A 51,057-nucleotide genomic window follows, 5' to 3' on the forward strand; every position below is an offset into this window, starting at 1 on the left:
CTTGGAGGCTCTCTGCCTTTCTTTGATCTTTCATGATGACAATTCATATTCATTGCGACTAAAAAGGAGTATCGAAGACCACGAAGCAATTGAGTCAGCCAAGCGTACGGGCAAATAACAATCGGATGCACGACGAGCGGCGGAGTTGTGCTGGTACCGAGTTTGAGTCAATCGCCGCCGCCGCGTGATCCGTAACGTTACGCCAATGAGGATGCGTTGACCTCCACTGCTCTTGAGACAGACCGATTCCGAATCCTTGATGCACTTCTACTGATCAGTGCGTTCGCGATATCGGCGGCAATCATTGGGACGCACGTCGACACATCTAACACGTTCGCCGATGTCCTGTTCAGCACCCACATTGCTATTCGTATCTTAACGCTGACCCTTGCCGCAAGAATTCTCTGGCGTCACGTACGATTTCGGCACACGTTTTGGTCGAAAGGCAAACTCTCTGTTCTTGCTGTTGCTTCCGCATTCGTGCTGGATGCCGCCAGCCTTTGGAGCATTATTGCGTTTGACAATCCGTATGAAATTCAAGACTCTCTTTCCATTCGACTGCATGACTTCTGGCAGATTCTATGGAACCATTACAATCGAGGGTTTGAGACGCCTGCCAACGTCACCGTGGCGGCTTGGATTGCGCACCAGTTGTTGGTCGGGAAGACATCAAACCGAAGAGACTGGATTGATACCGTTGGTGTGGTCCTTGGCTTGTTTTGGATCGTTGGTGCGCTTAGCATTCAAGCTGTACTCCATTTCGTGGCGTAACAATGCGATCGCTTTAGGTCAGAAGTCAAGAGGATAAGCGGCAAGCGAGCCGATCCTTCGAGCTCGCGTTAAGCCGCTGCGGTTCGCGCGCACCTTCATCCCGGAATTGATTCTCCCATTTCCGCCTCGAACGTTTCAGTTGTTTTTCGCGGGTGGCTGGTCGGCTCCAAGCTTTGTGCGAAAGGTCTCTGGTTGAACCGGTTCCAAGGCTGGCGATGCTCGCTGTTGGGCTCTCGTGACGGACCTGCGGTGGATGACACACTGAGCTGGCTCAGAGCGTTGGTCCAGCGGGCGCTTCAATATACGAGAGCACGTTTCTGTGGCGCGCTGCTCTGGCACAGAGCACTCCGCTATCGCAACATCGTCAAAGACGATGGGGGAGGGCGCATGTTTCTCAAGATACAAGATCACAGAGACCAGAATCGTTGTATTTCCACGTCTTGTAGAAATTCTTCTGCGGTACGTTGGCAACTGCTGCTGGTGCTTTTTGTATTGCTCGTTTGAATCGATGTCGAATTTTAGCTATTCGCGACGCACAACGGCGTTCGCCGTCTTTGCGGAGTTTTCGATTGCGTCTGTCGTCTCACAGCCGTTTGAAAGTAGTGATCCTGGTGCGGTTGATCAATTCTGGGGGGCGAATCGTCGTTCGACCGGGTTGGTTCTGCAGTACCGGCTGATGTATCCGCTTGCACGGCTCGACTGGTCGCTTGGATCGAGCCGAGTGCTTTCGAAGCTGCCACACGCGAGTTTTCCAAGTGCCATATCAAAGGCGGTTCGATGTCGCGTGCTAGTACACAGTTGCGGATGCCCAGCAACGCAATGTGAGTTTCCCGGGCGCCCGGGAAAACTTTTAGACGTTCACTTGCATTGTCGGCCGCAGGCCTGTCACGAGCACCCGATTGAATCGCTGTGCTGTGTGGTGCCATGCGCTCTTGCTGCAACTTTTGAGAGGTCGGTACCGCGAATCTGGTGCGTGAAAATGCAGTCTCGCATCGTTGTTCACAATTTGTCTGGCAAGGTTGGGAGAACGATTTTTTGTATCGGGAATCAAGAATGTGATTCAATAAATGCTTCCGTCGAATTCTTTTTCAATTCAAACAAAGGAAAAGCACAAAATGCCGACCGTTCAGAACCAACCAATTTCACGATCTGAGCTTAAGGAAACGCTATCGCGTATCGCCGAGATGCCGATCCCAAGACTCGAGAAAGTTATTCGTGACCACCCAACAATCAAATCAGTTTCTGATGCATGTTTGCTTTTGCCGACTTTGAGCAAGGCGAATCAACGCAGGTTGTGCACGTCGATCGCCAAGACGGGGCAAACACAATTGATCGATGTGACATCCGCAGGGGTATTGCTTAACGGTCGGCATCGGTTAATTGCGTGCTTTATGCTCGGGATTGAGCCGAAATTGCGGCAAATCGATCCTGACAATGCGGTTGAGTTCGTTTTGGCTGATCAATACCAACGAAGCTACAACCGCGCCGCACGAGCACAAATCGCACTTGAACTCGAAACTTTGATAAAGGAAAAAGCGAGGCTTCTCGATGAACCAGCTTTTGCCGCTGAGGCGTCGAAGCTGCAGAGCGGTAGGCGTTTCTGCGTCGATTTGGATGTGTATTTCACTGACCGAAAGCCATTGCATCTCGAAGAGGGCGAAAGCGTTCGTGTTGCTGCAATTCGGATGGCAGGTAGCACACCGTCTGCAGTACGACGCCTTATCACGCTTCAAAACAAATCTCCGGACCTTGCTAAACGTGCGGTTCAGGGGGGAATATTGCTGCGTGATGCTGAACGCGAACTCCAAAGACAAGCCGATTGCGGCGGATTCGCTGTTTCCCGTGGCAAGCGGCAGGTTGCGATTCGGCATGCTGCAAAAATGTCACCGGGAATTGGTAAACTTAAGAAGGAGTTTGGCAACAAGAAGCGGAAGATTCAGATCTACGAGCTTTCATCCCGGAGTTTTAACGTCGTTTGCGATTCGCCCAGGAAAAGGACAGTTGTGTCGATTGCTGGTACGTACGCCGCAGCTCGATGGGAGGGAGTTCTTCTACTGATCGGGGAATTCAGCGGGTGAAACGATGGAAGCGTAGCCTATACTCCGTTCGATCCGGTGTTGCGGGGCTTATGCTTGCCACGCTTCGTGCTGGCATGCTTCCAGTTTTAAAGAGTCGTTCGACGTAGATGGCTATGTCCGAAAGGGCGTTTGTTGGCAATGTGAATCACGGCGTTGCAACTGGGGCTTTTAGAGAGCATTAGGATGCTGCTGTCATTGACGATTACTGGATTCGTGGAAGCCAATAGTGACGCTATCTTCGGCACTGGTGTTGCGTTCAACGTGAATCGAAGGTCAGGCCCATGGGATTCGTGAAAAGAGTTGGCAAGGTACCCAAACAGGCGGAGAAACTATCGCTTGATATTGTCCAGTTTGCGTTAGACATTGTTGGCATCGCTGACCCTACTCCAGTTAGCGATGGCATCAGCGGACTGATTTCGCTTGCGCGAGGTGATTTACTGGGCGCGGCCATCAGTGGTCTGAGCATGGTCCCTTTTCTCGGTGATCTTGCGAAAACAGGGAAAATACCGAAGTACGCGCGGTCGATTACCGAGCAATTTCACTAGCCAGAAAGAACATCGATTTCGCAAGGATCCTTCGCCCTGCCTTCGTGAACCTTGGAAAGGCTTTGGACAGTTTGCCAGTGAATCAGATTCCTGCATCTGTGCGACCGCAAACCGTTGCGATTCGGGAAGAGGTCAGGGCATTTCTTCACAGCACAAGGTGGATCGACGAGTTAGAGGTGCCGTTCAAGCGTCAGTATCATCACTATTCAAAACACACTGGTGCTCACTGTTCAGGTCGCACGGGTACGAAAATGGATCTGACGCCCAGCGAGGCCACGGAAGTCCTCCGAAAAGCTGAGTTTAGTGAGAAAGCGGCGGCAAATACGGTGCCGTCGCTGTGGGCATTTAAGGATGGCAAGATCTACCGGTTCATGCGTGACGCCACTGAAAGTTGGCACGGATATCCAACAGTTGAAGCCCCTCCGACAGAAGTGCTTCGTAAGTGGCGTAGCTCCGGAGTTATCACCAAAGCAGCTTACATGAAGCTGTTGCAGCTGCCGCAGCGTGCCAAGTGATCCACTCGCCACTGGAATCAGGAATCAGTCCATTCCGTAGTCCGGGTTGCTTCCTGGCCCACGGAATTTTCGTGGTCCCCGTCGAAGACATTCCGTTTTTTTTGGGGCAAAACGTTTCCATTTTTTACAGTTTGCCGGCCCACTTAGTGGCCCACAGATGGATTTGCTAAGTGGCCCAGATTGCTCGATCCGTAAGCTGTTGTGATCCAAGGAGTTAGGGCGGCGTTCTACATCGCAAAAATCACCTGGAGAACGTTGACATCGTGGAGGTCACAGATTCGAGTTCTGTATCGCCCACTCAAAAAGAACCCCGCAAGGCCAAGCGTCTTGCGGGGTTTTTTGTTTGCGCACCTTCCCCCTCCGTAGTGGATCTTGTCAAAGATCCCTCGCGACTCGTAGTGGATCTTGTTAAAGATCCGAAGCCGTCAGCTGGTCCACGAAGTGTCGCATTGGGCAACGTGTGTTTTCCGGATTGTGCATTCGTGGGGGCGGAGCTGAGAATGCATGTTGCCGGGTTCAAGCGGCGATGTCTTGATCGCGTTTTTGTGAGAAGGTGAATCTGCAACGCCGGCCCCTCCGGGGCGAGTGTATTGTTCTTGATTGAGTTCTCGGGGCTGCCACCCCGAGCTACCGGCGTGGACTCCTCCGGAGTCAATGCAATCTCCACCGCGTTGCAACCAATGTGAAGTGGTTACCGTGCTTTTCATTGCGAAGATCGTTTGCGATCGATCTCGTTCGCCCCGGAGGGGCCGATGTTGATGGTTCTAGGGAGCTTTGATGGGGTAGTGGATCTTGTTAAAGATCCGGAGCATCGATTTTGGGGAATGGATTTTTAACAAAATCCACTACGGCTTGGCGGGAGCGGATACGAAGTGCTTGCTACTTCGTCATCGACGGCACCTTGTCGACGGTGCGGTAGTTCCTGGCCGCGTTTGTGACACCGCGGTTCTGCTCCATGTTGGCGGCCAACTTAGATTTGCCGATGCCATTGGGCGCAAGCAAAGATGCGACTTGATCCGTGTTCGTGTATTGCTTGTCATGTAAACGCAGTTGGTCGAGGGTGTTGGGCCATGGTTCCGTTGCATCAGGCGCGGGAAGCGTTGTCACCGTAACCTTCTGTCACACCAGCGGCGATGTGATCGACTTGTTGGTCGGCGACGGTGTTGATTCGGAGTCAATCGGCACGACGAGCAATCACCTGGAATTGCCCACGAAACGGCGACAGTAGACGAATCAACCGAAGTCGTATCCGCAAACTACCGTTTCCAAATAAACCAAGGCGACAAACTCTTTTAGGTGTGGTCTAGTGCATTTTTGATTGTCGCCTTTCGCTCCGCCGAAAGTAGCGTTCTTTGATTCTTTTGCCGGCTAAGGAGCGACGTTGGTGGTCCCCAGTATTGAAGTTCAGCAGGCTTTCATCGCACGCGGTGCTGCATTGTTTCGCTGGATGAACGGCTCGGAAAAACGCTCCTTAAAATCCAGCTCTTGACTTTTTGTCCTATGAGGAAGATCACAGGAGCTGAAAGAAGTTCTCGACACGTTAAACGTAGCTCGGAGGAATTCACAATGAAGATTACTGCGGGTAGGGGTGATGTTATCGCCGTGCCGATTAATGGGGTGTGGGCGCTGGGGCGCGTGATCTTCGTGTCGAAGTACTTTAAGGAAATAATGTTGATTGAATTTCGCGGCCCGTTTTCTTCAGATGCGGCCGATTGGCATACAGGGAGGCCCCTTGTTTCTGTTTACACTGCTGCAGCATCATTTGAGAGAAGGGGATGGAAGAAGGTCGGAACCGCGGGGGTTGGAGACGCCGAATTGAAAAAGTCGATTCGAGTGGTCGCCAATGAAGTTTGGGAGCAGGACGTGTTTTTGCGCAAAGCGACTGCGAACGATAAGCAGCAGATTCCGATGATGTTGGTAGACGGTTTCATCCGTGTGGAATCGACGTTGTTACGCGCCATTGCGGAAGATGCGGGGTGCTAATTGCAGGTCGTTTTCCGTTGGCATTGAATGGATGGTGCCATTCAATTCAAAATTCGTAAATATGGGAATGCATACCGGGGCAGTGCCCCAGCGCGAGGAAACGCGTGGCCTTTAGCCAAAAGGTGATCTCACTGCGATAGCTTTTGCTCTCGCATGCAAGCATTGCTTCTCTGGATTCAGTAGCAGATCAATGTTCAATGAGTCCGCGTACCTTTTCTTCTGCTGGACGCTTGGAATGGCTGTTATGGGCTATCCCAGTGTTAAACCTTCACAAATGCCGACGCCAACAAACTGATGTGCGATTCGCAAAAACGGGTGGTTCATGCACCTTGCCAAGTAACTGTGGCGTCCGAGCCTCTGGGGTCAGCAGCAAAGTCGCGTTCTAGGCGGATCTTTTTTGGGTCTGTGGCAATATGCACGGCGATTCTTTTTGGTCTGCTAACGGGACGGCCAAAATTCATTTCCGTGAAATCATTGCCAAGTTTTGAAGGCTTTTTCCTGGAGCACGCGGTTGCCGCAATAGGAATTTGCTTTTCAATTTCGATCGTATTGGTCTTGGTAACTCTACGGGCAGGTTCGCATCATTTTCGTGTCACGAAGAGGCGTTTGTTGTCCACCATGTCGCTGGTGTTTCTCTGTTTGATTCAATTGTGGTGCGTCCTGGGGTTTGGCGTTCTGTTTGTCGTTGTTGTTGTCCATTCCTGAATCGGTTGACGTCGATCGTTCAACCATCGCAGTCAGTAAAGAGCCTTGAATGGGGTCACCCAGGAAAATTAAACGGGACAGAGGTGAATGGCACGGGGGCAATCGAGAGCTGCGGAGACCATCTCGCAGGGAGTTCGTTCTTTCTACGGCAGAGTTATTTGCATTGGTCCGCCTTCAACTTGGAAAGTTGAGCGACAATGTCGCTCGATTCTCCGAATCGACAGAGCCCGGTTCATTGAATGTGGCGGACAGGTCGACCAGGTGAAAAGGTTTCGCGAGCACATCACAATGGAGAAATTGGATTGTTGCGATTGATCACGCATCTGCGACGGCATCGGCATTCCAAGCGACAAATCTTTCTCAGTTTGGAGGGGCATTTAGGTCGTTGGAATGATCTTTCTCATCGAGAAAATCGTAGGCGATGCGGCAGTAGGAGCGAGTACGATGAAACGTCGCTCTTCATCTCAAGCCTTCCGGCCCAGGTCCGAGCGATTTGCAAACATCTCCGAGACCATTGGCAATCATGAATTCACAGCACGATGTGTTTGATGTGAATTGTGTCGCGGACGCGATTCGCCGAATGGCACTCAGTATTTTGCGACGAGGTACTTCGCTGATAGATTCAGTCCGCGCCAAGTGGCTTCGCGCAGGTTGGGATGAGACGGTGATCGATATGGCCTATGACTGTAGTCACGCTGTTTGAACGTGCGATTGCCTTGGGCTCATCTGATGTCGCCTTGTGCTCGGCAAAAGCCACGGAAATGAACGCTACTTTCGCGGAGCGAAAGGCGACTCTTAGAATCAGCAGGCAGAACACTTGAAAGGTATGTCACTCGCTTCTTTGGAGCGGTGTCTTCGACCCGATACCTGTCATGGTGGCCCGTTCAGTTAGCGGGCCGATTGCCTCCGGATGAGGTGGGCTTTGGCGTACGGCGAACATTCTGATTTTTTATCCCAGATTGAGGGACAAATCGGACTGCCAGCGTCAATCTAGTAGCTTAGGCAATCGCCGGCCGAGACGAGGCAGCGTGGCTTTGTCATTTGTTCCGGTTGCTGAATGAGCCAGTCGTGTTGAAGCCTTTCTTCCTGTGCATGAGCCTGACAGTCCGTGATCACCGCGTCGCAACTTGCTGATCGATGGCAACGCCATTCCGGTGGGCTGACGCTCTTAGCCAGCGCACGATGTGGACCGGACGAGGCTGGTGACTGCGTTCAAGTGGCTTTCATCAAGCTGGCAGTTGCGAGTCCGGTTCCCGATGACGTCCATGCGTGGTTGGCGACAGTTGTCCGCAATGAAGCCATCTCAAGAGTTCGGAACCGTGCAAGACGTCGTGAGCAAGAGACATTAGCGGCGAGTGCGCGTTCTAGGCTGTTCGCATTTTCAGAACCCGCTTGCTTCATCGGATCTTGGACCCGATCCCAAATTGATGAACTCGGCACCGCGATGGGCGAACTCCACGTCGACGAGAGAGAGTTGATTGTTGCTCGAATTTGGAACGACTTGGCTATCCGTGAAATCGCCAAGTTAACTGGACGTTCTCGTTCGCAAGTCCATCGTGACTACCACGCTGCCCTGCAAAAACTGCGTTGTCTGCTGACCGAGCAGTCCAACGATTTTAATGATTTATTCACCGCCGATATTTGATCGAAATATGAATCACCACCGTTCATCCGATGATCAAAAGCTGACCGCTTTCGAAAGACATTTGACAACTGCACCTGTTGTGGATGTGCCATCAGGAATGGAAGAGATGCTCTATCAGGCAGGCTGGCAAGCGGCAAAGCAGCAGTTGGCGGTGGAGCGAAATTTTCGGCTTCGTAGTTTTGCCGGAGGAGTGGTAAGCGGCGGTTTGGCAGTCGCAGCGGGATTTTTGATTCTGATGTCGATTGCAACCCGTGACGCCGATCGATCGATCGCGCAGGCAAGTATGAGTTCAGTCGATGTGACGGATGAGAATAGCGAATTGCCACCAGCAAGCATCAACGAACCAAATCACTCGCGCCCAATTACCAATTCCGTTGATCCGGCGCTCGCTGCTGCATTGGCTGTGCCGTCAGTACCGCTTGCTTCGATTTGGAACGAGATGCTTGAGCGGGCATCGGTCACATCAAGCATCGTCGCGACACCGATCGGTAACCGCGACGTGATCCAGGTGAGAGATGGGCATGGCATGTCGGTTCTCTCACCGTCTGGTCATTCCGGCCCGGCATCAGTTGATGAGCTCCCATCGGGAGGTCCCCACTACAACACCTATGAATCACCGGAGCTCCGGCCTTTCGGACGTCGTCGCTCGATTCAATCTTGAACGTACCATGAAGAGGTGAAATGAAATGATGCGCACTTTGTATTCCGCCCTTTTGATCAGCGGATTATCTTGGCAATCTGCCGATTGTCAGGGGCAGGGAAGTTCGCCTTCCAGCGAGCTCGGTAGCACGATGACCGCGGAAGCCTTGTTTGGATCACCGCGTCCTACTGAAGCCAAGGCACAAGTCGCCCCAAAGACAAGCTCGCTTTCGGTTGACCCGGTTGCTGAGCCTCGGCCCGCGCTTCAGTATCGATTTTGGCCTCGACGCATCGAACTAAAGCCTGGGTCAGCCAACCTCTACGCCGCTCGCGCGTTGGTCTCACTACAGCATGTCGATTTGGGGTGGACGCGAGAGGCAGAGCAAGACGGTCGAGAGCATCCGTTCCAGATGGATTTCCAAGTGAGTCCGAGGATTGAAGATATTCGGCATTATTCAGATGCTGTAGAACAGATCTGTAACGAGCTGGGCCGGCTTGCTTTCTGTGAAGATCAAACGCGAGATTTACGTATCCGTGACGAACGTGGAGCCGCAATTTTCTCAACCCTATTGCCTGAAATCCAAGCGTCACGGTCATTGGCCAAGGCATTGCGATTCCGGATTCGGACGCTCGCATTGCAACAAGAGTACGACGACGCAATCGCCCAACTGCTCGTTGGGTTCCGGCTCTCCGAATACATCGGTGATGGCGAGACCATCATTGAACGACTCGTTGGCAACGCCATCGCGAGCATGATGTGCGATGAAATCGAATTTTTGGTCCAGCAGCCCGATTGTCCCAACCTCTATTGGGCACTGGCGGGCCTTCCGGCTGACCTTGGAGATCCGGCCGACCAGGCGCTTTTGGAAATGAGTTTGATGCAGCGTCATCTGCCGATCTTGCAGATGGCCGAAAGCGATGACTTTTCGGATGAGGTTTGGTTGGCGCATGTGGCCAAAGCGGCGGAAGACCTGCGAGGGCTCGGTCAGTCCGATCTATCGTTCGTCTCTATGCTTCAATTACTTTCTGATAACTCGACGCCATCCGCTCGGCAGTCGCTGATTGATCACGGATTGGATGCCAGTGTTGTTAAGCAAATGTCTAAGATTCGTGCGGTTTTGCTGAACGCCAACTACCAGATCGCGGAGCAAACCGATGCGCTCAAGAAGGGGTTTCTGTTGCAGGAGCCAATGCGTCAGCGCGTCATTGAAACCTCGGACGCGAGTTTTGGGAAATGGAGAGATGAAAACCCGGACAGTTTCGCGAGCATGCTGACCGGCTTGCTATTGCCCGCCGTGTCGACAGTGAACCGTTCCGGGATTCGCACTCAGTTGCGGATTCGTCGGCTGATGGCAGTTGAGGCGATTCGCAATTTCGCAGCCAACAACGGACAGCTTCCGGAAACGTTGGAAGCGATTGTTGACTTGCCCGTCCCGCGTGACCCCTTTACCGACACCGCATTCGGCTATTCGGTGGGAAGCGAAACCAACTTGATGTCGTTCGACTTGTCGGCGGACGTGCCAGAGGACGCAGACTTCCTGAGGGAACTGCATGTCGAACTGCGTCGGAAATAGTGGACTTTTAATCCATGTAGGGAGCATGCGTTCTTGCGACTTATGCCGAGCGAATGGCGACTTCGCAAAACATCATCGCCACACTCGAACCGTTTTGAGCGTGGCGTTTTAGGTGATCAAGTTTTCCGTTAAACACAGGAATCCAGGCTATGACACAGTTTCTTCGCTTGTCCGTTGTTTTGCCGCTATGGATGCTTTGCATACCATGTTTTGCGCAAGACGGATTCCCAGAGAAGCATCAATCGGTTCGACCGTTTGTTAACGATCAAACGATGATGCTTGGGTGGATTGATTTGCAAAATGCCGATCCGGCAGAAGCTTGTGGGGTTCTTGCAAAAGCAACGCAAGATTCCAACCTTGAAAAGTTGAGCCCGACAATTCGATCGATGCAATCAACGTTGAGGGAATTCGAATGCTCCATGGTTTACGTCGTTGCAGACCTTTCGGATCTGTTCGGTGGTCAACCGAAGGTGGTTTTGCCCAGTGGTAAGCCGCTGGCGTTACAACAGGTTTTGTCCGTCATCGCACCGAACCAGCGAGTTGATGTGCACGATGACTGTGTCGTGGTGACCTCACCCAATGGCCAGTCCACGCCTGGTGCGGCAACCGCCCCGCCACAAGAACTTGTCGATGCAATCGCAGGTAATCCCTACGCCGTCGCATTGACGCTCATGCCCAGCAACGCGGTTCGCCAGCTATTGCCCGCTTGGCGGGCCAACACGAAGGCATCCGAAAAAGCGGCTCTGGATGCGCTCAGCCAACTTGAGAACTTGCGGATCCTTTCACTCGGATTGGATACGTCGACGTTCGGTGGTAAGGCAACCGCGATCATGAGCAGCGAAACGGCTGCTCTGGAAGCGAAAGAATGGTTCGCCAATCTTGCGACGGATCAGTTGGGAACCCCTTTGCCGGTCACCCCGACCTCAAGCGGCAATACGGCCGAGCTTGTCTTTGAAAACCGAGACCACCTTGTCGATTTGATTGCGGAGCTTCATCAGCGGGCAACGAAAAACGCGAGACAGTCCCAGCGGCTGAATGATTTTCGCCAAGCCATGCTCGGCTTTCACAACTTTCACGCAACTTACAATCGACTCCCTCCCCAAGCAATTGTCGACGACAAAGGCAAGCGTCTGTTGAGTTGGCGGGTTGCGTTGCTTCCGTACATTGGCGAGACGGAACTTTGGAGTCGTTTTCATCTCGATGAGCCATGGGACGGTCCCAACAACAAACCGCTGATTAGCGAAATGCCCAAGGTTTATGCCGGGCAGCTCCCAGTCGAAGATGGAAAAACAACGATGGTCGCGCCGCTTACTCCCGATACCGCGATGGGGCGTGCAGGAGAGTCGACTGCGTTTAAAAACATCCTCGACGGGTTATCAAATACCATCGGCATCGTGGACGCAACACCCGACAACGCGGTTGTTTGGTCGAAACCGGAGGACCTGACCGTCGACAAACAGAACTGGAGAAAACTGATTGTCGCAGATGGCCAAAATCGGTTTATCGCTACGATGTGGGACGGATCTGTGCGAAACCTATCGGCAACCCTGGACACGGATGTGTTTTTCGATCTTCTGACCATTGACGGTAAAGAAGACTATGACCACGACCTGTTGAACGAAAACTGATCGTCAGCTAGGTAGTGGATCTTGTTAAAGATCCGGCGGTTCGCGTTTCGGCTTGGGGATCGGATCTTTAAAAAGATCCACTACGGTGGTGGCGGGATCTTTGACAAGATCCACTACGTTTTGATGGTGCTGAGCATTGCTGATTTGCGGCGCCCTTCTTGCGGTTGAAATTGGGCCTTGGCTGGTGGACTTGATTGATGAATCACCATTCGTACATTGTGAGGCGACGCCGGTGTTGTGGGAGCTGTATCAACAATCGCAAATCGCTGATGCTCGGAATGCGGCGAGCAGGGCAGAGACGAAGTCGAAGCGTTATGAATCGGAAGTCGCACGGTTAGAAGACAAAGTCGAATCGCTCGCGCTGACCTGTCAGGCACTTTGGGAAATCGTGCGTGAGCAGACAGGGCTGACTGACGAACAGTTGGTCGCGAAAGTCAGCGAAATCGATCTGCGTGATGGCGTCGCCGATGGCAGGATGACCAACGGAGTGCAGTCTTGCGAAAACTGTGGACGCAAGACCAGTAAGCGACGATTGAGCTGTCTTTACTGTGGTGAAGAGAACAGCAGGGAGCACGTGTTTCAGCAATAGCCGTGCAACGTCGGCCCCTCCGGGGCGAATGTGTTGATTTTGATTGAGTTCTCGGAGCTGCCACCCCGAGCTATCGACGCGGACTCCTCCGGAGTCAATGCAGCCGGCACGGCTTCCTTAAGTGAGTAGTGGATCTTGTTAAAGATCCGGAGCATCGATTTTGGGCAGGGATTTTTAACAAAATCCACTACGGGTTTGCGGGAGGGGATTGCGAAGTGCTTGCTACTTCGTCATCGACAACACCTTGTCGACGGTGCGATAGTTCCTGGCCGTGGTCGTGACGCCGAGGTGCTTCTCCATGTTGGCGGCCAACTTGGATTTACCGATGCCGTTGGGTGCAAACAGATACGCGACTTGTTCGGTGATCGTGAAGTGTTCGTCGGCTGTTTGAAGTTTGCCGAGTGCTGTCATGTCTGCTTCATTAGCAGGCTTGTCCAGAAAGAAAAAATGCAGCGTCTTCGGTTCTGCGGTCGCTTCGGGATAGGGATTCGAATCGACGGCCGCTTGCAGTTCGTCAACGGTCAATAAAAAAAGTTGCGGCCGGAATCCGTGATGCGTGTCGATGCAATCAAGAATCTTCTTCCGCAGTGGCGGTTTGGCTTTCCCATTGCACTCGAACACGACGTTACCACTTTGGATGTAGGTGCGGACGTTGTTTAGTTTCAGTGATTCGAGTTCTGCTTTCAGCTTTGCCATCGGCAATCGATTGTTGCCACCAACGTTGATTCCGCGAAGGAGAGCGATCCAAGTTTGCATCGTTGGTCAAGTCATCGGTTGGTGGTCATCAATCGCACTGGTTGGCGACCTGTTTTGCTTGGTCGCGATACAATTGTATGACCAAAGCGACGCAGCACAGCAGCAGTACGACAGCGAAGGGCAGTGCGACGGTGATCGAAGCCGCTTGGAGGGCTTTGAGTCCGCCAACGGTTAAAAGTGCTGCTGCGGCCAATCCTTCGGTGATGGCCCAGAATAAACGAGTGCCGACGGGAGGGACGGGATTTCCGCCGGACGCGATAATGTCGATCACCATCGACGCAGAATCGGAAGAGGTTACGAAAAAGAGCACGATGCACGTCAGCGCGATCACGATGCCGAGCGTTGTCAGTGGGCCGCTTCCGAACAGGCTCTCGAGTAGCACAAACAACACCGTTGGGAGCGGTTGGACGATCGCTTGGTGATCATCGGTGACTACGGCAGTGGTCCGGTATTCGACGACGGTGAGTGGCGATTCTTTGTACTCGATCGATCCGTCATCCGCAGTGATGGGGGTTCCGTCGTCGGAGAGTTCGGCCACGGCAAACGATGTCAGCGGAGTCTCGCCCGACCGTTCGTATCGGACATGTTGCCGAAGAGTTGTGCCTCCGAAAGCGGTGAGCCATAGGATCGCGATCAGGGTTGGAGTCGCCAGGACTCCGACGACGTATTCCTGGATCGTTCGTCCTTTAGAAACTCTGGCAATAAACAGTCCAACGAACGGTGACCAGGCAATCCACCAAGCCCAGAAAAATACCGTCCATCCGGTGAGCCAGCTTTGCGAATCTGTGTCAAAAATCCCAGTCGTTACCGAAGCACGCGGGAGCAATTGCACATACGACCAAAGGTTGGCAACGCATCCAAACGCAAATGCAAAGAGTCCACCGCCGGCGATCACCATCAGGAACAGCATCGCAGCAATCCCCAGGTTTAACTCACTCAGCCGGCGGATCCCCGCGTCAAGTCCCATGACGACTGATAACGTCGCGACGGCAGTGATTGCCGCGATCAAGATGATCTGTGTTGTGATCGAGTCTGGGATTCCGAATAAAAATGTCAGGCCTGCGTTGACTTGTTGGGCTCCGATGCCAAGTGACGTTGCAACCCCGGTCAGGGTGGCCACGATGGCGAGAAGATCCAGCAGATCACCGGCGCGGCCCCAGACATATCGCCCAAAGACTGGTTCGAGTACCGACCGAAAGCTGAGTGGCAATTGTTTGCGAAAGCCGAAATAGCCCAAGCAAAGTCCGACGATCGCATAAAGTGCCCAAGGGTGAAGTCCCCAGTGAAAGGTGGTGATCGCCATTGCCAACCGGCTGGGGCCGCCCGAAACATGGTAGCTAGGAGGCGGTGAGACGAAGTGATCGATTGGTTCGGCGACCGAGTAAAATAGCAAGCCGATTCCCATCCCGGCGCTAAATAACATTGCGAACCAGGAGAGGCGGCTGAACTCGGGTTGGGAGTCATCTGGCCCCAGCCGCACGTGGCGAAAAGGTCCGAAGGCGAGCCAGCCAGCGAAGAGCAGGAATCCTGACATCAGGCCGACGTAGAACCATCCAAATGTTTGGCTGATCCCGTCACGGACTTCTTCAAACGTGGTCCGAAGGCTGTCTGCGGGAATCGCGAAGCACATCGTGATTAGGCCGAGGATGGTGAGTGCTGCCGCCGGAAAAACGACAGGGTGCATCTCAAAGTGCTTGCCCCATCGAATCCGAGGAAGTTGGCGAACCGATGGCGGCGATTCGGCAGGTACGTCGTCGTGGCTGTCGTCTGCTGATGGCGAGATAGGAGCGGACTCCGGTTTGAAAAGGCTCTTCGTTCGAAAGAGCCAAGGGTGGAAGAGATTGCACCGCGAGGCGCGGAAAGAGGTCGAGAGATTGACGTCGGCGTTACGGTTTCTCGAACAAGAAAACGCCCCACGTCAGATGTCCGTTGGAGCCGCCATCAATCCAGTATTGCAACCCACGCTTCATGCGCGTGATGTACTCGGGCGAAATCTCCTGTTGTAGGTCTGGTTCCAATTCGGAGGTGCGCCGCAAGACGTTCGAGTAGTGTCGTACAAGGTCTTCGGTGCGTTGATGGAAACCGCGGTCGATCCACCCCAGTTCGGCGGCGTAGCCTTGGTAGGTTGCCGGAGAGCTCAGGTCGCTGAGGTGCAGTCGATCGAGAATCGGCTGCAACACCTCTTGCGGGCAGGTGTCAGACTTCATCGGGTCGGTCATCACGAACAGACCCGTATGACGCAGGATTCGATGAACTTCTTGGAAGACTTGTTGTCGATCACCGGAATGCAGGATCGCGTCTTGAGACCAGAGAATATCGAAAGAGGCGTCGTCGCAGGGAACGGATTCGAACCTTCCATCAAGGACATCGATTTGGTCGGTGAGTCCGGCTTGTTCGTTCAACTCGCGGTTGCGTTCGTTTTCGACATCAGAAAGGTTCAGGCAGGTGACGTGGCAGCCGTAGGTTTGTGCCAAGTGACGCGCGGCGCCGCCATATCCGGAACCGATGTCAAGGACACGGCTGTTCGCGTTCAGGTTGCTAAGGCGTTCGCATAGATAACGTACCGTGCGGTGACTGGCGTCACGGATCGGTTCGTTCGCATCGCGATACATCCCGACATGGATGTCTTCGCCGCCCCAAACGCTGGCATAGAAACGGTCGGCGTCTGTGCTGTTGTAGTAGTCACGAGCAATCGTTGTGGCTTGTTCTGAGGAACTCATTCGTTTTCACCCTCGTTGTTGTTTTCGTCGTTGGGGCAAACGTATTTTTTTTCGGCGACATGGATGAAAAAGTCTGGATCGGATTCCTGGTACGTTTCCATGAAATCGCCGTATGTCTGCACGGTGGGGAAGCCCGCTTCTTTGATCAATCGCCGGGTGTATTCTTTGCGAAGCGGATACATGTTGAGGTGGTAGACCGAGCCGTCTGCGAATTCATAGCGAAAACGCGCAAGCCCTTCGTCGACGTGTTCAGGAGCCGCAGACACCTTTTCCCCGCAGTAGTAATACTTGTGCTGGGAACTGAAGCCATGATCGATGATCGAGTCATAGTTGCGTTGATCGAGAATCAACATGCCGTCATAGACCAGCGCCGAGTAGAACTCAGCCAACGCTTTTCGGCGGTCGACTTCGTTGAACAGGTGTGTAAAAGAATTTCCCAAGCAGATCACGGCATCGAAGCGGCCGTCGCAGTCGCGATTGAGCCACCTCCAGTCCGCTTGGTTTGTGCGTAGGACATGTCCTCGTTTGCGTGCATTCTCGAAGGCCCGCGAAAGCATGTAGGGACTGCCATCGACGCTAACGACGTCAAACCCGGCTTCAATCAGACGTACCGAATGGAATCCCGTCCCGGTTGCGACGTCCAGAACTCGCTTGACGCCTCGGCTTCGCAGTTCCTCAATGAAAAACTCGCCTTCGGATTCCCAGCGTTGCTCCCAGTCGATCAGTTCATCCCACTTTTCGACAAAGCCTCGGACGTACTCGTCAGTGTATTGATTCGTGTCTCTCACTTCTTTTGGACTCAAACCATAGTCTTGGTCTTGGTACTTCAGGAGTGAGCTCGAAGTTTCGTGTTTATCCACGTAATTGCCGTGTTTTCGGTGTCTGGTTGAAAATGAGACCCTTGGAACGTAACAGAAAATGCTTTCTGTTGAAAGTTTTAGATTGGGGGATCGTTTCAGCTGGAAGCATTGTTGCCCACCGTTTCCCCGGCCAGGGGGTCAATCTTCACACCGATTTTGCTAAACATTTGGAGAAGGTGTTTCACTCGTTTGCCACTCCTGATCCCCATCCCGAAATTCTCCCCCCCCAAGACCCGTGATTCCGTATGGACCTGAGTCATGAAGATCAGATCGTTGCCGCAATTCGGCAAATCATCCGCGCGGTGGATCTGCATTCACGTCGATTGGTACAAGGGCACGGCTTAACGGGACCACAGCTAGCGGTGTTGCAGGAGACGTCGCGTTTGGGGCCCGTCGCTCCGAGTGCCTTGGCGCGTTCGGTTCACTTGAGCCAACCGACGATCACCGGGGTGTTGAAGCGTTTGGAGTCACGCGGGCTCGTTCAGCGAGAACGAAACGAGAGTGATCGACGTTCGGTGACATTTGATATCACCGAGCTCGGTAAGCAAACGTTGGCAGCCTCGCCATCGTTACTGCAAGACGAGTTCCGTGTCGCGCTTAGTCGGCTGGAGGAATGGGAACGTTTGCAGATTTTGTCGACGTTGCAAAGGGTTGCGACGCTGATGGATGCGGGCGATCTCGATGCGTCGCCTCACCTGATGCCAGGTGACCTGACGGAAGGAGCTTGAAGAGCTGTCCTACCGCGATAGGGGCTGGGATAGCGACGGGGGGATGGGGAATCCGAGAAGCTGCGCCGCTTGGATGGGAGGCTCTTCCAATGCGGTCTCATCCAGGCTGAGGTCTTTTTCGTCCGCCCTGTTGGCGTTCTGTTTCGACAAGGCACGCAGTTGTTCTGGCGGCATCAGGTCGATGACTCGGCCGATCTTGCTGGTCGTTTTGGAGAGCGAATGGTCGACCGATTTGGCGTGTGTTTTCAACGAGCTGACTGCAGAAGCGAGCTCGCGAATCTCTTCGGGCCTTGCGGATCGGCCAGTGGATGTCATTAGGTCCAGCTTCGCTTGGACGCTGGCCAGTTGTTCGGAAAGTTTGGCCACTTCGGCTTCGGCGACGGCAACTTGTTCGCTCGCATCAAAGACGTCTTCGATACCGAATTCGACGCCGGCGAAAGAGGAGATGCCGGCGCGTTCGAGTTGTGACTTGACGAAGCTTGGGGCGATGATCAGCAAAACCATCGCCGCCACGATCATTGCCTCACGTGTCGCGGCAAACAGGTCGCGTAGGTCGGCCCACTTCGATTTGCGTTCTTCGCCTTCAGCCACGGTGTTTCTCCTTGCTCCACTCAACCGTCCGTCAAACCGGATTGTTCAATATTCGCGCGGGTGGCGTCCAGATCATTCCGGACCGCGTGAAACTCCCTCGGCCCCGGCATCCGGCGGGGAAGTACTGATCAAATACGCCAGCAGATCGGCCGCTTGCGATGCGGTCATACCCGAAAGTAATTGGTCGGGCATTGCGGATTTTTCTGCTGGTTGCGAACGTTCGATTTCGTTGTGATCGACAACATGTGGCTTGCCTGAGGAGTCAACCAAGGTGATCGAATCGCTGGTGTTTGCGGTCACGATTCCGACGATGATTTGGCCATCGGCGGTCAGGATCTGTTGCGAACGAAACTTCGCCTCGATCTTCGCGGAGGGTTGCAAAATACTGGTCAAGATTTCCAGTGGTGACTGATTGGCGGCGATACCGGTTAGGTCGGGACCGACAAGTTTTCCGACGGATCCGATGCGGTGGCAGGAGCGACAGTTGATGTCTCTGGATTCTTCGAACAACTGGCGCCCGCGGTCGCTGGAGCCTTCGATGGCGAGCAGCGTTTGTGGATCGATGTCAGGGCCGAGTCGCTGTGTGCGTTGCTGTTCCGGCAGATACGGTTCGAACAGGTCTCGGGTCAGCGAGTCGTCGCTGGTGAGTGCCAGTTGGATGATTTGGTCGCGTGTCGGTTGGGGAAGTTTTCCAAGGCCAACAGCCAATGACAGGGCGAGTGCATGTTGTGGGGTGTCGAGATAGCGGTTGGCTTCTGCGGCAAGGTCCGATGAATCTTCAAGTCTTGCTTCAACAGTCTTCCATTGGAATTCCCTATTGGATTTTGCCATTGAGACGGTCCAGTCGTGCAGTAATCGGACCCCGTCGATGTCTGTTACCCTCGATCCGAATTGTGGCATGTGGCCACGTCCTGACTTCAGAATGCGGTAGAGCAGAATACTGCGATACGGATCACCAGGCGCGATCACGCGAGCGTCGTCGATCCCAAAGTTGCCCTGCGCAGGAATCTCATTGACGAAGTTGTTCGTTTGCAAGGTTTTGGTGATATCGAAATTGAAGTTCGCGGTGCCGCCGCCTTGCGGCCGATGGCATGACGAACAGTTGAGCGACAAATACGATCGGGCACGCCGTGTAAGTGATTGCGAGGTATCGTGTGGTGATGCGATCGCGTCGGGCCAATCGAATTTGTTTTGGAAGTAGCCTTTGTCGTAGAGCCGGTCCAGTTGATTTTCGCCGTGATCGACAAGGTTCAATTGAGGGAGCCAAAATCCTTGGACGGTGCCACCAGCCCAGATATGACAGAGCAGGCATTCGCTGCGACTGGCGTGTCGCCAAGTTTGTGTGCGACTTCCGCCTGGTGAATCGGAGTCAATAATTTGCAGCTTGGTTTCGCTTGCGATGTCATCTTGCAGGATTGCGTCGGTCTGATCGGCGTTCCAGACATAGTTGTATGCCCGCCATTCATCATCCGGCAGATGCAGGATCTGTGTTTCCAAATGCGTTATCGTTGACTTGTCATTTGGGTCGCGATAGTAGCTGACCGTTTTGGCGACGACGGTATCAATCGGAAATTGGAACCGTCCGCTGACGATCGGCCGTTGCCAATCGTCATAGTCGTACAGCCCCAATTGCTCATCGTTGGGGACTCCGATCCATTGTCTGGAATGTGTGCCGTCGGCCCAGTGTGACGCGTTGATTTGGTATTCGATCACACCCGACGAAGGTTGCTGTGCGACGACATCGTCAAACAAACCCGTCTGGCTGAGTCGTTTGGGAAACGCTTCGGGGTGATTGACGGCATCGTTGGGATCGAGCCGCATTATGGTGCCGTCGAATCCGACCAAAAGCACTTCGCCAGAGGGATCGAGCATGAAGCAAACGATTTGCAGTGACGTGTCGAGCAGTTCTTTCTGCCAAAGGACTGTGTCACCATCCGATTTGAGTGCCCAAACCTTGCCGGTCATCCAGTCGCCATAGATGTACGCGCCTTTTAGTTCGGGCAGTCGATCGCTTTGCCAGAAATGACCACCGGTGATCGAACGCGAATCGAGGTGCGTGTGTTCAAACAATGGCGGGGTGATCGGTACACGTGGCTGGCGTCCTTGTTTGACAACCTGGCTGCCTTCCATCAGGCTCCAACCGTGATTCCGACCACGCGTGACTCGGTGGATCATCTCACGCATTTCCCAACCGACGTCTGCTGCCAGCAGGTCGCCATTGTCCGGGTTGAAGGCGATCTTCCAGGGATTGCGGAGACCGAACGACCAGATTTCGCCGCGGGCATTCGGTACGCCGACAAACGGATTGTCGGCGGGGATACGATAAGTCACATCGCCTTCGGGAAGGTCGACATCGATGCGCAAGATGGACGCTTCCAGATCACTCAGGTCCTGTCCGGTTTCTTCGGCGTCAGGCGGGTATGGCGCTTGCGTGTCACCAACGGAAACATACAGCATGCCGTCAGGTCCGAATTGCATCGAACTGCCGGTGTGGCCGGTCGGTTGCCACTGGACCAATACTTGACGACTTTGGGGATCGACGGTGGGGACCGTTGGATCAATGACTTTAAATCGAGCGACCTTGGTTCCACGTTCTTCGCTACCGTTGTAGGTGTAGCAAACGAAGCACCAAGGGAACCGTTCGAGGTCGTGATGAAACAGAGTCGTCAGTGTCTGACCCACCGGCTGCCGATGGCAGTCGTTGAGGTCCAGCACCTTGGTCAGCTCGGCGGTGTTTGGATCGTTCGAAAAAGAGACGATCGGGCCGTTCTGTTGCGTCGCGATCCAGCGTTGAGCGTCTGGAAGCCAGGCAATGTCAGTCGGGTGATCGAGCTTGACGTTCTTGAAGACCCGCGTGGCTTTATAAGGCAGCGGTGGTTCCGGAGTGCCGTGGACGCGAGAAGAACGCCAGGGCGTCGCACGCTGTGGAGGATCTTCGGCGAGCAACGAGTTAACGAAGACGCCGGCAACGCCATGCAGAAGGACAGCAAGTCCAACGATTGAACGCAAACACGCGGCACGCATTGTTTCCTGACTCCCGGCATAGCGAAGTGAATCACCGGAATAGTTTATCAGAAACGTTGTGACGCTTCGTTCGAAGTCAGGCTCACAAGGCGACGAAGCCTTCGGTTCGTCGCCTTATCCAATCGGAGCGTCTTTCTGCTTCTATCGGGTCTGGATCATCCAGTCGGGAAGGCCACCCGGACGACTGCACTCGCAACCACGCAATCGTGACATGATCGGCGCGGTCATTGACTGTCCATCGCTGAAGAAGAAATCGGGCGCGGGCTGTTGCTGGCCGCCGATTTCTTGCATCGTGCCGGCTCGGAACAAGCGACCGTTGATCATCACCAAGTCGACTTTTTCGGTGTGACGGATCTCTTCGGTCGGATCGAAGCCACGTTCGATCACGATCAAGTCGGCGAGCTTACCGGTTTCGAGCGAGCCGATGTCAGCGTCGAGTCCCAGGTACTTTGCACCGTTGATCGTTCCGCAAGCGAGCGATTGCATCGGTGTCATTCCACCTTGGACGAAGCTCCACAGTTCCCAGTGGGTGTCGATTCCATTCAATTGGCCGTGACCGCCGGCCTGGACCATGCCACCGTCTTCAACGACTTGCTTGGCGATTTCAGCAACACGAATGTGGTTGTAATCTTCCAGCGGTGCTTTTTGGCGGCGGTGTGACTGGGGGTGCAACTTGTGTGGCGGCAGGAAGCGGTTCAAACGCTCGTGTCGGAACAAGTCGTCGACTTCGTACCAATAGCGTTCACCAGAGATCCCGCCATAGGCCACGCACAGCGTTGGGGTGTAGCCGACGCTGGTTCCACGCCAGAGGTCATAGACGTCGTCATAGGCAGTTTGAACCGGAAGCGTGTGTTCGATGCCGGTGTGTCCGTCGACGATCATCGTCATGTTGTGCATGAACGTCGAACCGCCTTCGGGGACGACCATCATTTCCAATTCGCGTGCGGCAGCAAGGACTTGTTGTCGTTGATCGCGACGCGGTTGGTTGTAGCTTTTGACGCTGAACGCACCAGCGGCTTTCATCCGTGCGAGGTGGAACTTGGCGTCTTCCAGGTTTTCGATTTCTGCTTTGAAGGCACCGGCGGCACCATACAAAATCGTCCCGGTCGAAAACGTACGTGGGCCGAGAGTCTCACCCGCACGAATCATTTCGATCGCGGAGAACGTTCCACCGGTATCGTTCGATGGGTCATGCGCGGTCGTGATGCCAAACGCCAATCGCGCGTAGTTCACCCAGTTTTGCTGAGGCGTGATGCCGTCGCTGGACATCGGGCCGTGAGCGTGCACGTCGATCAGGCCTGGCAGGATGACCATGCCGGGAGTTGGAACCACGGTTGCGTCGTCTGGAATGTTGACTTCGCCTTTGGCACCGATCGCTTCGATGCGATTTCCGCGAACGACGATCGTCCCAGGGTTGATCACGCCTTGTTCGCCCATGGTGACGATCTTCGCCCCGACAAATGCGAAGGCCGTGTCGGGCGCTGCGGTTTTGGCTTCGAATCCGATCGCAAGTTCGGAAACGGAGCTTTCCGGTTTTTCCTCTTCGGTGCTTTCTTCTTCTGTCGACTCCGTCTTCGTCGGTTCAGTTTCCGGCTGGTCGCCGTTCAAGAACGCGAATGCTTTGTCGAGCGGTTTGCTGTAGAGGGTTGGTCCGAGTGTCCACAACAATTGGCTGCTATCGCCAGAGAAGTGGCACCAGTCACCCGCTTGCTCGCTGACTTTTGCAACCGGGATGGCGGATCCGTTCGGGCCAATGTCGATCGCTTTGCCCGCGTTGACCAGCGGAGTGACGTAGACGTTGAAGCGTTCGATGAAGGCGGCCCAGTTGCCGTCGGGTGAAATCTGGAACGTCGTGCCCCAGGTGCTTTTCAGGTGTTCGCGTTTGTCTTTACCATCCAAGCCGATCGAGCAGAGTTGCAAGTTGTCGGCGTTGGAATTGCGGGACGTCTGCAGGAAGTAAACGCGATCGCTGCTTTCGGCGAACTGTGGGGTCTCGCCAGAGTTGGTGATCAAGGTCGGTTCGCCACCGCGAGCGGCGACGCTGTACATGCCTGGCTCACGCGACCAAAGCGGCGAACGCAAGTATCCGTCACCCGATTTGGTGTAGACGATTGATTGTCCGTCGGGTGAGAAAACGGGCTGCAGGTAATGGCCGGGATCTTGGGTGACCGTCCATGATTCGTCGCTGTTTGGGTCAACGGCGGCAACACGGATCGAACCGAGGTCTTTATCGTGCCACGTGGAGTAAACGACGTATTTGCCGTCACGAGAAAAACTAGGGTAGAACTCCAAGTGATCGGTTTGTTCGGTCAAGCGACGTGGTTCGCCATCGGGCAACTGTTTCAGCCAGATTTTGCCAAGTGCTTGGTAGAGGACTTGGTCACCGCTAGGCGATTGGCTGACCCAACGCAGCATTTTGACAGGGAAGCGTTCCGGTGAAACTTCGACGTTGAAGCGAACGGCGTCGCGGATCTCTCGTTCGTCAACGATGTGAAACGGGATCACGGTGGCTTCGCCGGATTCGATGTCGATCCGTCGGATCTGACCTTTGGCCCACGTCACGATGGCTTTGTCGTCCGGTGTCCAGGCCATGCAAGAGTAAACGCCGTGGATCGCCCAAGCTTCTTGCATGTCGCGCTCGAGTTCGTCGTAAACCATACGGACGGCACCCGATTTCAAGTCCAGCACATGCAGTGCGGTTTTGGCTCCGACGCGACGGACGAAAGCGAGCGTTTTGCCATCGTGTGATGGGGTCGGGCGGCATGCACCACCGGGGCCAGTAACGAAGGCTTCGGTGTCACCGTCTTCGAGGTTCAGGCGTTTGATCGTGTAGATCTGGCCGTGCGAGTCTTTGTCGTACTGAAACGTGTCACCCGGAGTCGTGTCTTGGGAGTAATAGACGTATTTGCCGTCGGGTGAGTAAATCGGCTCGTTGACGTCTTTTTGTTCGTTGGGTTTCGACGTCAGTTGAACGCCGTTCATCGCGGCGGCGCTTTTGGCCGCTCGGTGATACATCCAGATTTCGCCGGAGCCGAGTGAACGCCGACCGGTAAAGTGTTTTCGCGCAATGATGTAGTCGCCATCAGGTGACCATGCCGGACCGTTCAGCAAACGAAACGTTTCGTTGGAGACTTGTCGCGCGTCGGTGCCGTCGGCACGCATCACCCAGATGTTGTCGCCGGCCCGTTCGTTCTTGCCGGTACGGTCGCTGGTGAAAGCGATCCATTGGCCATCGGGGCTGAATCGTGGTTGCATGTCCCAGCAGATACCGGAGGTCAATCGCTTGGGTGTGCGAACTTCGTCGCCTTCGAGTGGCATGGAGTAGATGTCGCCCAACAAGTCAAACACGATGACTTTGCCGTCGGGGCTGACATCCAAGTTCATCCAGGTGCCTTCGGTGACATCAATCGTTTGGCTGGACGCTTTCCCGGGAGGAGATTCGATATCCCAAGATTTCGATTTGGTCTCTTGAGGGGGATCGGCCTTGGTTTCATCGGCTGGTGGAACGTCCGCCAACAACAGGCTGCACGGCAGCAGCCAAGTGGCGAGAGCCAAACGGGCAACGGTCCTCAAGCAACTGAGCGACATAAATCCTTTCCCTTGGAAAACGGTGCAAATAGGCGTAGCAGACGTATCGTAGTTGGCCGGATAAGGCCCGGAAACGCAGGTCACGCGATTCAAACTGGCGAAGTGACGCAATGATTGCGAGCGTTCCCTTAGCTTAGTTTCATATCCAAATGTTTCACGAAAGACAAACTGCACCGATGCGGTTGAGTTTGACGATAACGCCGAGTGTGCCGGTGTCGTCGTCTGACAGTGCTGGCCTGTGATGTGAAGGGGGATTGCTTGTATTCCCCCAGTTCGGATGGCCAATTGGGGCGGTGATCGGTGATGGGACAAACGACAGGGTGGATGGCGTTCGTATTGGGATTGGCATTGCTGGCGAACAGTGTTGGGTTGGCCGCGAGCTATGACGATGACCAGATGCCGGTTTGGATCTCGTCACCGACGTCCAACCAATCGTCTTTCGTCCAGCTCGATACCGAACTGTTTCGCCATCTGTTGGACTTTCAAAATCACCAAACGGAAAAGCAATTGCTGCTCCGGGATGAGAATACGGATTGGCCGGGCAAACCGGTGTTGTTGGTCGGTGGGCAGGCTCGGCTAAGCCTGTTGGCGGCGACAACCAACCGCGAAAACAAGTTCAGCTATCTGGGGCGATTCCCAGCGGACTTCACTGGCAAGTCGGCGAGCGACGCGCGGCTGTTGCAGGCCAATGCGGGGATGGCGGCTTATGTGAATCCTTGGATCAGCGGTTACGGCGAACTGTTGTTTTCGGATGTGTTCACGTTTCCCGATTTCAAACAAGGCAGCCTGCAAGTTCGTCAGGCCTATGCCGTTTTTGGCGATCCGACGCTGACGCCTTGGTATGTGTTTTTGGGAAAGAAGAACGTTTCGTTTGGCGATATGGGGACGTTGTTGCCGTTCAGCCAGTCAGTCGTTTGGCACTACTTTGCGGCGCTGCATGAAGGCGTCGGCGTTGGGTATCACACCGACAACTTTAGTGCGACCGTGACAGGGATCAACGGTGGACGCGGTGTTCGACTGGCGGATTCGGAATCGAAAGGCAAGATCAATAACTTTGCCGCCAACATGATTGTTAGCGGCGGCGACCAACAGATCGGATGGCGGTTGGGCACCGGGTTTTTGATGGGCACGATTTATGATGGAAATGTCGCAGAGCATTTGGACGCCAACACATTCGGACCGTACAACCATGCTTGGGATGTGAATGGCGAGCTGACGTTGGGCAACCTGACTTTACAAGCTGAATACGTGTCAACGACAGGTGACTGGCCGGTGACCGACTATCCAGTAAGCGCCTACCGAACCGAAGCGGCATACGATGCCAAGTTCATGCGTTGGCCAACACGTTATGCGGTCAGCTGGAGCGACGGTCGGCAAGGTGAGTCGGGAACGGAGTTCGAATTCAATCGCCAGTTTGCGATGGGAATGGGGCTTACGCTGGGACCGAACGCGACATTCTCCGCGGAATATGTCCGCAGTTTAGGTTTCGCCCCGCTGATCGATTTGACTTCGGTGAGCGACCGCGACGTGGTGCAGAACAGTTTGGTGCTTGGCATGACGATCGTGCTCTAAGGTCACTGTGGCGATTTTTCTATTCTGACGATTTCTAGCGCGCCGGCGGTCCGATCCGCTGCACTAACATGGTACGAACCATGAATAAGTGCGACGAAACGACCGTATTGAACGCTATAGCCACTTGCCGATTCGCATCCGCAAGTGACGCTGAACTGCTCGACGCCTGGACGCGAGACCAGTTGGCGGAGGCGTTCGCGACATTGGTAAATCGTTACAGCGTGATGGTGCTTAGCGTTTGTCGGCGAAAGTGTCGCTGCGTTTCCGATGCGGAAGATGCGTACCAAACAACGTTTTTGTTGCTGGCGAAAAACAGTGCAAAGATCCGCCACGCCGATCGCTTGGCGGGTTGGTTGCACCGCGTCGCCCAGCGATCAGCGGTCGCAACGCTGAATCGAACCGCTCACATGTCCGAACCCGACGAAAGTCTTGGTGAGATGGTGGTGATTGACAATCCTTTAGATGAAATCGCGGCCCGACATGAAGCGATCATCTTGGACGAAGAGCTTGCCGCGATGCCTGAGCGGTACCGCGCGGTGTTGGTCATGCAGGTCTATCAGGGCGACCCGATCGAAACGATGGCGGAACGGTTTCAAACCACCGTTGGGACGATACGGGGACGATTGCAACGCGGCAAAAAAATGCTTGCCGATCGCCTACGTCGCCGTGGAGTGGTCCCATTGATCGCGATTTCGGCCAGCATGACAACGCAGGTGTCGAGTGTGGAGGCGGCATCGGCAGCCAGTCAATTACTGGGCATGCTTGAATCGTCATCAATACCACCGTCTCCGCCTCTTTCAGAAAGTCTTCTCAATCCGCTTCTCGTCAATGGAAGAAATCTCATGTCGCCGTGGAACTTAGGGTGTGGTGCAGCGATAGCCGGTGCGATCGGCGTGTTACTCATGGGGCCGGCCGAAGGGCTTGTCGGTGCTTCGGGCGGCGACACGGTCGATGTTGTGATGGCGCAAAAGGCGGACGCCGACTCGGAAGCTGCTGCCGTTCAATTTCCAGCTGTTAAACCTGCGGATCTGTCGTCGGTGAAAACGAAGCAAGGATCCGTTGCGAAAGTTGAAAAAGTCGATGACCCAGAAGTAAGTGAACTCGCAATCCGCTTGAAGGGCGAGTTGGATCGAGTCAGCGACGTCTCTATCGATGGAACGGTCGAGTCTTTGGCTGATGAACTGCAACAACAACTCGGCTTGCCTGTCTTGCTTGACAAACGAGCGTTGGCGTTTGCAAAGCTGTCGCCCGAGCAAATGTTGAACTTTGACAGTAGCCAAGAACCGCTGCGAACCTCGCTGAGAAAGCTATTGGATCCGCTTGGGATGAAAGCCACGATCGAGAACGAAGGTATCGTCATCACGGCGAACCCCAGCCAATTGGTTCATCTAGGCATTGGTACTGACCGCTGGCTGAGCGTTGACGATGAAACGATGCGACTTTTTACAGAAAAACTATCCGAGTCGCTGAAGCTTCAGTTTATCGAGTCACCACTTCGACAAGTCGTCTCACAGCTTCACGAATCGCTGGGGGTCAACTTGATGATCGATCATCGCGCGTTGGATGACATCGGTGTCGATGATGATTTTCCGGTGAACTATAGCTTGGGTGGCGAAGTCGCCGCCTATGACGCAATTCAGATGACCCTTCGGAGTTATGATCTTGAATTGACGGTGAGAAACAACGTGTTGCTAGTGACGACCATGGAAGGAGCCGAGGAATCGCTACTGAGCCGAATCTACTGGCTTGAAGGTTTGGCGCTCGATGGTAATTTCGACTCGTTGACCCAATTGATCCAAACGACGATCAAACCGGACCAATGGGAGGCACTCGGTGGCCGGGGAACAATAGGGATTGGTCCCGGCGAACGGCCCTCGATTATCGTCAACCAGACCTACGATATTCACCGACAGATCGAGTCGCTGATTGACACCCTGCGGTCCAACTCGTTCCATCCGCAGTCGAAAGATACGGGAGCACACAAGTCAACTCCGGCAAGGTTCGGTAATCCTGCCAGCGGCTTTGGAGGCGGCTTTGGAGGCGGTTTCGGTGGTGCTGGTGGGTTCATGAACTAGGGATTTTCGTCACCACCAATCGTTTTCTTTTGTTTTTAAATCAACTGTCGATTTGGACGTAAGCCGTTCGACCAGACAGTGCTTGGCGAGCAGATGACTCGCCAAAGTCGATTTAAAAGCTCCAACTGAGATAGTGAAAACGATGAGTGAATCTGCGACTGCTACGGTAGGCAACACCGTCCGACTACAACGAGTCTTTCGCGCACCGGCTGAACGTGTTTTCAAGGCGTTCGTTGACCCCGATGCACTGGTGCGGTGGGTGCCGCCGTATGGATTCGTTGGCAAAATGCACGAATTCGAGTGCAAGGTCGGTGGCAAGTATCGAATGTCGTTCGTGAACTTTGGCAAAGGAGCAACCCATTCCTTCACCGTCGAATTCTTGGAAATCGTCCCCAATGAACGGCTTCGCTACAACGACGAATTCGATGACCCCAACTTGCCAGGTGTTTTAGAAGTGGAAGTCGAGTTCAGCCCTGTCATGTGTGGGACAGAGCTGAAGATCGTTCAATCAGGCATTCCGGAAATGATTCCGGTTGAAATGTGTTATCTGGGATGGCAAGAGTCGCTTCAGCAATTGGCGAATCTCGTCGAACCCGAAATTCCAGACGGATCAGAGTCCGCGGAAAGTTAACAGCGTTCATTCCGGAATCATGGTCAATCAAGGCAAGTGACTATTTTTTGCCCTTGCCTTTTCCCCCTCCGTTTCCTTTCCCGCCGCCATTCCCATTACCGCGAGAGCGACCGTTACCGCGCGAGCCACCTTGGCTCTGAAGGTTCAATGCACCCTGTACGGCGGATGCTGGCCCGCGGCCACCGGCATTTCCTCGAATGCCGTTTTGGCCACGCGACTGTCCACCTTGGTTTCCACGCGGGCTTAGTTGTCGATCCAAATTCTGGATTGACTTTTCAGCACTTGAGCGGATCGATTGACCGTTCGAACCGCGACGCGGGGTATCTGGGATCGAGCGTTCAAGCTGCGAGCGATCGATTGCTTTTGGCCAGTCGCTGGGACGTTGTGGTCGGGCGCGTCCGTCCCGTTGAAGTTGCTCGAGGTTTTGTGGCAAATTCGGTCGCTCGAGGCCGTTCCCATTCCGGCTGCCATTGCGTTCCGAAGGCCTGTTTTCTGGACGGTCGGGACGATTCGGCTTTGCCGACGAGTTCCCGTTGGCGTTCACGTTTGCACCGGCATTCAGGTTAGCCGAAGATGACGTGATCGCTGGAAGGTCCAACGTGGCTTTTGCAGAAGCGTTGCCGTTTCCACGTCCGTTCCCGTTTAGATTACCTTCCAAGCTATTTCGGCTGGTGATTTCAAATTGTTGACGTCGCTTGGAAAACTCGCGTGGGTTGTTGGGGTTACCATCGCTTAGCAACTGTTGAATTTGGTTTGAATTGACACGCTGCAATTTAAGATCCGATTGCTTATCGTTGACCAGACTGGTCAAGCTATCGGCAAAAGCGGCAGCTCGTAGGGTTCCAGCGTCAAAGCCGTTGCCCGGATTCCCGCCGTTGCCAAGTCCCCCGGCAATGTTGGCATTCGATTTCAGGAATGCTCGTTGCGCGGCGAGCGTGTTGGGTGGACGGTGATCTTGATGGCTGTTGAAGTAGTTGTGATACCGGTTCGCGTAGTTCAGCGTTTGTGGGTTACGAATCGAGTAGTACGAGTACAAGGGATCGTAAAAACCATTGCGTTGACCGTAGCTCACCCAAGGAAGATACGAATTTGCGTAGCCACTGCCGTAGTAGTTACCAAAGTAGTATCGGTTGTAGTTCGGACGCAGGAACAAGCTCGCCAGCAATCCAACGGTATTGTCCAACGCGTATCGTGGGCGATACGAGTAGCCGGGACGCGTGTAGATGTTTTGGCGATAGTACACCGGGGTAAACATCATGCCGCGGTAGGCGAGTTCGCGGTCCCAATACCCGTTGCGATAAACGCAGCCACGCGGCGTCCAGTAATACTGGCTTGGTACCCAGACCCAGCCCGGTTGTGTTGCTGCCCAATAGCCTGGTTGCCACTGGTAGTCGTTACTTTGATAGACCCAGCTACCGGGAATATAAAAGTAGTCATCGCCGGGGCTTGGCGAGGATGGGCCTTCGTCTACCGAGTCGGGCGGTGCGGGCAAGTAGGCGACTTCGCGATCACCCGTCTTTGCCCAAAAACCGCTTACCCAGCGAAAACCCTTGGCGGTGTCTTCCCAGTAGCCGGGGACCCATTGGCGATTCGGTGGGACGTCGCGCCACAGTCCGCTGATCCAGATAAAGTCATCGCGGTCATCATCCCAAGCCCAGTAACCTGGAATCCATTGAACGTTTTTGCCATCCGGCTTGTATTCCGGTGGTGCTTCGTTGATTGGTTCCGGTGGACTTTGGTCGACGACAGGGTTCGGTTGTGGATTCTTCGAGAATGGCTCAGCAAATGCTTCGTGGAGTGGACCGCGTGTGAGGTATTCGACGCGGTCGTCTTCGTCAGGCGTTTGGCTTTGCGAGATTTCCGCTTGAACGGCCGCTTGCTGACTCGGTGGTTGCGGCGGACTCGGTGGCTGAGCGTAACTGGTTTGTGTCGCCAGGCTGGCTAAAGCGCCGGTCACCGCCGCCGAACAGAAGGAGGCGACGGAATAGCGTATGGATCGTCTCATAGGGATAGCTCACTCGATTGTTTGGAGAGGCAGGCGGATTCTGAAAAGGCAAGTCGCATTGGTGAGCAACAGAAATCGGTCAATTTTCGACCAGCTCACCACTCCCCGGTGCGGCGAGCACCTACACGGAGGTGCTGCGGTACGACCTAACGCAAAGCCTGTTCCAAAACTCCCACATTCACTTCAATCGAGATTCAGATCGCTACTGCGAAACGTTCGGTTCGACCGTTTCGGTCACGGCTTCTTTAAACGCCGTGTAACTCTTTTGTTCGATGAGATCATCGAAGAATGTCGGCGGCAACGGTGCGAGTATTGATGCCGAGTCTTCGTGAATCGCGGCGATCGCGTTGCCATTGGCGAGCTCACGTCCCAAATCCGCGATCAGTTTGACGCAATCGTCTGGGATCGCAGTGGTGACGTCGGCGTCGTCAGCTTGTGGCCACTGATAGATGTCGATCGCGATCCAGCCTTGGTGCGAATCGATCAGGTTTGTCACTTCGGTGTCAAACTGGTGATAGACGAGGTTTTTCGGATCACCGCGGTAGTGGCCTCGTCCCGAGTTAATGAAGTATTCGGATTGTTGATGAGCCAATATGACCGCACCGTTGGGGAATTCGCACAGGTAGTCTTCTTCGTCAGCCCGTTCGGTCAGGCTGTCCGGCTGAACGGTGGGAAGGTCCATACCAAGCGAGCTGGCGGCACGATGCACCGAGTACGCGTTGATGTCGAACGGTTCGGAAAGTAGCAGGACAATTCGACGGACTTCGAAGAACTGATTGAATTCCTGATCCGCGGCAGGCTGGATTTCGTCGATGAAGTCCCAGTCGTCAGGAACGTCAATGTATTCCTTCAAAATAAGTGGGCCGTATCCGGCCTGTGCCGCAAGTCGAAAGGCAGCTGCAAACCGCTCGCGGTCATTCTTGATTGCGTACACGATTGCTCGGCCGAAGTCCCGATCTTCATCAGCAAGCTGACGCGCCGCTAAGATTGCGTCATCGAATCGTTCTAGATGAGCCAAGCAGACCACTTTAAAGATCAAGGCTTCGAAGGCATAGTCGGACGTTTCATCGGCGACATGTTGATCACAGATCTCGAGAGCCTTTTCGAATGCCTTTTCGGCGATCTGTTGCTTGATTTCATCAATCGGGCTTGGGAATTCTTTTCGGTAAAGCTCGTCGATCGTTTGAAACTGTTGGCCTTCATAGTCGGCGTTGTACGCGATCATGTCATAAACAAATGGCTTGTCTTCGGCCGCGTTGTAAAAATCAACCAGTGTTCCGAGTTCTTCATGGCAGATGGCAAGATTCGAGAATAACGCTTCTTCCAGGTACTCGTCGTAGTCGTTATTTTCCTCCGGCCCTTGGTTCGCCGTTTGCTTTTCAAATAGCTCCAATGCCTTTTCGTAGTGCTGTTTTGCCTTTTCGTAGTTTTCGGCAGTTATCTCGCGATAGCCGAGTGTGTTCCAAGTATCGACTTCGTCTGGATACCTTTCGGTTTGGGTTTGGATCAGAGTTTCGATCTGGGATTGAAAATCCATCGCCGGTTCGTCAGTCGCATCGTCGCTTTGTGCAAGGATTTCGAGTTTGTCGAGCAATAAAGTAAAAGCATCGGTCGCTGGATCGATCAGCTCGTATGCACGCAGCGGATCCCCCATCGCGATCGCGGTATCACAGATCAGGTCGTTGTAGTAATCGAGATAGTAGTCATCTTCGTCGAGTACGCTGCGACCTTGGATCAATCGACCGATCGCATCTTCAAACTGTTTGTCATGGATCAGAACTAACGCATGGTAATAAGGCTGGTTGGGAAGTTCGGTCGGTGAGTTTTCGACGTATTCGATCAAGGTGCGAAGTGCCGCGATGTCATTTTCGATTTCGAACGCATCGGCGAGGGTTTCGGCATAGTCTGAGTAATCGGGGATTCGCTCAAAGCGTTCCACGAACTCATTTTTACGGTCTTCCGGCAAGGTCAGTGCGAAGGATTCGACGAGGGCGTACGCCTCTGGAGTATCGTCCAATCCGGCGACGAAATACTCCAACGCCTTCTCCGTGTTGCCAAGATTTTTATAAGCGAGCCCGATCGAATAGAAGGCATCGGCGTCGGCGCCAAACCGATTTAAAAAACGCTGCCCCTCTTCGATCACAAGTTCGTATTGTTCGAGCTCTAGATAAGCGTTGCAGCGGACCAGTTCTTTGAACAACGATTGTGGTTCATAGGCTTCGAGTTTGTCGACGCATTCGAGCGCATAGGTCGCATCAGCGTGCAGTTCGACGGCGGAGCAAAAACACCAGCGCAGTGTTCGCATCCCTTGTGGGATGTCTTGACCCATTAGTTGTCGCAATGCTGTTGCTGATCCCGAGAGGTCGTTTTGCGCGAGGGCTGTGATCGCTTCGACAACCATTTTTGAGACCCGTTGAAAGTGTTCGGGCTGGTCGCTGTTGAATCCATCGCGAAGGACCGAAGCCATCATCCACTGGCTCGATAGGCCGAGTGAAAGATCGGTCCAATCGGCGATACGCCATTGATCGGTGCGACGAAGGTCGAAGAAGGTTCGCGTGGTTGTGTAATCTTGGTCCCAGGTTCGCACTAGGACTTCGGCGTGATTCCCGTCTTCGGCGATGTTTGCATAAACGATTTCGTGGCGTGACCAACGGTCATCGGCAAGTTCAAACCAATGTTGGAACTGTTGCTTGATGATGGTCGGCATTTGTGTCCGAAAGAAATCTGGAATCTCGACATCGGCTTTCAACAAGGATTGTTCGCAGATGTATTCGATATCCAGCAAGGAGACCAATTCGTCTGCCGATTCTTTCCGCGTCGTTTCCTGAAATCGCTCAAAGAAATCTCGGATCTCAGGATCGACCACCGCACTCCGATCTGTTTTTGTCGGCGTTGCCGAATCGGATTGGGCGAATAGGACAGTCGTGTCAACCGAGAGATGGCCAACGAGAATCGCGAAGATGGCCGAGCGAATCCAAATCGTCTTTGATTGCATATCCAAAGCTTGGTTGCGTTTTCAGTGAATAGTCATCGACCGTACTATAACAAGACCCCCTCAATCTTGTTGTCGAAAAAGTCTGGCCATCGTCAGGTGGTCGACCATGCTTGGGCAGCAATACAGCGCAATAAAATACAGCGCAATAAATTGTCGAATCACCTATCCGGCGTTTAATCTTTTCGTCGGTCGACCAGTCGGCGTGACTTGGCTTCGAAACGTGGCAGCGTTCCCTGTTCGACGGGCATGACGTCGACACGCATGGCGAGACGTTTTTGGAAGAGGTCGGCAAGCTGTTTACAACGATCTTGCGAGAGTTCGGTTTCGAGGGACAGCGTATCCATCTGGCCGACTTTATCGACGATCATGCGAAACTCGGTGGTCGCATCGAACGAACGGACAATCGATTCGATACTGCTCGGAAATACGTTGACGCCGCGGACGACCATCATGTCGTCGCAGCGTCCAAGGACTCCACCATCCAGATAGAGAAAGCGGCATTGGTGAGGATGATTCACCGAGGCTCGGATCACGTCGCCCGTGCGATAGCGGATCGCGGGTCCGCCCCATCTGCCGAGGCCGGTTAGAACCAACTCTGCTTCTTCGCCATCTTGCGCGGGGCGACCTGTTGGCGATGACGAATCAAAGTGCAATCGTTCGGCGATGAACTGTGTTTCAATCACATGCAGTCCGGATCCATCTTCGCTGCCAAATCCCCAGGCGCCGATTTCGCTCGCACCGCTATGGTCGATCACCTTTGCGCCCCAGCCCGCTTCGATGCGAGCACGGATCTCTGGGCGACTGCCCCCGGGTTCGCCCGCAACGATCAAACGCGTCACTGAGCTAGATGCGAGATCAATGTCCAAGCGTTCGGCGATCGCGACCAAGTGCAACGCATAAGTCGGTGTGCAACAGACCAACGTGCATTGGTGATCGAGGATCATCTGCAATCGTGTTTCGCTGGAAACGCCACCGCCGGGAATCACAAGCGCGCCGGACTGGACCAACGCATCAGAGGCACTCCAAAAACCGATAAAGGGGCCAAACGAAAACGCCATCATCGCGACATCATCACAAGTCACTTTGGCGGCGTGCAACACATGACGCCAACACTCTAGCCACCATTGCCAATCGGTTGGCGTGTCCAGCACCGGCATTGGGAATCCACTGGTGCCGCTGGTTTGGTGATAACGCGCGTATTGAGAACGTGGCAGTCCAAAAATTTTCCCGGCTAGGCCAATTTCAGCAGGCATCATCTGATGCTTTTCCAACAACGGTATCTCGGCAAGCTGTTCAAGCGATTGCAGCGGTAGGGCGACCTCTGCAAGTCGGTCCCGATAAAACGGTAGCTCCTTCGCCGTCGCAAGGATTCGGTTTAGCCTTTTGAGCTGAATGGATTCGATCTGTTGACGTTCGAGTTTCCAGCACGCCTCGAGGTTGTGGTCGGACAGGTCGCGTTGGGCAAATTCGTTGTCGAGGGGCGTGGTCAAGGTCGAATCGAAGGTGGGCGGAACAGATCGGATTCTTAGGCAATGTAAACAGCTTAGCAGAGACAGGTCGTCTGACGCAGAAACGCCTGTTGACGAAGGATTTCCGTTCTTCTCAACGGCGAGACTGCCGGCCGCTGTTGTCGTCTAGCGGACAGGAGACGAGTTTTGTTTGGGAACGCAAAAGCGGCAATGAAGGAACGGTGAAGATGTCTGATTTGTGATTGTGAGGGGGACGGTAGGCGTAGACCTTATGGGCGAGCCTCGAAAAGAATTTTTCCCCCTTTCCCCGAATCATTTTGCAGGCTGCTCTATGCGTTCCCTCTCGGCTTTCCCAAAACGTATCCCTTCGCAATCTACATGCGTGTCTGTGCAGACGCGCGGTGGCTTTACGTTGGTGGAGCTTTTGGTGGTCGTTTCCATCATCGGTCTGCTGGCTTCGATGGCGTTGCCTGCGCTGACGAAAGCTCGAGCCGCGGCGCGGTCGGCAGCTTGCCAATCGAACCTGCGCCAATTCGGAATCGGCTTGACGCAGCGTGCCAACACGATGCCTGACAAGGCTTTCTGCAGCGGCAACTTTGACTACAAGCGTGACGGCGTTCCGACCGAGTATGGCTGGGTCGCTGACCTCGTTCAACGCGGCATTATGACGGGCGAAATGATGTGCCCCAGTAATCCTGCCAAGGCCAGCAAAGCAATCGATCAGGTGCTTGGCGTTGCCCTCGCCGACTTGACGGCTGAGGCAGCCGCCGAAGCTTCCGACAAACTCGAGCACCCGTTGCTCGGGCAACAGTCAATTGTCGACAGCACGGGATCGACGGTGGCGAATGTGATTCGGCAGATCTTGATCGATGGTGCCGCTGCGGGGTCGCCTTTGCGAAGCGAGATCGTCGCCCGCAAGATGCTCGAAAATGGGTACAACACAAACTATGCCGCTTCCTGGTTCATGGTCCGCGGCGCGGTGAATCTGACCAGCGAAGGCAACTTAGATTCCAGCGACGGTAACTTCGACATTCGTGGAAAAGGCGTTACGAAAGGCCCGCTCCGTGTGGATGTCGTCGATACAGCTCGCGCACCGATGTCGACGATTCCATTGCTCTGCGATGCCACACCAACGGGATACATGCGGGCAAACGTTGGTGCGATTCCGTCGGGCAGCGTGTATGCGACTTCGATGGTTGGCGGCCCAATCTACAGCAGCCGAGACATCCTGGATTCTGCTGGAAATCCCGTCGCCAACCCGAATCATATGAAAACACCTGGCAGTTCTCTGAAAGGGACGACGTTTGCATCGGGTACGGCGCGTGGCGGTCCCGACGGTTGGTACATGCAGTGGAACGCTTTCACTCGCCAGGATTACCGTGGGATCATGCCGCTGCACATCCGGATTGCGAATTGCCTCATGGCTGACGGGTCGGTCCAGCAACTCGTTGATGCCAACAATGACCAGTACATCAATAACGGGTTCGAGTTGCCAAGCGGCGACATCGTCTGGACGAGCCCCAAAGTCGAAGCGGATAAAACGAAGTTGGCGAGCTTCTACTCGCTTAAATCCGACGGCCCAGTTAACTAGGCCTGTCAATTGAGCCAGGATTGGCCTGTGCGATAATTTGGCCTGTGCGATAATCCAGAGAGCCGATTTGCCCGATAGGCGATGTGACCTCACGGGTATTGATCGAGCCTACTCGCCGCAGCCCTGTCTAGTTAGACTCTCCGATTCTTTGGTGAGTCCAGACAAGTTATGGTCGGCGAGATGATGTACCCCCAGCAGATCCGGCTCGGATCGCTCGATTGTTTTTCGATTGATCCGTCCCTCCAATCCACACCCGCGGATGTTGTTTCCGACACATCGGAGGGGGGCGGTGCCGTGCCATCGGCGATCGTCGTGCTCTGTCACGGTTACGGGGCTCCCGGATCAGACATGGTTGGGGTCGCGCAAAGCTGGGTGCAATTGCTGGGCGAAACGGCAAAACAGTTGTGGTTTTTGTGTCCGATCGCCCCGTTGAGCTTGGCCGAATTCGGAATGCCGACGGGCCGTGCTTGGTGGCCGCTGAACATGGCTCGGATGATGGAAGCGGTTCAGGCCCAGCGTTTCGAGCAATTACACCGCGAAACGCCGCCGGGGCTCGATCAGGCACGCAATCAGCTTTCCAGCCTGATTCACGCGGCGCAGGAACAGCTCGGTAAGCGACTGGGGAAACCCGCTGCAAAGATCCCGCTGGCGATCGGCGGATTTTCCCAAGGCGCTATGCTGACGATGGATACCGCACTGCGCGGCGACATTCCGGCGCCGGATCAGTTGTTCCAGTTTTCGGGGACCGTCGTCTGCCAGCCTCAATGGGCAGCCGCGACCGGCCGGTTGGAGCAAACGCGGGTATTCCAAGCTCACGGAACGGTCGACCCGATTCTGCCGTTTAGCTCGGCCGAGCGTTTGCGTGACTTGTTGAAAGCGGCCGAAGTCGATTTGGAGTTCCATTCGTTCTACGGTCCCCACACGATCGACGAGTATTCCGTCGAAACGACCGCGATGATGTTGAAACAGCTTCCCAGCGCCAAGGACCAAGCGTAATGAAAGGCCGAATTGCCAGCCGCCGCCCGCAACCCAGCGAATTCGATTTTGAAATCCACGGACAACTGATCGATCGGGTGCCCGGCGAATGCGCGATCGAAACGCTTGGTAATCAGCTGTACTGGATTTGCGACCTCGCCGGCAGCATCAGCACCGAGCAAGTCGACAAAGTCCACGCGCCGTACAGCTGGACGATTCGCCAGGTATTCGAGCACTGTGTCAATGCGGAGCGAATGTTTGGCTATCGGATGATGTGCCTCGCCGACGGCAGCCAACCGGACCTGCCGGGGTGGGACGAAAACGTTTCGGCGGACAGCCGGTTTGGGCTGGGGATTTTTTCCCGGCTGATCACTGAGTTGGGCGAACTTCGCAAAGCCAATTTGGAACTGTTGGGACGTCTCGTGCCTACCGCCTGGGACTGCTCGGGCACCGCATCGGGGCATCGGGTGACCGTCCGTGTGCTGGCCTGGTTGGCGGCGGGACACCTGCAGCACCACTTCGAAATCATTGAAAAGCGGTGCGAGGTCACTGCGAAAAGAACACCTGACTTGGTAGAGTGATTCGTTTTTCCGGTCAAAACACGTTTCGCGGATCGACCGACCGTCCTCTCCCATTCAAAACACAAAGTTACGATCACCATGTTTGTTGACCGCGTTCAAATTGATCTTCATGCCGGCAAGGGCGGCGATGGCTGCTCCAGCATGCGCCGCGAAAAATACGTTCCCCGTGGTGGCCCGGACGGGGGCGACGGCGGGCACGGCGGAAGTCTGATCCTGGAAGCCAAGTTGGGCGTCAATTCGTTGGCCGCCTACGCGAATCGCCGTTTTTATCATGCGCCGAAAGGCCAGCCTGGTCAGGGTTCAATGCGACACGGCCGTCGTGGCAATGACCAGACCCTGTATGTTCCGCCGGGAACAACCGTGATCGATGCCGAACAAGGCTTTGTGATCAAAGACCTGACGCTGCATGGCGACTCGTTCGTCGTTGCCCGTGGCGGACGCGGCGGGAAAGGCAACGCGCACTACAAATCGGCAACCAACCAAGCCCCACGCGAATTCACTCGTGGCGAAGAAGGCGAGGCTCGATCGGTCATCTTGGAACTGAAGTCGATCGCTGACGTTGGCTTGGTCGGAAAGCCAAACGCCGGCAAGAGCACGCTGCTCAGTCGTATCACGGCGGCTCGACCTGAAATCGCCGATTACCCGTTCACGACCAAGCATCCCAACCTCGGGATCGTCGAACTTGACGAAGTCCGCTCATTCGTCCTCGCCGACATCCCCGGTTTGATCGAAGGCGCCAGTGACGGTGTCGGGTTGGGGCACGAGTTCTTGCGACACGTCGAACGCGCCGGTTTGTTGGTGCACTTGGTCGAACCAGAGCCAACCGACCAAACCGAACCGCTGGAAAACTATAACGCCATCCGCAGCGAACTGGCGCTTTATGACGAGTCGCTTGGACAGCGTGACGAAGTCCTCGCGGTGACGAAATGTGAGCTCGAAAACGCCAGCGAAGTCGCCGAGCAATTGCGGGAAACGACCGGCAAAAAGGTGTTCCTGATCAGTTCGTTGACTGGCGAAGGCTTAAGCGAACTTCAAGAAGAGATCATGGTTCATGTCCAGCGTCGTCGCGCTGAATTGCTGGAAGCGGGCAAGCCTTTGGAAGTTCAGCAAACCGAGGCACAACCCAAACGCAAACGACGCTTGCCGCCACACTTGGCTGGGCCGACCGCTCAGCTTTCCAACGACCTCCAGGCAAAAGACTTTGACGAACCGAACGCTTCGTCGGCGGAGGGCCAATCCGGATCGGGTGATTCAGGTTCGGGAGCGTCGTCGTGACGGTGAGGGGCATTCCGGTCGCGCTCGATATCGGTAATTCGGCTGTCAAAGCATGCGTCTCGAAACAATCGCTTGGGCGAAAGATCGAGCGTGAGACGAGTGACTGGATTACCAAGTCGTTTGCGATTGGTCCGCAACATGGCGATTGGGGGCGTGACGCATCGATCGTCACCGATTTGCTCGGCTGGCTGCGTCCGTTGTGCAACGATCGTGAAGTCGCGTTTTGGGTGTCCACCGTTAATCGATCGATCAGCGAACCCGTCCGCGTGGAGTTGGAGCAACAGCTTGGAAAGGGAGTTTGGAACGAGCTAACCTATCAAGACGTTCCACTTCATATCGATGTGCAATTCCCAAAGCGTGTCGGGATCGATCGCTTGCTAAGTGCTCATGCGGCGACAAGGCATCTGCCCCGCGGTGCAGTTGTCGTGGACTCGGGCTCGGCGGTCACGATCGATTTGGTCACGCCGGCAGGTGAGCTTGGCGGCGATCCGATTTTTCACGGCGGTGCGATCATGCCGGGGGTGCGGATGCAGCACGCGGCATTGGCCGGCGGAACCGAAAACCTGCCCCGGACCGCGCCACCGAATGACTCGACTGCTGTGAGCAGCGATTCGATGCAACAGCCGTTCTCGGCGCCCGCACGCGAGACCGAAGCGGCCATACGGTTGGGGGTCCTGTCAGCGATCAGCGGTGCGATCGAACGGCTCGCGGGTGACTATTCGGCGTTTGCCGCCAATCGGATGGGTAGTCACGAAATCGGCGTTTCAGGCGGCGGAAAAATCGCTGTAGTCATTTCCGGCGGCGATGCGGAATTGATTTCTAGAGATTTGAGAATTTCTCACATTGTGAAGCACAATTTGGTCTGTCAGGGCATTTTAGACTTAGCAGGACGAAAGTCCCTCGACTCTGCGTCGCCGCTATGATGGGTGGGTGCGGCTGCCTCCCAGGCCGCGATCCTGTAAGACGCTCAAATTCGGCGACTCAACCGGGTAGTAAGCGAATACCGATAGCTTCTGACGAATGTCTTCCATCAAGATCTCTGACCTCCTGCCGCTCAGTCCCGATGTGACAAAGCCGAACGCCTATCAGGTGTTTGGACTGGAATCTGGTGAGCAAGACCTCGAGCGGGTCAAATCGGCAATTCGAAACGCCTACAGAAATCTCAGGGGCACGCGAGATTCGGCACCGCCGCAAAGTTGGAAGCAAGCATTGAAGTTGGCCGAAGCGGCTCGGCAGGTGCTGGAGGATCCCGATAAGAAACGCGAGCTTGATGCCAAGTTGTTGGCTGCTGCCGCGCCGAAACCGCCTGCAGACGTCGCGGTAGCAAATCCGGTTGCTGACCCGCTTGCAGATTTGCTGCCCAAGTCCAATCCGATCTCGTCGCAATCTGCACCCGCTCCGTCCGGACAACCGGTCCCGAATCAAGCCGCCGCCGTGCTGGGGCTCCCGCCACTCGGCGCCCCGCCGCCCGGCACGCCACCACTTGGAACACCTCCGTCTGCGCAGGCGTCACCGTCTGTTCCCACGCCCGCACCGGTCGCATCGACCACAATTCCGGGGCTGCCCACACAGCCGCAGGTTGCCGTGCAGGCGGAACCCGTCGTCATGCCTCAGTCCGTCGGTTGGGCACCACCGAAGGCCACACCGGGCAGAAGGCGAAAACGCAAGAACACTGGAATGCTGATGTTCGGTGTCCTGGTTTTGGCAATGATCGGCGGCATCATTTACTTGATGCTCAGGTTCTTAGACGACAAGCCGATTCAGCTCGCACGAACCACCGATGGTGGCTATGTCGTTTCGCAGCCAAACGACTCAAATGCAGCACGTGATCCGAGGGCGAAATCGGACGGCGTTATGGCGGCCGCGCCCAGCAGCGGGATCGCAAGTGCAGTCCCTCGCCAGCCAAGCAAATTTACCCCGCCGTCGGACACGCCCGCTAGTCAACCAATGATGGGGCAGCAGCCGATGTCAGACCCATCGATGACGGAACCGACAATGCCCGAGGAAGCGATGCCAAATCTGGCAATGGCATCATCGCCTCCCGCAACCGAAATGGCATCGGCTGATCAAGGCGAAGCGATTGCGTCATTGGAGCAGCTAATCAAGGACGCTAACTGGGACAAGATGAAGCCCGAAGCGGATCGATTGCTGAAACAAAACTTGCCCGGCGATCAGGGCAAGCGAGTTTCGACGCTCTACGACATCGCCGATCTGGCGAGTTACTACCGGGGCGGGATCGTCCGTGGTCTGCAGTCTTTAAAGACCGGCAACACGTTTGATGTCGTCGAAGGTTTTCCCGTGATCGTGGTACAAGCCAGCGCCAGTTCGCTGACTGTTCAGTACGACAGGAAAAATAAACAGTATACGATCGACACCTTGCCGCCGGCATTGGTGACGGTCCTCGCGTCGAAAACGCTTAATCACGAGCTTTCCGATGTGAAAGCTGCCTTGTCGCTATACCGATTGATCCATCCGTCAACCAACGATGATTATCGAAAAGACGCTTGGGTGCAGCTGGAAAGTGTTGACGGTCAATTGAAAGACCTCGACTCGGCGAACTTGATCAAGGTCGCAAAAGAGTTGCTTGCCAAGTAGGCGTGGCCTGCTTGCGTTCTGATCAGGCTTGCCCCCAGCCACCACCGCCAGGTGTTTCGATCCGCAGCCGATCACCGGTCTGGACATCGATTGTCACCGAAGACGCGAGTTCAGTGGCGGTGTCGCCTTGAATCAAGAGGTTGCGTCCGGAAACACCATCCGCACCGCCAAACACACCGTACGGCTGCGTCGTGCGCCGGTTCGTGATCAGTGACACCGTCAACGGCTTTAAGAATTCGAATTCGCGAACCAAGCCATCTCCGCCGCGCTGTTTGCCTAGCCCGCCACTTCCGCGTCGAATTGAAAATTCACGCAAGCGGATAGGCAGACGTGATTCCAGTACCTCGGCATCGGTGATTCGTGTGTTGGTCATATGCGTGTGAACCCCATCGGCACCCGGGCCAAACACGCTCGCCCCGGCGCCACCACCGATCGTTTCGTAGTACCCAAAACGCTCGTCGCCGAAGAGCACGTTGTTCATCGTTCCCTGGCTGGCCGCGACGGCACGGAACACCGGTGCGTCGGATCGCGTCGAACCGATCGCGCCTAACAGCACGTCGACGATACGCATGCTGGTTTCGACGTTGCCGGCGACCACTGCCGGGCATTTCGCCGGATCAGGATTCGACGGTGGGTCCAGCAATCCCGGCGGGATGATCAGTTCAATCGGCCGCAGCGCACCATCGCAAAGTGGCAAGTTCGATTCACAGAAGCATCGCATCACATACAGCACCACCGAATTGACGATCGATCGTGTCGCGTTAAATGCACCCGGGTGAACACCCGCGGTGCCAGTAAAGTCGATGACCAGTTGGCTCGCTTCGCGTCGCAGCGTCACCGCGATCTTGGTGCCGTCATCGAGAGTGTCTTCGAAGTGCAGTTCGTCTTCGGGCAGTTTTTTGATCCAGGCTATCACTGCGTCTTCGGCGACATCGAGCAAGCGTTCGACTAAACGTTCAAGCCGTCCCGCGCCGATTTCTGTCGTCATCTGTTTCAGCAAGCGAGCGCCTTCTTGTCCGGCGGCAATTTGGGCCCGCAGGTCCGCGATGTTTTCGCCGACGTTTCGCGACGGATAGGTACCTGAGCCGAGCAGTTCGGCAAGTTCATTTTCAAAGCTCTCGCCGTTTTTGACCAGCGCAAAGGCTCGAATCAAGACACCTTCCTGAGCCAAGTTCTTGGCGTTTGGCGGCATCGACCCTGGAGTAAGTCCGCCGATTTCGGCATGATGTGCTCGGCTGGCGACAAAGAAATCTGGCTTGCCACGTCTGGTTTGCTCATCACAGTAAACAGGCGAAACCAGTGTCACATCCGGCAGGTGAGATCCGCCCGCATAGGGATCATTCGACACATAGCAATCGCCGTCAGCCATGTCTGGGAACGTTGCGGCCAAGTGTTTGACGGTGTGTCCCATCGCGCCCAGGTGAACGGGAACGTGCGGCGCGTTGGCGATGAGCGTTCCGTCACCACGAAAGATCGCGCAGCTGAAATCCAAACGTTCTTTCACGTTCACGCTGATTGCGGTTCGTCGCAGAACTTCTCCCATCGAATCGGCGATACTTTGCAAACGTCGAGCCGCGATCTCCATCTGTACCATTTCACTGGTCGATGATTCCGTGTCTGCCTTTTTGATCGGGCTCCAGTTCAATCTGACCGAGCCGTCGGCTGTCACTTCACCTTGCCAATCGGGTTCGACAATTAAAGTCGTCTGGTCACTGACAATAACCGTTTTGGGATCGATCTTGTCCCCGGGGAGCAAGCGTTCGCGATCGATCAGCCGGAATTCTTGCCATTCACCGCGATGGTAGACCTGTGTGTGTTGTTTGGCTGCGTTGCCGTTTACGCGTGCGGCGGTTGTCGCAAAGTGCTTTCGCAGTCCATCCTCGGACGTCTGGCTTTCACAGCGCAGGCTGACCCACTGGACGGCCCGGTCATGGCGGTCGTATCCATAGCGTGCCCGGTGTTGTTGATGGAATCGCTCGATCAGTCCTTTGCAATCTGATTCGCCAAATCCGTCAATTGACAACGGGATCGTCGCATCGGTTCCGGCATAGCGAAGATCGGCTTCGTAGTGATGGGTGACTTCATCGACAGAACGTTGTAGCGTCTCGGCATTGCCTTTTGCCAATGTATGCGCCGTCGCGGCGACTTGCGTGGCATCGACTTGATCGACGTTTTCGTAAAGCCCAACCGTCTCGATCGTTCCTTGTGGTGCGACGCCGATTCCCACAGCACTCAGGACACTGCCAAACGGATGGTCAAGGATCGTTTGGATCCCTAGAGATTCGGCGACGCGGCATAAGTGTTGTGCCGCAGCACCGCCAAACCCAACCAAGGCATGGTCTTCCAGCGGAACGCCGCGCGCGGTCGTGATCGCGCGAACGGCTTCTGCCATGTGCGTGACGGCGATATCCAAGAATCCTTCGGCGAGTGCCTCGACGGATTGCCCGGTGTTTGGCATTTTGCCGGCGACGTGTTCCAGGCGTTCTTGGGAAGCATCGATTGAGAGTGGGAACGGAAATCGTTCAATCGACAATCGGCCGAGCAGCAAGTTAATGTCGGTAACCGTCAGTGGGCCGCCGCTGCCATAACAAGCCGGTCCTGGCGAAGCTCCGGCGCTGGCGGGGCCAACTTCCAATCGACCACCGATGAAATCGCAAATCGATCCGCCCCCGGCAGCAACCGTGTGGATATCCATCATCGACGTCATCACACGCACGCCCGCGACCTTCGACACGTATCGCCGACCGACCTGCCCGTCAAAGCGGCTGACATCGGTGCTGGTCCCACCCATGTCCAAACCGATCGCCAAGTCTAAGTGGTTGCTTTGTGAGACAAACTGCAATCCGACGACACCGCCCGCCGGTCCAGACAGGACGCTATCCCGACCGCGAAACTGGTCGGCGGCGACCAAGTTGCCGCCGCTGGTCATCATTTGCAGTTCGCATGTCGAACGCCCGAACTGTGTCGCCACACGACGAACATAGTCAGATAGGATCGGATTCAGATACGCGTCGAGCGTCGTGGTTTCTGCACGCGAGACCAACTTGATCAGCGGAGCGACTTCACTGGAGCGGCTGACATGGCGAAAGCCGACTTCACGGGCGATCGTTTCGATCCGCTGCTCTTGTGAGTCATTGACGTATGAATGCATCAAGCAAATCGCAATCGCTTCCACACCACGCCGCCGCATCAAGTGCAACGCTTTGCGGATTTCGTCTTCGTTCAGTTCCGCGAGTACGTTTCCTGCGGCATCCAAACGTCCGCGGACTTCGATCACGTTTTCCGCCAAGGGAACCGGTTTGTTAAATGAAAGGTCAAACAGTTCTTCGCGATCTTGCTCGCCAATCAGCAGTACATCACCGAAGCCTTCGTTGATGACCAATGCGGTGTTAGCGCCGGTGCGGGTGAGCAACGCATTGGTGCCTTTGGTGGTTCCGACGCGGGCAACCATCGGCGGCAATCGTTGTTCGATGGGAATGCCGAGTAGCAGGCGTGTTGCCAGTACGGGTGCCTCTAAGCCACAGTCAATTTCGAATTGACGGAGATGATCACCGTCAACAGCGTCAGCCTCTTTGGCTGGTTGGATCGAAACCTGTCCTGACGCGGCGTGGTACTCGCGGATTGTGCCGATGGAGTGACGGATGCCGGAGACCAACTCGGATAGTTTGGCACCAGCAAAGAACCGGTCGGGCAGACGATGACCCGGCAAACCACATAGCAGTTCGTCGGGAAGAGTCAGGGTTGCATTGTCGTCGGGGCCGAGTGTGCCTTCGCAGCGGATCAAACCCGTCGATAGGACTTTGATGCTTCGAAGGTCCGGAGTCGCTTCTGGCCCTGGATTCGCATTTCCGGCTTGGACGACGATGCAATCGGTGAACGTTCCGCCGACGTCGGCGCATACGAAAAGCGGTGCTTGTTCTTTCATGCCATTGACGGTTGGTTGGGCAGCCGGTTGTTGTTCAGCTGCGGCCGCCGAAGAGAGAGATGCAATCGGTGGCGTGCTGTTGATCGACGAGGGCGACGACAATATCGCCGGCTTTGAGTTGATCCGATGCCATGGGGACGCGGATGAAGCTGTCACGCTGGATCGCGGTAATCAGGCAGCGTCCGGCCAGTGGCAGATCTGCCAATGTGGCTTCGGTAACGCGAGTTCCTTCGACGACTTCCAATTCGTAGACGCCGATGTTGCCATTTGGCAGGCGGCGGTGACTGATGATCGGCCCCTCGTTCAGAAAGCCAAGGATCTGCCGAGCGGCTGTATCGCGTTCACTGACGACATGGTCGATGCCAAGTTTGCCGACGACGTTCGCATAGTCAGGCCGTCCGACGACCGCCATCACTCGGCGGGCACCCAATTCGCGAGCTTCCACGCAAGCCATGATGTTGCTTTCGTCGCCGCCAGTGCAGGCCACGAAGTAATCAGCGGCACCACCGCCTTCGTCTTCCAGGACACTGCGGTTGTTGGCGCTCGCGTTAACAATCGTGATATCAGGAAGCAGCTTTGCCAGTTGGTCACAGCGCCGGGCATCGTATTCTAGGATCGTTGTCCGGTAATCTGACGATGGCAGAGCACGGGCCAAGTGGAATCCGATTTCGCCACCACCTGCGATCAAAACCGTCTGTCGTTTGGCACGCCGCGAAACCGACGCGAATTTCGAACGGCTTTTGTTGAGGTCCGTTGGAATGCCGATCATCGACACACGGTCGCCCGCATGAATTTCGTCTTCGGCACTGGCAATCCACATTTTGCCATCGCGTTGGATCGAACCGATGCGAACGTTGCCCGGTAGGTTCAGTTCGCGCAGACGCACACCGACGGCGCTCGCTTTGGACTCGACTTCGACCTCGTAGACTTCTAGGTGGCCGCGAGCAAAGTGTTCCAGCGGGATCGCGTCGGGATTGCGGATCGCACGTACCAATTCGAATGCGCTTAACTGCTCCAGCGACAGCAGTGAGTCGATCCCGAAGTGCGTTTGGTAATCAAACGTGCTGGCTTCGCGAAAGACTGGGGCGTAAACACGGGCGATGCTGCGGCGGGCGCCGAGGGCTTTCGCCATGCTCGCGCTGACGACATTGGCTTCATCGTTGCCGGTCACCGCCAAGCAGATGTCGGCACTCAAGACGTCGGCTTGAAACAAGACGGAACTGTGTGCCGCGTTGCCGTGGATCGCACGCACGTCCAATTCGCTGTCGATCTGTCGGACCCGTTCGGCATCGGTGTCGATGACCGTCACGTCGTGACGACGTCGGCAGAGTACATCCGCGATCCAGTGACCGACCGTTCCTGCGCCCAGCGTTAAAACACGCACTACAGCATCCAGTTAAGCATCAAGAGGACAATAAAGATGACGAACATAAATCCTGTCACCCAGCGTGCGGTGTAAAACGCATGCTTCAAAATCGTTTGAGTGTCTTCGTGGCGCGTCGCGCCGAAGACCAGCGAGATCGAGACGATCAAAGGAACATAGTACAGCAGATAGGTTGGCCCGATCGAAATCATGCGTTCGCCTCCGCCCCGTTGGTGCTCGCGACTTTCGTGTCGGCTTGATCTCCGGACGCCGCTTCGGCCGGTTCGTCCTCGTCATCCTTCTTCTTGCGTCCGCTGATCGGAACCGAAAGTGGGCCGGAATAGGCATCGTAAATTACAAGGATGTTCAACAATCCTGCAATCATCGTGTACCACGTTCCCATCTCATATCCGGCGCCATATTGCGCGTACCACGCGGCAATTTCGTCGGGATGATCTTCGACCACCGGGCGGTACGGTGGTGCCATAAATCCGCCCCACAACGGTTGGTAACCGGGACGCGTCCGACCATTCTCGGTCGCTTTACGCATGTGGTTGCCTTGCACCAATGCCGGCAGCGCCGCAGCACCCACACCGGCTTGCAAGAAGTAATGCCAGCGTTTGTCACCCGGTTGCCATGATGCGTAAACGACATGGCCTCCACCGAGTGCGAATCCGACGATCCAAGTGGTCAAGATGCAGACCAGATACAAGCTGCCTTTGGTATGTCGGCCTTGGTAATAATGTCCGGCCCCCGGCAACAACCACGCCAAGAAGGCGGCCAATCTACGGTTCTTCAAGTCGATCTTTTGGTCGTCGACTTGAATCACGGTTCCGCTGTTCGACATTCAGTAGGACCTCGCGGTCAATTGTTGTTCGTTGTTTTGACGGGTGTGGCGCATTGATTTGACCCGCATTTTGCTAGAAACGGCCGGCAAGCGATAGTCGAGTCTTTTCTGCCGATGGAGACAGCCGAGGTTGACCCGGGGGCACACGAGTTGGTATCGGACGCTTTGTCGATTTGCTCTGCTTCACTACTCTCGCCAATCCGAACTCATGGACGGTACGCAATCTAACGGTCGATTCTTCGTTTTCGCAGGCCCGATCTTGGCGACAGTCGCCCTAGGCTTGTTCACAACAGGTTGTGGCGGCTCTGCCGAGCAACCCGTTGCCAAAGCTCCCGAAAAGCAGCCGGTACCGGCCGCCAAGTCTGATCAAGTAGAACCGATCGAAGTCGTTAGCCAATTCCTCGATCGCATGCGACGCGGGGGTGACGGTGAAGCGGCAAACGACCTGCTGACTACCATCGCCAAACAAGAGATGGTCCGTATCGGTCGTCCTTTGCAATTGCCCGGCTCGCCTGACACCACCTTCGAAGTCCGGCAAGCCTTTCCCGTTCCAGATCAAAAAGATCGCGTTTGGGTGCAAACCTATTTGCGCGAACCCGATTCTGTTAGCGGACAGAGCACGCAATACGAAGTTGTCTGGACGCTACGAAACGAAGCCGCCGGATGGCGAATCAGTGGTTTCCACGTGGATCAAGGTGACGGATTGGACCCGCTGGAATTCGATTTCGAAAACGGGGACGCAATCAACGCCCGGTTGTCGGCGATCGAACAAGCGGGCGAATCCACCACGCGATAACGATCGATGGTGCTCGTTCCTTGAACGCGAAATCCGGCGTCCGATGGCGCCGGTTGCAGCAAAATGACCGGTGCTCCCTGATAAATCTCGAGAAAATAGGCAATCTTTTCTGTCGTGTTGGCGCACCATCAACTAGGCTAAGGTCCGCGACAAAGTGCCTCAATTCCCCCATGAAGGGGTATCTAAAATCTAGTCAGTAGTTTGCCGTTAAGCGAACGGTAAACGGCACTTACGGAATTTCCTGGCATTTCTGATCCGCCAGCCAGGGAATCACCAAAACCTTGTGGACCGCCCCGGGCGGCCTACTTTTCTGCGCGCTTTCGCCGTTTCGTGTGATTGACACGCGTGTGCCCAAAGCTACTTTATCGTCGAAATCACGTGGGCCGCAAAAGCTCCGCAAAACACCTATCTTGCGTGTTCGGAAGTTTCGGCGATGGTCGCCGATGCTGGATCCTACGGGGGAGCCCATAAAGGGGCTTCTGGACTTGAAATCGTGTGCGTAGAGGGATCGCACCTAAAACTCCGAAACACTTGGGAGATTACGATGAATCGGAATGTGGTCAGCGGGATTGCCGCGTTCGCACTTGTTGTTGGTGCGGCTCTCTCCATGAATGCAACGTCGGCTTACGCTGGCAACTGTGGTGGTGGACTGTTCTCGAAGCTGCACGCTCAAAAAGCTTGTGGCGGCGGACTGCTCGCAAAATTGAAAGCTCGTCACGCGTCAGATTGCTGCGCTCCAGAGCCAACCTGCTGCGAACCAGCTCCTGTTTGCTGCGAACCAGCACCAGCACCAGTTTGCTGCGAACCAGCACCAGCTCCTTGCTGCGAGCCAGCACCTAGCTGCTGCGGAAGCAGCCGCCCTAAATTGTTCGCTCGTCTGTGTGCAAAGCTGAAAGCTCGTAAGAGCTGCTGCGCTCCAGAACCTACCTGCTGCGAGCCAGCACCAGTTTGCTGCGAACCAGCCCCAGCTCCTTGCTGCGAAGTAGCTGCTCCTTGCAGCGCTTGCGGCGAAGCTGCACCTTGTGCCGCTTGCGGTGGCGAAACCGTCGTCGAAGCAGCTGAAGTTGCTCCAGCTGAAGAAGCTTCGGCTAGCGACGCTCCGCCAGCACCAGCTGCTGACGCTGATACCAATATCTAAGCTGCTGCGATTCAATCGCATCTAGCAATACACGACGAACCCGGTGGTGCCCCTCGCGCCGCCGGGTTTGTTTTTGCGCGCAGCGGACCTCTGGACGCCAAGAACGCGTTTCTTACTCCCCAGCGATGTTGCCCAGTTTGCGAAAAAGGTACCTGACACAATACTGTTCGGCACGGAAGTTGTGGTTCGCGATTGATCGGCCCGAGCTGCTCTGGTCGCCTCGCAATTCGAACACTCTGTTTTCAATTGTTCGCGGAGACCGTTGCCATTAGCGCAGCGTGAATG

General features: G+C 55.1%; 37 protein-coding genes. 21 read left to right on the forward strand and 16 right to left on the reverse strand.

Annotation, left to right across the window (positions count from 1 at the left end):
- The first annotated feature begins 216 nt into the window (after positions 1–216).
- The 4 genes from CGZ80_RS04630 (at position 217) to CGZ80_RS04650 (ending at position 3,909) form a co-directional block, all read left to right on the forward strand.
- Positions 217–771, forward strand: coding sequence for a hypothetical protein (locus tag CGZ80_RS04630; protein ID WP_094411853.1), 555 nt, complete (start codon positions 217–219; stop codon positions 769–771).
- 1,328 nt (positions 772–2,099) lie between these two features.
- A complete protein-coding gene (locus tag CGZ80_RS04640) occupies positions 2,100–2,849 on the forward strand; it encodes a hypothetical protein (RefSeq protein WP_143543740.1) in 750 nt (249 codons plus the stop codon).
- 281 nt (positions 2,850–3,130) lie between these two features.
- On the forward strand, positions 3,131–3,394 hold the full coding sequence (locus tag CGZ80_RS04645; protein ID WP_094411859.1) for a hypothetical protein: 264 nt from the start codon (positions 3,131–3,133) through the stop codon (positions 3,392–3,394).
- A gap of 77 nt (positions 3,395–3,471) precedes the next feature.
- Positions 3,472–3,909: a hypothetical protein gene (locus CGZ80_RS04650; RefSeq protein WP_143543741.1), complete on the forward strand. Its 438-nt coding sequence runs from the start codon at positions 3,472–3,474 to the stop codon at positions 3,907–3,909.
- 879 nt (positions 3,910–4,788) lie between these two features.
- Here the strand turns inward: CGZ80_RS04650 and CGZ80_RS04655 are convergent.
- A complete protein-coding gene (locus CGZ80_RS04655) occupies positions 4,789–5,016 on the reverse strand; it encodes a hypothetical protein (protein ID WP_094411863.1) in 228 nt (75 codons plus the stop codon).
- Between the two features lie 459 nt (positions 5,017–5,475).
- Between CGZ80_RS04655 and CGZ80_RS04660 the strand changes: the two genes are divergently transcribed.
- Positions 5,476–5,892 (forward strand): hypothetical protein, encoded by a 417-nt coding sequence (locus CGZ80_RS04660; RefSeq protein ID WP_094411865.1) that lies wholly within the window; start codon positions 5,476–5,478, stop codon positions 5,890–5,892.
- Between the two features lie 564 nt (positions 5,893–6,456).
- On the opposite strand, the gene CGZ80_RS27845 is transcribed toward CGZ80_RS04660, so the two are convergent.
- Positions 6,457–6,624 carry a hypothetical protein gene (locus tag CGZ80_RS27845; RefSeq protein ID WP_158222553.1) on the reverse strand — a complete coding sequence of 56 codons (168 nt, stop codon included), beginning with the start codon at positions 6,622–6,624 and terminating at the stop codon, positions 6,457–6,459.
- Positions 6,625–7,705: 1,081 nt separating this feature from the next.
- Here CGZ80_RS27845 and CGZ80_RS04670 point away from each other — a divergent pair.
- The 5 genes from CGZ80_RS04670 (at position 7,706) to CGZ80_RS04690 (ending at position 12,672) form a co-directional block, all read left to right on the forward strand.
- Positions 7,706–8,242, forward strand: coding sequence for an RNA polymerase sigma factor (locus tag CGZ80_RS04670; protein ID WP_094411869.1), 537 nt, complete (start codon positions 7,706–7,708; stop codon positions 8,240–8,242).
- Positions 8,243–8,249: 7 nt separating this feature from the next.
- The gene (locus tag CGZ80_RS04675) at positions 8,250–8,903 is read left to right on the forward strand and encodes a hypothetical protein (protein ID WP_094411871.1); all 654 of its coding nucleotides are present in this window, start codon (positions 8,250–8,252) and stop codon (positions 8,901–8,903) included.
- 130 nt (positions 8,904–9,033) lie between these two features.
- Positions 9,034–10,455, forward strand: a complete 1,422-nt coding sequence (locus CGZ80_RS04680; protein ID WP_143543742.1) for a hypothetical protein — start codon at positions 9,034–9,036, stop codon at positions 10,453–10,455.
- Positions 10,456–10,874: 419 nt separating this feature from the next.
- Positions 10,875–12,083 (forward strand): DUF1559 domain-containing protein, encoded by a 1,209-nt coding sequence (locus CGZ80_RS04685; protein ID WP_158222554.1) that lies wholly within the window; start codon positions 10,875–10,877, stop codon positions 12,081–12,083.
- Positions 12,084–12,315: 232 nt separating this feature from the next.
- Positions 12,316–12,672, forward strand: a complete 357-nt coding sequence (locus tag CGZ80_RS04690) for a hypothetical protein (protein ID WP_143543743.1) — start codon at positions 12,316–12,318, stop codon at positions 12,670–12,672.
- 222 nt (positions 12,673–12,894) lie between these two features.
- Here CGZ80_RS04690 and CGZ80_RS04695 read toward each other — a convergent pair whose 3' ends face one another.
- From CGZ80_RS04695 to CGZ80_RS04710, 4 genes are all read right to left on the reverse strand, one after another.
- Positions 12,895–13,428, reverse strand: a complete 534-nt coding sequence (locus CGZ80_RS04695) for a DUF1697 domain-containing protein (RefSeq protein ID WP_094411879.1) — start codon at positions 13,426–13,428, stop codon at positions 12,895–12,897.
- Between the two features lie 28 nt (positions 13,429–13,456).
- Positions 13,457–15,112, reverse strand: a complete 1,656-nt coding sequence (locus CGZ80_RS28220) for a BCCT family transporter (RefSeq protein WP_198953627.1) — start codon at positions 15,110–15,112, stop codon at positions 13,457–13,459.
- Positions 15,113–15,314: 202 nt separating this feature from the next.
- The gene (locus CGZ80_RS04705) at positions 15,315–16,148 is read right to left on the reverse strand and encodes an SAM-dependent methyltransferase (RefSeq protein ID WP_094411881.1); all 834 of its coding nucleotides are present in this window, start codon (positions 16,146–16,148) and stop codon (positions 15,315–15,317) included.
- Positions 16,145–17,008, reverse strand: a complete 864-nt coding sequence (locus CGZ80_RS04710) for a class I SAM-dependent methyltransferase (RefSeq protein ID WP_198953628.1) — start codon at positions 17,006–17,008, stop codon at positions 16,145–16,147. Before CGZ80_RS04710 ends, CGZ80_RS04705 begins: the two co-directional genes overlap by 4 nt.
- 245 nt (positions 17,009–17,253) lie before the next feature.
- Between CGZ80_RS04710 and CGZ80_RS04715 the strand changes: the two genes are divergently transcribed.
- Positions 17,254–17,736: a MarR family winged helix-turn-helix transcriptional regulator gene (locus tag CGZ80_RS04715; RefSeq protein WP_094411883.1), complete on the forward strand. Its 483-nt coding sequence runs from the start codon at positions 17,254–17,256 to the stop codon at positions 17,734–17,736.
- A gap of 9 nt (positions 17,737–17,745) precedes the next feature.
- Here CGZ80_RS04715 and CGZ80_RS04720 read toward each other — a convergent pair whose 3' ends face one another.
- The 3 genes from CGZ80_RS04720 to CGZ80_RS04730 all read right to left on the reverse strand — a co-directional run bounded on the left by CGZ80_RS04720 (position 17,746) and on the right by CGZ80_RS04730 (position 24,939).
- Complete coding sequence (locus tag CGZ80_RS04720; RefSeq protein WP_094411885.1) at positions 17,746–18,327, reverse strand: hypothetical protein; 582 nt, start codon at positions 18,325–18,327, stop codon at positions 17,746–17,748.
- 72 nt (positions 18,328–18,399) lie between these two features.
- Positions 18,400–21,351 (reverse strand): PQQ-dependent sugar dehydrogenase, encoded by a 2,952-nt coding sequence (locus tag CGZ80_RS04725; protein ID WP_094411887.1) that lies wholly within the window; start codon positions 21,349–21,351, stop codon positions 18,400–18,402.
- A 141-nt stretch (positions 21,352–21,492) separates the two neighbouring features.
- Entirely contained in the window at positions 21,493–24,939 is a 3,447-nt protein-coding gene (locus CGZ80_RS04730) for an amidohydrolase family protein (protein ID WP_094411889.1), read from the reverse strand.
- 303 nt (positions 24,940–25,242) lie between these two features.
- Here CGZ80_RS04730 and CGZ80_RS04735 point away from each other — a divergent pair, with 303 nt between their 5' ends.
- The 3 genes from CGZ80_RS04735 to CGZ80_RS04745 all read left to right on the forward strand — a co-directional run bounded on the left by CGZ80_RS04735 (position 25,243) and on the right by CGZ80_RS04745 (position 29,217).
- Positions 25,243–26,511, forward strand: coding sequence for an LbtU family siderophore porin (locus tag CGZ80_RS04735; RefSeq protein WP_094411891.1), 1,269 nt, complete (start codon positions 25,243–25,245; stop codon positions 26,509–26,511).
- 80 nt (positions 26,512–26,591) lie between these two features.
- Complete coding sequence (locus CGZ80_RS04740) at positions 26,592–28,586, forward strand: RNA polymerase sigma factor (RefSeq protein WP_158222556.1); 1,995 nt, start codon at positions 26,592–26,594, stop codon at positions 28,584–28,586.
- A gap of 142 nt (positions 28,587–28,728) precedes the next feature.
- Positions 28,729–29,217 (forward strand): SRPBCC family protein, encoded by a 489-nt coding sequence (locus tag CGZ80_RS04745; protein ID WP_094411895.1) that lies wholly within the window; start codon positions 28,729–28,731, stop codon positions 29,215–29,217.
- A 40-nt stretch (positions 29,218–29,257) separates the two neighbouring features.
- Here CGZ80_RS04745 and CGZ80_RS04750 read toward each other — a convergent pair whose 3' ends face one another.
- The 3 genes from CGZ80_RS04750 to CGZ80_RS04760 all read right to left on the reverse strand — a co-directional run bounded on the left by CGZ80_RS04750 (position 29,258) and on the right by CGZ80_RS04760 (position 35,707).
- Positions 29,258–31,222 (reverse strand): YXWGXW repeat-containing protein, encoded by a 1,965-nt coding sequence (locus CGZ80_RS04750; protein ID WP_094411897.1) that lies wholly within the window; start codon positions 31,220–31,222, stop codon positions 29,258–29,260.
- Between the two features lie 202 nt (positions 31,223–31,424).
- On the reverse strand, positions 31,425–34,217 hold the full coding sequence (locus tag CGZ80_RS04755; RefSeq protein WP_094411899.1) for a tetratricopeptide repeat protein: 2,793 nt from the start codon (positions 34,215–34,217) through the stop codon (positions 31,425–31,427).
- 173 nt (positions 34,218–34,390) lie between these two features.
- Complete coding sequence (locus CGZ80_RS04760; RefSeq protein WP_233148233.1) at positions 34,391–35,707, reverse strand: phenylacetate--CoA ligase family protein; 1,317 nt, start codon at positions 35,705–35,707, stop codon at positions 34,391–34,393.
- Positions 35,708–36,068: 361 nt separating this feature from the next.
- Here CGZ80_RS04760 and CGZ80_RS04765 point away from each other — a divergent pair, with 361 nt between their 5' ends.
- The 6 genes from CGZ80_RS04765 (at position 36,069) to CGZ80_RS04790 (ending at position 42,703) form a co-directional block, all read left to right on the forward strand.
- The gene (locus CGZ80_RS04765) at positions 36,069–37,277 is read left to right on the forward strand and encodes a type II secretion system protein (protein WP_158222557.1); all 1,209 of its coding nucleotides are present in this window, start codon (positions 36,069–36,071) and stop codon (positions 37,275–37,277) included.
- A 180-nt stretch (positions 37,278–37,457) separates the two neighbouring features.
- Positions 37,458–38,273 carry an alpha/beta hydrolase gene (locus CGZ80_RS04770; RefSeq protein WP_094411930.1) on the forward strand — a complete coding sequence of 272 codons (816 nt, stop codon included), beginning with the start codon at positions 37,458–37,460 and terminating at the stop codon, positions 38,271–38,273.
- On the forward strand, positions 38,273–38,833 hold the full coding sequence (locus CGZ80_RS04775; RefSeq protein WP_094411903.1) for a DinB family protein: 561 nt from the start codon (positions 38,273–38,275) through the stop codon (positions 38,831–38,833). Before CGZ80_RS04770 ends, CGZ80_RS04775 begins: the two co-directional genes overlap by 1 nt.
- 78 nt (positions 38,834–38,911) lie before the next feature.
- The gene (obgE, locus tag CGZ80_RS04780; protein WP_094411905.1) at positions 38,912–40,108 is read left to right on the forward strand and encodes a GTPase ObgE; all 1,197 of its coding nucleotides are present in this window, start codon (positions 38,912–38,914) and stop codon (positions 40,106–40,108) included.
- Complete coding sequence (locus CGZ80_RS04785; RefSeq protein WP_094411907.1) at positions 40,105–41,031, forward strand: type III pantothenate kinase; 927 nt, start codon at positions 40,105–40,107, stop codon at positions 41,029–41,031. Before obgE ends, CGZ80_RS04785 begins: the two co-directional genes overlap by 4 nt.
- A gap of 97 nt (positions 41,032–41,128) precedes the next feature.
- On the forward strand, positions 41,129–42,703 hold the full coding sequence (locus tag CGZ80_RS04790) for a hypothetical protein (RefSeq protein WP_094411909.1): 1,575 nt from the start codon (positions 41,129–41,131) through the stop codon (positions 42,701–42,703).
- 22 nt (positions 42,704–42,725) lie between these two features.
- On the opposite strand, the gene CGZ80_RS04795 is transcribed toward CGZ80_RS04790, so the two are convergent.
- The 4 genes from CGZ80_RS04795 to CGZ80_RS04810 are packed head-to-tail and all read right to left on the reverse strand — an operon-like array spanning position 42,726 to position 48,838.
- The gene (locus tag CGZ80_RS04795; protein ID WP_094411911.1) at positions 42,726–46,628 is read right to left on the reverse strand and encodes a hydantoinase B/oxoprolinase family protein; all 3,903 of its coding nucleotides are present in this window, start codon (positions 46,626–46,628) and stop codon (positions 42,726–42,728) included.
- A 34-nt stretch (positions 46,629–46,662) separates the two neighbouring features.
- The gene (gene trkA, locus CGZ80_RS04800) at positions 46,663–48,012 is read right to left on the reverse strand and encodes a Trk system potassium transporter TrkA (protein ID WP_094411913.1); all 1,350 of its coding nucleotides are present in this window, start codon (positions 48,010–48,012) and stop codon (positions 46,663–46,665) included.
- A complete protein-coding gene (locus CGZ80_RS04805) occupies positions 48,012–48,203 on the reverse strand; it encodes a hypothetical protein (protein ID WP_094411915.1) in 192 nt (63 codons plus the stop codon). The genes trkA and CGZ80_RS04805 overlap by 1 nt, the downstream gene beginning before the upstream one ends.
- Entirely contained in the window at positions 48,200–48,838 is a 639-nt protein-coding gene (locus tag CGZ80_RS04810; RefSeq protein WP_233148234.1) for a DUF6677 family protein, read from the reverse strand. Before CGZ80_RS04810 ends, CGZ80_RS04805 begins: the two co-directional genes overlap by 4 nt.
- A 208-nt stretch (positions 48,839–49,046) precedes the next feature.
- Here CGZ80_RS04810 and CGZ80_RS04815 point away from each other — a divergent pair, with 208 nt between their 5' ends.
- Positions 49,047–49,634 carry a hypothetical protein gene (locus CGZ80_RS04815; RefSeq protein WP_094411917.1) on the forward strand — a complete coding sequence of 196 codons (588 nt, stop codon included), beginning with the start codon at positions 49,047–49,049 and terminating at the stop codon, positions 49,632–49,634.
- Positions 49,635–51,057 lie beyond the last annotated feature (1,423 nt).

This window comes from Rhodopirellula sp. MGV (genome assembly GCF_002251265.1).
Classification (GTDB): domain Bacteria; phylum Planctomycetota; class Planctomycetia; order Pirellulales; family Pirellulaceae; genus Stieleria; species Stieleria baltica_A.

Excerpts from the sequence above, each read along its gene's own strand:
- CGZ80_RS04730 (WP_094411889.1), bottom strand. The coding sequence starts at position 24,939 with ATGTCGCTCAGTTGCTTGAGGACCGTTGCCCGTTTGGCTCTCGCCACT.
- CGZ80_RS04775 (WP_094411903.1), top strand. The coding sequence starts at position 38,273 with ATGAAAGGCCGAATTGCCAGCCGCCGCCCGCAACCCAGCGAATTCGAT.
- CGZ80_RS28220 (WP_198953627.1), bottom strand. The coding sequence starts at position 15,112 with ATGCACCCTGTCGTTTTTCCGGCGGCAGCACTCACCATCCTCGGCCTA.
- CGZ80_RS04660 (WP_094411865.1), top strand. The coding sequence starts at position 5,476 with ATGAAGATTACTGCGGGTAGGGGTGATGTTATCGCCGTGCCGATTAAT.
- CGZ80_RS04740 (WP_158222556.1), top strand. The coding sequence starts at position 26,592 with ATGAATAAGTGCGACGAAACGACCGTATTGAACGCTATAGCCACTTGC.
- CGZ80_RS04735 (WP_094411891.1), top strand. The coding sequence starts at position 25,243 with ATGGGACAAACGACAGGGTGGATGGCGTTCGTATTGGGATTGGCATTG.
- CGZ80_RS04755 (WP_094411899.1), bottom strand. The coding sequence starts at position 34,217 with ATGCAATCAAAGACGATTTGGATTCGCTCGGCCATCTTCGCGATTCTC.
- CGZ80_RS04790 (WP_094411909.1), top strand. The coding sequence starts at position 41,129 with ATGTCTTCCATCAAGATCTCTGACCTCCTGCCGCTCAGTCCCGATGTG.
- CGZ80_RS04695 (WP_094411879.1), bottom strand. The coding sequence starts at position 13,428 with ATGCAAACTTGGATCGCTCTCCTTCGCGGAATCAACGTTGGTGGCAAC.
- CGZ80_RS04750 (WP_094411897.1), bottom strand. The coding sequence starts at position 31,222 with ATGAGACGATCCATACGCTATTCCGTCGCCTCCTTCTGTTCGGCGGCG.
- CGZ80_RS04810 (WP_233148234.1), bottom strand. The coding sequence starts at position 48,838 with ATGTCGAACAGCGGAACCGTGATTCAAGTCGACGACCAAAAGATCGAC.
- CGZ80_RS04815 (WP_094411917.1), top strand. The coding sequence starts at position 49,047 with ATGGACGGTACGCAATCTAACGGTCGATTCTTCGTTTTCGCAGGCCCG.
- CGZ80_RS04770 (WP_094411930.1), top strand. The coding sequence starts at position 37,458 with ATGATGTACCCCCAGCAGATCCGGCTCGGATCGCTCGATTGTTTTTCG.
- obgE (WP_094411905.1), top strand. The coding sequence starts at position 38,912 with ATGTTTGTTGACCGCGTTCAAATTGATCTTCATGCCGGCAAGGGCGGC.
- CGZ80_RS04675 (WP_094411871.1), top strand. The coding sequence starts at position 8,250 with ATGAATCACCACCGTTCATCCGATGATCAAAAGCTGACCGCTTTCGAA.
- CGZ80_RS04795 (WP_094411911.1), bottom strand. The coding sequence starts at position 46,628 with ATGAAAGAACAAGCACCGCTTTTCGTATGCGCCGACGTCGGCGGAACG.
- CGZ80_RS04645 (WP_094411859.1), top strand. The coding sequence starts at position 3,131 with ATGGGATTCGTGAAAAGAGTTGGCAAGGTACCCAAACAGGCGGAGAAA.
- CGZ80_RS04805 (WP_094411915.1), bottom strand. The coding sequence starts at position 48,203 with ATGATTTCGATCGGGCCAACCTATCTGCTGTACTATGTTCCTTTGATC.
- CGZ80_RS04680 (WP_143543742.1), top strand. The coding sequence starts at position 9,034 with ATGACCGCGGAAGCCTTGTTTGGATCACCGCGTCCTACTGAAGCCAAG.
- CGZ80_RS04685 (WP_158222554.1), top strand. The coding sequence starts at position 10,875 with ATGGTTTACGTCGTTGCAGACCTTTCGGATCTGTTCGGTGGTCAACCG.
- CGZ80_RS04725 (WP_094411887.1), bottom strand. The coding sequence starts at position 21,351 with ATGCGTGCCGCGTGTTTGCGTTCAATCGTTGGACTTGCTGTCCTTCTG.
- CGZ80_RS04745 (WP_094411895.1), top strand. The coding sequence starts at position 28,729 with ATGAGTGAATCTGCGACTGCTACGGTAGGCAACACCGTCCGACTACAA.
- CGZ80_RS27845 (WP_158222553.1), bottom strand. The coding sequence starts at position 6,624 with ATGGTTGAACGATCGACGTCAACCGATTCAGGAATGGACAACAACAAC.
- CGZ80_RS04705 (WP_094411881.1), bottom strand. The coding sequence starts at position 16,148 with ATGAGTTCCTCAGAACAAGCCACAACGATTGCTCGTGACTACTACAAC.
- CGZ80_RS04715 (WP_094411883.1), top strand. The coding sequence starts at position 17,254 with ATGGACCTGAGTCATGAAGATCAGATCGTTGCCGCAATTCGGCAAATC.